Genomic DNA, 57,671 nt, shown 5'->3' with positions numbered 1-57,671 from the left:
GTCACGTCGAACAGCCGGGTGAGGGTCGCCGCTGTCCGGCGCAGCACGTCCTCGGCCTTGATCTGCACCGGAGTCGACTCGGGCGGCAGCTGCTCGCCCTCCTCGTCCTTCGGCTGGTACGTCCGGGAGATCCCGGCCAGCAGACCGGCCTTCTGGAGGCCGTGATGCGCCGCCGTCAGGTCCTGGTGAGCCTTGGACTTGACGCCCTTCTCCACTGCGATGATCTGATTGAGTTTCGCCACACCCAGGAAGCTAGCAACATCAACACCCGCCGCACCAGGGCTTTTTGGGCAGGGCACCGGATACCGATCAGCAGGGAGCAGGCCGCATGGGCGCCGCGATACGTCATTTCACCGCCACGACCGGGCAGGGGCAGGTCTTCACGGTCAACATCGAGCGGGACTTCCGGTACGACCCGTACCGCGACTTCCTGGTGTGCGCACACTGCGACTGGCGTCCGTCGCTCCTGACCACGGAGCGGATCATCGACATGGCCGGGGAGCACCTGGCCGGCGCGCACGGGGCCGACCGAGGACTGGCGCAGCAGGAGGACGATTCGTTCCGCAAGGCGCGGCTGGTCGTGCTGCCCGTCGTCGCCCTGGTGCTGATCGGCCTGCTGTTCCTGCTGAAGGGCTGATGCCCCCTTGGAGGGCTGCTGTTCCTCCTGGATGGGCTGCTTGTTCCTCCTGAAGGACCGATGTTCCGCCTGAAGGGCTGCTGTTCCGGCTGAAGGGGCTGCGCGGTCAGCCGCCGCTGAGCTCCAGGAGCGCGCCCACCGGGTCGGTGTCCGGGGCGGCGCGCGGCCACCACTCGTCCTGGCCGGGGTCGGACTCGTAGCCGTACCAGCGGCCGTCGTGGCCGAAGCGGAGCTGGAGCGTGCCGCCGGGGTGGGTGAGGTGGTTGCGCCAGGGCTGGAAGCGGGGAAAGCCGGCGGCGGCGAGAGCCGGGCGGGCCCGGTCGAACGGGCCCGCCGGAGGGTCCCACTGCGATTCCAGGACGTCCAGCCCCTCGGCCCCGCCCTGGCGCCAGGCGGCGACGGCGCGGGCCAGATCGGTGATGTTGCGGCCGGTCGCGGAGGCCAGCTCGCGGTAGAGGGCACGGGTGGTGGCGGTCAGCCCCGCGGTGGGACGGGCGGCGGCCAGCCGGACGGCGTCCTGCCAGGGGGTGAGCCCGGCGAGCGGGTCGCGGCCGGTGATGAGCAGGGCGTGGGCGCGGGCGGCCGCGTCCGTGGCGAGCTGATCGAGGGCGAGCGGGTCGCGGCTGCCGGGCAGGCTCGGGTAGGAGGGCGGCTGACCGGGGTGCGGCGCCACCGGGAACGGGGCGGGCAGCGGCGGCAGGAAGCGGTCCGCCAGCGCGTCCTTCGCCGGTACCGAGGGGGTGGCGGGGGCCTCGGGCCGCTCCCGTGCGGAGTGCGCGGCGTTGCGGTGGCCCAGGTCCTCCAGGAGTTCGCGCTCGCCCCGGCCGCGCAGCAGCAGCAGGACGAACGGGTCGGCGTCCAGGAGCCGGGCCATCTGGTAGCAGAGCGCGGAGACGTGTTTGCAGGGCCAGCCGCGGTCGGGGCAGGAGCAGCTGGGGTCCAGGTCGTTCGACGCGGGGAGCAGCGCGACCCCGGAGGCGGCCGCCGTGTCCACCAGGGAGTGCGGCATCTCCTTGCCGAGGAGCGCGGCCAGGTGGTCCGGGCGGGCGGCGACCGCGGCGAGGAAGGTGTCCCAGTCGGCGTCGGTGAAGGTGCGCAGCCGCAGTTCGGCACGGTAGGGCCGGGGCCGGCTGCCGTGCACGTAGGCGACGACGCGGCCGGGGGTGACGGTGACCGCGGCGACATGCCCGCCGTCCGCGTACGCGCGGCCCCTGGCGAGCCTCGCCGCGTCCATCGACAGGGCTTCGAGCGCCGCCACCCAGGCCCGGCCCCACCAGCTGTCCGCGAACGGCTCATCGTCCCCGGACGTCCGCGCGGGTACCGCCTCGAAGGTCCGCCGCAGGTCGTCGGGGCCGGGCCGGGACCGGGCGACGGGCCTCGCCCCGCGGGCCGGCGGGAGGGAGTCGGGGCGGGGGCTCATGACGGCCTCCGGAGGGAGACGAGGTCGGCCAGATCGCGGTCGCTGAGCTCGGTCAGCGCGGTCTCCCCGGTGCCGAGCACGGCATCGGCCAGGGCCCGCTTGGCCAGCAGCATCTCGCCGATCCGGTCCTCGACCGTGCCCTCCGCGATCAGCCGGTGCACCTGGACCGGCTGGGTCTGCCCGATGCGGTAGGCGCGGTCCGTGGCCTGCTCCTCGACGGCCGGGTTCCACCAGCGGTCGTAGTGGATGACGTGGGCCGCCCTGGTGAGGTTCAGCCCGGTGCCGGCCGCCTTCAGCGAGAGCAGGAACACCGGCACCTCGCCGGACTGGAAGCGGTCCACCATCCGTTCCCGCTCGGCCACCGGCGTACCGCCGTGCAGGAGTTGGGAGGGGATCGCCCGCGAGGTGAGGTGTGCGGAGAGCAGCCGGGCCATCGTCACGTACTGGGTGAAGACGAGGACGGAGCCGTCCTCCGCGAGGATCGTGTCGAGCAGCTCGTCGAGCAGGGCGAGCTTTCCGGAGCGGCCGGTGAGCCGGGTCGGCTCCTCCTTCAGATACTGCGCGGGGTGGTTGCAGATCTGCTTGAGCGAGGCCAGCAGCTTCATGATGAGGCCGCGCCGGGCGATGCCCTCCGACGCCTCGATGTACGCCATGGTCTCGCGCACCGTGGCCTCGTAGAGCGTGGCCTGTTCGCGGGTGAGGAAGACCGGGTGGTCGGTCTCCGTCTTGGGCGGCAGCTCGGGTGCGATGCCCGGGTCGGACTTCTTGCGGCGCAGCAGGAACGGGCGGACCAGCCGGGAGAGCCGTTCGACCGCCTCGTCGTTGCCGATCCCGGCGGCCGTGCCGGTGTTCTCCACGATCCGGGCGTGCCGGGCCCGGAACGCCTTGAGGGGGCCGAGCAGTCCGGGGGTCGTCCAGTCGAGCAGCGCCCACAGCTCGGAGAGGTTGTTCTCGACGGGGGTGCCGGTCAGGGCGACCCTGGCCGGGGACGGGATGGTGCGCAGTGCCTTCGCCGTCGAGGAGTGCGGGTTCTTCACGTGCTGCGCCTCGTCGGCCACGACAAGTCCCCAGCTGTGCGCGGCCAGTTCGGCGGCGCTGGAGCGCATCGTGCCGTACGTGGTGAGGACGAAGCCGCCGTCGGGCTCGGCGAGGCTGCGGTCTGTGCCGTGGAACCGGCGCACGGGCACGCCGGGCGCGAAGCGGTTGATCTCCCGGTGCCAGTTGCCCAGCAGCGAGGCGGGGCAGATCACCAGGGTGGGCGCGGGGTGGGCGCGGTGCAGGTGGAGGGCGATGAGGGTGATCGTCTTGCCGAGGCCCATGTCGTCGGCCAGGCAGCCGCCGAGGCCCAGCGCGGTCATCCGGTCCAGCCAGGCGAGACCGCGCAGCTGGTAGTCGCGGAGCGTCGCGTCGAGGCCGGGCGGCGGTGCGATCGTGGTGTCCTCGTCGACGATGCGGCTGCGGAGCGCGGCGAGCGCGCCGACCGGCACGGCGTCGACCTGTTCGCCGTCCACCTCTGCGCTGCCGGTCAGGGCGACGGCGAGGGCGTCCACCGGATCGAGCAGGCCGAGCTCCCGCTTGCGCGCCTTGCGTACGAGCGCGGGGTCGACGACGACCCACTGGTCACGCAGCCGCACGACGGGCCGGTGGGCCTCTGCCAGCACGTCCATCTCGGCCTCGGTGAGCTGCTGGTCGCCCAGCGAGAGCTGCCAGTTGAAGGCGAAGAGCTGTTCGGCGTCGAAGAACGCCGTGCCGTCGGTGGCGGTGCCCGGCGCGGGCCGCACCACGGCGGCCGCGGTGAGCGAGCGGGCCAGCTCCCGGGGCCAGTGCACGCTCACCCCGGCGGCCGAGAGCCGGGCTCCGGCGTCGCTGAGCAGCTCGTACAACTCGTCCTCTGTGAGGGCCAGTACATCGGGGACGGGCTGGTCGAGGAGCCGTTCCAGCGGGGCCCAGACGCGGGCGGCGCGGCGCAGCGCGAGCACCGCGTCGATCCGGGCGCGTGGGCCGAAGGGTTCGCCCGCCCCGCCGTTCCACAGGGCGGCGGCGTCGACGACGTAGGTCGGGTCCGCGAGGCTGTGCACCTGGGTGACGGCCGCGGCGGCGTGCCGTGAGGCGGCGTCCGGGCGGCCGGGACCGGCCGCGCCGTCGTCCGCGTCCGGCGGTCCGTCGGACTCCGCCGCCTCTTCGGTGTCCGCGCCGTCGCCGGAGTCCGTCGTGTCGAAGAGCTCGTACGCGGAGAGGTCAAGACGCAGCGACACCCTTACGCCCGCGTCGAGCCCGGCCGCGACCGCCACCGCCCACTCCCGGGCGCCGGGCAGGTGCTGGGCCTCCGTGGCGGCGAAGGGCGCCCCCATGGCGAACGCCGCCGCGGGGGTACGGGGCAGGGTGTCGGCCACCGCGTCGAGGAAGGAGGCGATGAGCGGCTCGGGCTCGGGGACCTGGAGGGGCGTGCGGTCGGGGAGCGGCACCGCGTACCCCTCGGGCGGCATGGCCGCGGCGACCGCGCGCAGGTGTGCGACGTCCTCCGCGGCGCGCGGCCCGGCCCGCCAGGCGTCGTGGTCGTCGGGCGTCAGCCCGGGGAGCATCCGGCCGCCGGCCACCAGATGGAGCGCGTGCAGCGCGGCGGCGCCCCAGCACCGGGTGGCGGGATGGGCGGACTGCTGGTGCCGGGCGCGGGCCAGCAGGGGTACGGCGTCGGCCAGGGGAAGCACGAGGGCCGGCACGGTCTCCCGGCGGACGTCACCCTGATCGCCGTGCCGTCGCACGACGGTGATCTCGGAGACCCGGTCGTCGAAGCCGGAGGCGTGGCGCGCACCGGAGGCGTGGCCCGCACCGGGACCGCCGCCGGTCGTATCACCGGGGGCGGTCGTCGTGGCGGGGCCGGTCGCAGCGGTAAGGCCGGTCGTCGTGGCGGGGCCGGTCGCAGCGGTAAGGCCGGTCGTCGTGGCGGGGCCGGTCGCAGCGGTAAGGCCGGTCGTCGTGGCGGGGCCGGGGAGCGGGCCCCCCTCCGGGTCCCAGAACGCGACGCGTCCGTCCCTCGGCAGCGGTGCGGGAAGGAAGACGGCCGCACAGCGCAGCAGACGGCCGACAGCCGCGTCCCGCGGCGGTGATGCGATGGCCACCGGCCCCTCCCCTCACGTCCAAGGCCCTGGTCAGGGCTTCGTGCCCCGGTCCCCGACCGGGACCGGAACCCTCTGACTCGCGAGTCTAGGCGGGCGCTCTGACAACGCCCCACGGGCCCGCCGCCGCCCCCTCTGTCCGGACGGGGTACGGGGGCTGGCCCGTGGGCGGTGCCGTCAGTGCCTGGCGAGCGGCTTCGAGCCGGTGGATGCGGGACGGAGCCGGGGGCTCGCGGCGGCCGGGGCCCGCTTCGGCGCGGGGGCCGTCCGCGCCGGGCCGGGCGCCGGAGACGGAGGCGAGGGCGAGGGCGAGGCCGGAGCCTCGGACGAAGGCACGGGTTCCGTCGGCTCCGTCGGTTCCGCGGTCTCCGCCGACTCCACCGGGTCCGCCGGCTCCACCGGCGGTGCCGTGCCGGCCGGGGCCTTCGGCACCTGCGGCGGGGACTCCACGGCCTCCGGCGCTGTCGGCTGCTGGGCCCGTTCCAGGAAGCGGAGCAGCTCCACCGGGAACGGCAGTACCAGGGTGGAGTTCTTCTCCGCGGCCACCGCCACCACGGTCTGGAGCAGCCTCAGCTGCAGCGCCGCGGGCTCGGAGGACATCTCGGCCGCCGCCTGGGACAGCTTCTTCGACGCCTGGAGCTCCGCGTCGGCGTTGATGACCCGGGCGCGCCTCTCACGGTCCGCCTCCGCCTGACGTGCCATGGAGCGTTTCATCGTCTCCGGCAGCGAGACGTCCTTGATCTCCACCCGGTCGATCTGTACGCCCCAGCCGACCGCGGGGCTGTCGATCATCAGCTCCAGGCCCTGGTTCAGCTTCTCCCGGTTGGACAGCAGATCGTCCAGATCGCTCTTGCCGATGATCGACCGCAGGGACGTCTGCGCCATCTGCGAGACGGCGAACCGGTAGTCCTCCACCTCGACGACCGCGCTCGACGCGTCGACGACCTTGAAGTAGATGACCGCGTCCACCCGCACGGTGACGTTGTCCCGGGTGATCCCGTCCTGGGCCGGCACCGGCATCGTCACGATCTGCATGTTGACCTTGCGCAGCCGGTCCACGCCCGGGAGCACCATGGTGAATCCGGGGCCCCGTACGTCGTTGCGGAGCCGGCCGAATCTGAGCACCACACCCCGCTCGTACTGCTTGACGACCCGGGCGGCGGCCACCGTGTAGGCGACACCCGCCAGGACCACCACAACCAAAGCGGTCAAGAGCACCTGGACCATGACGGCCCCCTGCCAGCCGGAAACACCGAACACTCACTCCGCGCCGATTAAGACGCTAATACCACGGTATGCCCTGATTCGACAGCAGGCGAACCTCCGCCCGCCGTTCGCATACGGCGCGTTCCGCGCGCACGTAGCCCGCCCGGCGGTCTCCCGGATGCCGGGCGGGCGGTGAGCGGGCAAGGTGACCAGCGTCAGCACGTACCCCCGTGGCGTACGGGGCCGTGTGACGGAGCGCGTACGGATGAGCCGGACGAGACAGACGAGGACCTGCCATGCCCGTGATCGACAACCGACGACGGCGCCTCGGCGCCGCAGCCGGGACCGCCCTCCTGACCCTCACCGTCGCGGGCTGTTCGGGCCTCGGCCGGACCGCGGTCGGTCCGGTCACCTACACGACCGAGCGGGAGGCGGTGATCCAGGTGAACAGCCCCTCGGTACGGGGCTGCCACCTGCTGGCCCCCGCGGGCGCCAAGGAAGTGGAGAACGGCACCCTGATCGACATCATCCTGTACCGCACCCGGGACTGCACCGGGCCCGGTACGACCTATCTGGCCACCACGTTCACCGACCAGAAGGCTCCGGACTCGCTGCCCTGGCGCAGCTTCAGCACAGTGCACTGACCCGGTTCCCGCGCGGGCCCCGCATCCGGTGCGGGGCCCGCGCTCCCGGCTACTCGGGCAGGGCCCGCACCCATATCCCGTCGTCGGTGAGGTAGCGGTCCACGCGCAGCCCGGCCGCCCCGAGATGGCCCTCGAACTCCTCCTTCGACAACGGCCGGGACAGGAACGTCTGCGTCCACCGCCCGTCGTCGAACTCGTACTCGGCGCGCACCGAACGCACCCCGTCGCCGACCGGCTCGGAGTGGACGAGCCGGACCGTGTACCCGGCCGGGTCGACGCGCTCGCGCGGCAGACCGCGGTGGTAGTCCTCGCCCTCGCGCTGGATGAGCACCACGCCGCCGTCGCGCACATATCTCCGGCAGGTCCGCAGCAGCCCGTCCCGCACCCGGGGGTCGCCCGCGTGCACCAGGAAGGACGCCAGCATCACCACGTCGAACGTCTCCTCACCGAGGTCGAGGGACTCGATGGGACTGCGCACCTTCCGCACACCGCGCACCTGGGCCAGCATCTCGGCCGACTCGTCCACGGCGGTGACGTCGAAGCCGCGCCGGACCAGCGGGTGCGTCACCCGGCCCGCCCCGCAGCCCAGCTCCAGGATGCTCGACCCGGCGGGGACCGCCCCGGCGATCACGTCCGGTTCGTTACCGACGGGCAGCCGGGTGTACACCTCCACCGCGCAGCCGTCCGGGGTGATCCCGCCGGGGCCCGTCCCCGAATAACCCTCACGTACCAGTGGCTCACTCATACGTGACCGAACGAACCGTCCGCCGCCGCCGTTCCCCCTCCCGTCCTCACCGGTCCCGCCCCTCACACCGACCGGCGCGCGACCAGCGCGGCGCTGAGGTACTGGAGATCGGCGGGGCGGGCCGGGGAGAGGCCGGTCAGCCGGTCGATGCGGCGGATGCGGTAGTCGACGGTGTTGGGGTGGACGTGCAGCGCGGCCGCGGCGGCCCGGCGGTCCAGACCGTGCCCGAGGTAGGTCTCCAGCGTGCGCAGCAGCTCCGGCTTGGCCTCCAGCGGGTGCAGCAGCCGGGCGAGTCCGTGCAGCGCCTCGCTCGGCCTGCTCAGCTGGTACTCCAGCAGCACGTCGGCCAGCCGGTACAGCCCGGCGGGCCGGCCGGTGCGGGCGACCAGGCCGACGATCTCGGCGTTACGGGCCACGGCGGCCGGGACCGCCGCCGGTTCCGCGGTCTCGGCGGCCGCCGTGACGGGCACCCCGGCCGCCGTGGTCGCCTCGGCGATCAGCTCGCGCAGGCCGCCGGGCCCGTCCCACGGCGGCGGCTCCGCGACCGGCAGCAGAACGGTGCCGCCGGAGGAGTCGAGCGCGGTCAGCGCGGGCGTGCCGGCGAACCGGTCCAGGGCCGTGCGGATGCGGCGGATCTTGCGGCGGGCGGCCACCCCGGTGCCGGGGCCGGGCGCCTGGCCCATCTCATCGGGGTGCGGGGCGAGCGCGAGGGTCATCGTCAGATAGCCGGCCGCCGGACGCAGCCCGGTGCGCTGGGTGAGGAGCTCCAGGGACTCACCGGTCAGCAGGGCGGCCATCAGGGCGTGCCGGCCGCCGTGTTCCTGGCTGTCCAGGATCTGCCGGGCCTCCAGATAGGCACCGCTGACCGCTGAGGTCAGCTGCTGCTGGAGGACCATGATGCGGTCCATGATCTCCAGGACGGCCGGCAGGTCGGCGGGGCCCGCGTCCTGAGCGGTCTCCTGCCAGCACATCGCGATGCCGACCTGGTACGCGGTGAGGATGGCGTCCAGCGGCACGCCCTCCTCCGCGCGCTGGGCCGCCGAGTCGCGCTGCTGGGCGAGTTCGGCGTCGGTGGCGGGGCGGCGGTGCTCGACGACATCGGCGAAGAGCCGCAGATTGTGCTGGACGATGTCCGCGATGTCGCCCGCGATCTCCTCGTGGGGCAGTTCCGCGTAGACCGGCAGATCACTGAGCAGCCGGTCGACGACGCGGCTGGTCAGGGCGGGTGCGCGGGCGCGCAGCTGGGCGGCGACCGGCCGTCCGCCGATGCACAGCGGCGGCGGCCCGCAGGTCCCGGGACCCGCGCCCGCGCCCCTCACGACGGTCCGCTCTTTGTCACGCGTCACAAAAGCCCCCGCGGAAGTCTGCGTTACCCACCAGTTAAACGACGGCGTCCGAGTCTGCATGATGACCGGCGACACCCGCCATGCCCCGCCTCTCCCCCACCACCGGAGGTCGCCGTGAACTCGTCCCGGAACAAGGCATTCTGCCGGACCGTCAGAACAGCGGTCAGCGCGCTCGCGCTGACCGGACTGGCCGTCGGCACCGGCGCGTCCGGCGCCTGGGCGGCCGCCGACGACACCACCTCGTACGTCGCGCTCGGGGACTCGATGGCCTCCGGGCCGCTCATCCCGGACATCACCGGCCCGCTGGCCTGCGGACGCTCCACGCACAACTACCCGCACGAGCTGGCGGCGAGCCTGGGCGCCGCACTGACCGACGTCACGTGCAGCGGCGCCGCGTCCAAGCACATGACGGAGAAGCAGTCCCTCTCCCTGCTCGACGTCCCCATGGGCTCGGCGCCGCCCCAGTTCGACGCGCTGCGCGCGGACACCGATCTGGTGACCCTGACCATCGGCGGCAACGACACCGGCCTGGTCGGCATCGCGCAGGACTGCACCAACCTGGACCCGTCCGCCACCCCCTGCAAGGACAAGTACAACGAGGGCGGGGTGGACCAGGTGGGGCAGCGGATCGCGGAGTTCGTCCCCCGGATGGCCGCCGTACTGGACGGAATCCACCAGCGTTCGCCGCGGGCCAGGGTGATCGTCACCGGCTACGGGCTGTACATCAAGCCCGGCGGCTGCTGGCCGCTCCAGCCGGTGCTGCCGGTGGACGCCGACTTCCTCCAGGGCAGCGTCGACCGGATGAACACGGTGATCGCCGAGCAGAGCGCCGCGCACGGCGCCGAGTACATCGACCTCGCCACGCCCAGCAAGGGCCACGACTCCTGCCAGGCCCCCTCGGACAAGTGGGTCGAGGGGTACGTGCCGACGGCCGCCGCCGCGCCCCTGCACCCGAACCGGCAGGGCGAGTCGAACTACGCCCGCATCATCGGCGCCCACCTCCAGGGGAGCTGACGCGTGCGGCAGCGGCTGCTCAACGGCCTGCTCGCGGCGGCGCTCGGCGCCGCCGCGCTCCTCGCCCCGCCGGCCCAGGCGGCCCCGGCGGGCCACCCGACGGCACCGGGCTGCGACCCGCTGGCACCCGCCGAGTGCCTGCTGCCGTTCCCCGACGACTGGTACACCAGGCCGGACCCGGGCAGCGGCACGGGCCGCCGGGTGGCCTTCGACACCGCGATGCTCCCCCGCCCCGCGACCGGCCTCCCGGTCGACCCGGCCGCCTGGAACCGGTCCGACGGCTTCTCCCCCGGCTCCGTCCTGATCGCCCAGGTACCGGGGCTGGACCTGGCCGCGACCGGCGCGGCCCCGCTCACCGACATCGGCCGCTCCCTCGACCGGGACGCCCCCGTAGTCCTCCTGGACACCACGACGGGTGAGCGGTGGCCGTACTGGGCAGAGCTCGACGCCAACGCCACAGAGCCCGGCCGGCAGGCCCTGCTGATCCACCCCGCCCGCAACCTCCACGACGGCCACCACTACGCCGTGGCCCTGCGCCGCCTCAAGGACGCCGGAGGCCGTACGATCCCGGCGGCCGCCCCGTTCGCCGCCGTCGCCGGGCGCCGGCTTCCCGCCCACGACCCGCTGCGCGCCCGCCAGGACCGGCTCCGCCCTTCGCTCACGGCGCTGCGCAGGGCCGGCGTCACGGCCGAAGGGCTCAATCTGGCCTGGGACTTCACCGTCGCGTCCACCCGCGGTCTCAGCGGCGACCTCTTCAGCATCCGCGACGACGCCTTCCGGCGGCTCGGTGACCGCTCGCCCGGCTTCGCCGTCACCGGAGTCACCGACCTCACCCCCGCCCAGGACGCCCGGATCGCCCGCGAGGTCACCGGGCGGGTCACCGTACCCAGCTATCTCGACCTGCCGGGCGGCCCGCCCGGCTCCGTACTGAACCGGGGCCGGGACGGCACCCCGCGCGCCCTGCCCGGCAACACGCAGACCGCGGAGTTCCGCTGCGAGATCCCCCGCGCCGCCTTCCGCACCCCGTCCCGGCCGTCCCTCTACGGGCACGGGCTGCTGGGCCGCCGCTCCGAGGTGGGCGCGGGCAACGTCAAGGACATGGCCGCCGAGCACGACTTCACGTTCTGCGCGACGGACTGGATCGGGATGGCGCAGGAGGACATCCCCGTCGTACTGGGCGGACTCGCGGACCCGAGCCTCTTCCCGGCCGTCCCCGAACGCAGCGAACAGGGCATGCTGAACGCCCTGTTCCTCGGCCGCGCCCTGATCCACGCCAAGGGGCTGGGCGCCGACGCCGCCTTCCGTACCGACGACGGCCGCCCGCTGCTCGACACCCGGCACGGCCTCGCGTACGACGGGAACAGCCAGGGCGGAATCCTCGGCGGCGCACTCGTCGCCGCCTCGCCCGACATCCGGCGCGGAGTACTGGGCGTCACCGCCATGAACTACGGGCTGCTCCTCAACCGGAGCGCCGACTTCGCGCCGTTCCAGCAGGTACTGGACGGGTCCTACCCGGACAAGCTGCACCAGCAGCTCGTCCTCCAGCTGTTCCAGATGGTCTGGGACCGAGGCGAGACGAACGCGTACGCGAACCACCTCACCGACCACCACGAGGTACTGCTGCACATCGCCTACGGCGACCACCAGGTCGCGAACGCGGCGGCCGAGGTGGAGGCGCGCACGATCGGCGCCCGCCTCCTGTCACCCGCTCTCGCCGCCGGACGGAGCCCGGACACCGTCCCGTACTGGGGCATCCGCCGGATCGGACCGGGCCAACTGCCCTACCGGGGCTCGGCCATGACCGTCTGGGACAGCGGCACACCGACGCCCCCGCTCACCAACACCCCGCCCGCCGGGCCCCATTACGGCCACGACCCGCACGAGGATCCCCGCAACTCGCCCGCCGCACGTCAGCAGAAGGCCACCTTCCTGACAACCGGCCGTGTCATCAATGTCTGCGGCACCACTCCGTGCACCGCCACCCCCACCTCCTGACACCTCCACTGCCCCGCCGGGCCAGGACGCCCGCCGGGCACAGACAAGGAGCACCCATGCGTACGCACCGCATAGCCGGAGCCGCCGTCGCGGCCGCCCTCCTCGCCGGTACGGCACTGGCCCCGTCCGCGCTCGCGGCCCCGCCCGCCGCGACGGCCACGGCCACGGCGCGCTCCGCCGTACCGTTCACCTCCGCCACGGCCGCACGCACGGCCGACGGCGGCCACACCCTCTCCTGGGCCTCCCCCGCCGCGTCGGTGACCGTCACCGCCGTCACCTCCCCCGACGCCACCACCGGCGTCCCCGTCGGGACGGCTCCGGGCACCGGCTCGCTGACCGTGCCCGCCGGGACGCTCCCGGAGTCCGGGCGCTGGTACTTCCGGCTGGTCCCGGACGGCGGAAGCCCGCTGGTCGTCGCGGACCGCTCGCTCGGCCTGGAGTCCGCCCGCAACTTCCGGGACATCGGCGGCTACCGCACCACCGACGGGCGCTGGGTCCGGTCCGGCCTGGTCTACCGCTCCGGCAAGCTGAACAGCCTCACCGACGCCGAGCAGCAGCGGCTGGTCTCCCAGCACCTCACGCTCGATGTGGACCTGCGCAACGCCATGGAGCGCCACGACGACCCGGACCGGCTGCCGGCCGGTGTCGCCTACCAGGTCGCGGACGTCGTCTCGCTCAGCCACGGCGTCCGCTTCCACGACTCGGCCCTGATGACGCTGGCCCAGGCCGTCGCCGCCGGGCTCTTCTCCGGCTCGTCCGACCTGGGCCAGTCCATCGGCTACCCGTTCATGGTCAACTTCGTGGGCGGCGACTACGCGTTCCACGACCTGGTCACGGCCGTCGCCACGAACACCTCGGGCGCCACGGTGTTCCACTGCAGCGCCGGCAAGGACCGGACCGGCTGGGGCACCGCCGTCCTGCTCACCCTGCTGGGCGTCCCGCGCGCCACGGTCGAGGCGGACTTCCTCGCCAGCAACCAGTACACCGGCAACCCGGAGGCCGTCGAACTGAGCTGGCTGCGCGCCGCGTTCGACGAGGCGGACCACCTGTACGGCGATTTCGACACCTACGTACGCGAGGGGCTGAAGCTCGACGCGGCGACCGTGGAGGCCCTGCGCGCCAAGCTCCTCACCGACTGACCGACTGACCGGCAGCTCGGTTCACGTCAGCACCCGGGGTAGCGGCCGGACGGCCACTCCACCGGGTGCTCGAACTCCAGGGACAGGTCGTCGGCCACCTCGGCGATCACCGCCCGCCCCTCGGTGCGCACCAGCCAGGACGGCGGAAGGTGTACGTCGCCGTGGTGGGCGCCGAGCAGATTGCCGCAGACCGCGCCGGTGGAGTCGCTGTCGCCCGAGTGGTTGACCGAGAGCAGCAGGGCCTCGCCCACCTGGTCCGCGCCCGGCAGGACGAGCGCGCAGTACACGGCGATGGCGAGCGCCTCCTCGGCCACCCAGCCCGCGCCGAGCGACTCCACCTTCTCCGCGCTCGGTGCGCCCCGGCCGGCGAGTTCGAAGGCCGCCCGGAGCGCGGCGGACGTCTCCTGGTGGCCGGGGTGGCGGGCCAGCAGCTCCATGGCCCGCAGCACGGCGCCGGGCAGCGAGTCGCCCTCCATGAGGTGGGCGACGACCGCCGCGAGCGCACCGGCCGCGTAGGCGCCGGTGAGGTGGCCGTGGGTGATCCGCGCACACCGGGCGGCCAGCCCGAAGCCTTCCTCCACGGGCCCGCCGGTCAGCCCGAAGGGGGCGGAGCGCATCACCGTGCCGCAGCCCTTGGAGTCCGTGTTGACCGGGCCGGGCCTGCCGAGCGGGGCCCTCGGGTCAGGGATGTGGCCGGCCGTGAGCCCGGTCAGGCAGGCGTTGCCGGGGGCCCGCCGCGCGTACAGCCAGGGCTGCTCCCTGAGCCAGCCGGTGCGGACCAGGTCGTCGTCCCCGCCGCGGGCGGGGGGTGCGGGGTGGTTCTGGGTGTCGAGCCAGCGCAGGTAGGCGTGCCTGACGACCGCGGTCTCGGCGCCGCCGATGCCCTTGGCCATGGCCCGGGAGTGGGCCCTGATCAGGCCCTCCGCGGTGAAGAGCGTCATCTGGGTGTCGTCCGTGACGCGCCCGGTGACCCCGTCCTCGTCGGCCGTCAGACCGCGTACGCCCTGCTCGCCGTGGGCCCGCCGGATACCCGCGAGCGACAGGAACTCCACCGGATTGCCCAGCGCGTCCCCTATCGCCCCGCCCAGCAGGCACCCCCGGACCCGGGCCCTTCGGACGGAACCGTTCCCCCATGCCGCACCGCTCATCGCCGGCACCCCACACTCTCTCGTCGGTTCGCCGCGTTCCGCCGCCGCGGGCCCATGCCGGCAGGAGAGGCGATGCCGTGCGTACCGGTGGTGAACCGACGACTGCGCGCAGTTCGCTGCGACTGCGGCTCGGGCTGAGTCTATGGGGCCTGGCCTGGGCCGTCTTCGGCCTGACGGCATCCACGCTGACCGGCCGCCCGTAGTGGGCGCCGCCTGCGGTGTGCTGCTCGTCGTGGTCCGTCCGTCGTGGTCCGTCCTGGTGGATCTGCTGGTGATCGTCCGCCGCGTCAGCCGTCGAAGCGAGCGGCCCTCAGGTACTCCGGGTTGGGGTCGAGAGCCGCCGCGAGCCGGAAGTGGCGGGTGGCCCGCTCCGGATGGCCGGCCCGCTCGAAGGTGCGGGCCAGCGCGAAGTGCGCGAAGGCGTTGTCCGGCTCGCGTTCCAGGACGAGTTCGAATTCGAGCTCGGCGGGGCGCAGTTGGGCGGCCGCGAAGAAGGCACGGGCGCGCAGCAGCCGGGCCGCGGTGTTCTCCGGATGGGAGGCGATCACCGAGTCGAGCAGCTTCACGGCACCCCGGGGATCGCGCGCCGCGAGCAGCTGCTCGGCCGCGCGGAAGTCTATGACGTCGGTTTCCGGGTTCCTCTCGGGCACAGCGCATCCTTCCCTCGGCCACCTCGGTGCCAACGTCGCGCCGGGGCCCGGTATTCCGGTCCGGGTCAGCCCGCCGCGGCCCGTCGCTCCAGCTCCGCCCAGACCTCGCGGACCTGCGGGGCGAGGGCCTCGACCGGTCCGTCGTTGTCGATGACCAGGTCCGCGATGGCGAGCCGCTCCTCGCGGGTGGCCTGCGCCGCCATCCGGGCCCGCGCGTCCGCCTCCGTCATCCCGCGCAGCCGCACGAGCCGGTCGAGCTGGGTCGCGGGAGCGGCGTCGACGACGACGACCAGGTCGTACAGGGGGGCGAGGCCGTTCTCCGTGAGGAGGGGGACGTCGTGGACGACGACGGAGCCGGTGCCCGCGGCCCGCTCCAGCTCGGCGGAGCGGGCGCCGACCAGCGGGTGGACGATCGCGTTGAGGGCGGCCAGCCGGTCGGGCTCGGAGAAGACGATCGAGCCGAGCTTCGGCCGGTCCAGGGTCCCGTCGGGGGCGAGGATCCCGGTGCCGAACTCCTCGACGAGAGCGGCGAGCCCGGGGGTGCCGGGCTCGACGACCTCGCGGGCGATCCGGTCGGCGTCGACGAGGACGGCTCCATGGCCGACGAGCAACGAGGACACTTCGCTCTTGCCGGCGCCGATTCCACCGGTCAGGCCCACTTTCAGCATGGGCGGCAGCCTAGTGCCCGTCCCCGCTCGGCCGGGAGCCCGCCCCGCGTCGCCGTGGCGGGGAGGCCGGACGGGCGCGGGGCCGCGGGGCGGGTGGTCAGCTGTCGCCTTCCCGCTCGGCCAGGAAGCGCTCGAATTCGAGGCCGATCTCGTCGGCGGACGGCAGGTCCACCGGCTCCGCGACCAGATTGCCCCGGGTCTCGGCACCCGCCACCGCGTCGTACTGGTGCTCAAGGCCCTCGACCAGCGAGACGAGCTCCTCGTCGCCCTGCCCGATCTGGCGGTCGATCTCCGTCTGGGTGCGGTGCGCCTCTGTGCGCAGTGCGTGGGCGATGGTGGGCAGGACCAGTCCGGTCGCGGCCGTGATCGACTCCAGCGCGGTGAGCGCGGCGTCGGGGTAGGCGGAGCGGGCGACGTAGTGCGGCACATGGGTGGCGACACCCAGCACGTCGTGTCCGGCCTCCATCAGCCGGTACTCGACGAGGGCCTCCGCGGAACCGGGCACCTGTGCCTCGTCGAACGGGCTGCGGTGGCCGGGCATGAGGTCGGTGCGGTTGCCGTGCGGGGTGATGCCGACGGGGCGGGTGTGCGGGACGCCCATCGGGATGCCGTGGAAGTTGACCGCGAGGCGGACACCGAGCCGTTCGACGATCTGCTCGACGGCGGCGGCGAACTTCTCCCACTCCACGTCGGGCTCCGGTCCGGACAGCAGCAGGAACGGCGCCCCGGTGGTGTCCTGGACCACCCGCACGTCCAGCGTCGGGGTCTCGTACGACGTCCAGCGGTCGCGCCGGAAGGTCAGCAGGGGACGCCGTGCGCGGTAGTCGACGAGGCGGTCGTGGTCGAAGCGGGCCACCACCTGGTGCGGCAGCGATTCGAGCAGACCGTCGACGATCTGCTCACCGGTCTCACCCGCGTCGATGTACCCCTCCAGGTGGTAGAGCATGACCAGGCCGGCCGACTCCTGGGCCAGTGCCATGTCGACGACGGCCAGGCCCTTCGGGTCCCATTCGTACAAACTCTGCGGATCAGCCACGGTTACCGCTCCTCCTTGTGTTCCTGAAGAAGAACGCCCCGAGGGGCACGGGCATTCCCTCCCGTGCCCCTTCACATGGTGTTTACCCAAGTACCCGCGCGTGCAGTGCGGTGACCGCCTTCCGTGCCGAGGTGAACGCGCCGTGCTGCCAGGCGTCCGCGTAGCTCAGGTAGTCGCCGGCGAAGTAGACCCGCCCGGCTGCCCGGTTGAGCGGTGCGAAGACGGGGGCGTCGGGGCCGCCCGCCAGTGAGTGCCAGGACGCCTCCAGGTGCGGGGTCTGCCGCCAGTGGTGGGAGAACGACGTGGCGAGTTCGGTGCGGTACTTGTCGCCGTGGATCTTCACGCCCTGGGCCACGGCCCGCGCCTCCCGCTGCGCGGGGGTGAGGGCGGCGTACGCGTCGGCGTCGGCGCCGGTGTTGTAGTACCCGATGATCGTGCCGCGCCTGCCCTGGTGGCCGTAGGACGGGTACCAGATGTGGGCGAGGTCCATGTCCGTCTCGGTGATGCCGCCGTAGATCCGGTGGTCGTTCTCCCACCAGCGGCTGCGGTACTCAAGACCGATCTTCCCGGCCGAGGAGGGCTTGCAGGCCTCCAGCGCGCGCTGGACGGCCGGGCCCAGGTTGTGAGCGGTCCCGGCCAGGATGTTGGGCGGCAGCGCGGCGACGCAGTAGTCCGCCTCGATGGTGCGGGTGCGCCCCGCCCGGGTGTAGGTGACGGTGACGCCGTGCGGGGTGTCGGTGATCCTCGTGACGGCCGCGCCGGTGAGGATTCTTCGCTCCCCTATCGCCCGGGTGAGCGCGGCGGGTATCCGGTCCATGCCGCCGACCGGCTGGAACATCAGCATCGCCTGGTCGTACTCGAACTCGAAGGCGAAGTAGCGCCCGACGCCGCTGGCGAAGACCTCGGAGGCGGAGGGCACGGAGCCCAGCTCCTCGCCGGGCGTCCCGGCGGCCGCGGGGTCGACGCGGTAGCCGCGCCGGGGGCTCCCGGTGTAGTCGAGCGTGTCCCCGATGTCGCCGAAGTCCTTCAGGAACTCCATGAGCCGTTCCTGGTCGTCGGCGGTGATCTGCCGGTCGAGCGCCCCCTTGTCGGTGGCCTTGGAGAGGAGTTCGGCGACATAGCCGTACACGTCGGCCTTGGCGGTGCGGTAGCGCACCGGGGCCTTCATGCCTGCCTTCTCGTTGTAGATATAGGCATTGGCGTTCACGTTGGTGAACATCTCGATGGGTACGCCGAGTTCGCGACAGTAGTCGAGGGTGACCATCCACTGCGGGATCCGGCCGGGCCCGCAGTTCATGTACTGGCCGTCGCTGAACCGGGCCGTCTGCCGGACACCGTGGATGTCGGTGGTGGAATCGCCGCCGCGCACGGTGAAGTTGCGGCCGCCCGTGCGGGCGCGGGCCTCCAGGACCGTCACGTCGTAGCCCGCCTTGCCCAGCTCGTAGGCGGTGGCGAGACCGGCGATACCGCCGCCCACGACGACCACCTTGGCCGCGGCCCTGCCGGTCAGCGAGAAGTCCCCCTCACTGGGGGCCCGGAAGGCGGGTTCGCGGCCTGCGGCCTCGGCGGTCGGGGCGAGGCCGAGGGCGCCCATGGTGGCGAACATGGCGCCCGCCCCGCCGGTGATGCCGACGTTGCGCAGAAAGGCGCGGCGGCTGTCGCCGGGCGTCACCGGGGAGTGGTGCGAAGTCTGGGTCATGGAGCGGCTCCTGTCCGGATCCTGGGGTTGCCGGGATCCTGGCAAGGGCGTGTTACGTGCCGTCAGTTACTCGTGTATCCCGCACGTTTCTCTCTGTTCACCCCGCTCGCGCCCCACAGTGCTCACGGCCCCCACAGCCCCTCGCCGCAATGGTCCAGACCTTGACACGGCATCACCCCGTCCCTACCGTCACTGGGCAGCACGTTCAGAAACTCGCCCCACATTCACGTACGAGAACCCTGAACCTCCGACGGGAAGGCACCCCCATGCGCACCCGCACACTGCTCCCCGCCCTGCTCTCCACCGTCCTCGCCACCGGCGGCCTGGTCCTCGCCTCGGCCGCCACCGCCGGAGCGGCGACGGTCATCCAGGTGAGCACCGCGGCCCAGCTCAAGTCGGCCCTCACAGCGGCCCGCCCCGGCGACACGATCCAGCTCGCGAACGGCACGTACACCGGCAACTTCAAGGCGACCGCCCCCGGCACCGCCGCCGCGCGGATCACCCTGACCGGCTCGGCCGGGGCGGTCCTCACGGCCGGCGGCGGCTACGGGCTGCACCTCAACGGCGCCTCGTACTGGACCGTGAAGGGCATCACCGTCTCCGGCGGCCAGAAGGGCATCATGGCCGACAGCGCCGACGGCGTCGTCATCGACTCGGTCACCGTGCACGACCTCGACATGGAGGGCGTCCACTTCCGCAAGTCCAGCAGCGACGGCGTCATCAAGAACTCGCGGATCTACGACACCGGGCACGACGGCCGCGGCATGGGCGAAGGCGTCTACGTGGGCACGGCGGGCGACCTCTCCGACAACAGCGACCGGGTCCAGATCCTCGACAACACGATCGGCCCGGACGTCGGCGGCGAGAACATCGACATCAAGGAGGGCACCACGGGCGCCCGGATCACCGGCAACACCTTCGACGGAAGCGGGCTGACCGGCGCCAACTACGACGACTCCTGGGTCGACGTGAAGGGCAACGGCGTACTGGTCCAGGGCAACCGGGGCTCCCGTACGACCAACAACGGCTACGAGACGCACACCCAGCAGAGCGGCTGGGGCTGCGGGACCGTCTTCCGGGACAACACCTCGAACCTGTCCGGTTCGACGGGCGACAAGCGGATCGCGTTCAACGTCACCAACTACAGCGCGAGTTGCCCGACGAAGGTCTACGCGAGCAACACCGTGACGGGCGGCAACGGCCTGACCAACATCGCCGTCACCCCGTAGAGACCCGTAAGAACCCGCAGGAACGACGGTGAGGCCCGCCCCCCGAAGGGGACGGGCCTCACCGTCATCTACTGCGACCGATGACCGGCCGGAGGGTCAGAGCGTCAGCTCTGGCCGCCCGCCAGCTTCTCGCGCAGGGCAGCCAGGGCCTCGTCCGACGCCAGGGCGCCGGAGTTGTCCGCGGACTCCGAGGAGTACGAACCGCCACCGCCGCCACCGCTGCCGCCGGAGGCAGCCGGAGCCGCGCCGGCCGGGGCGGCAGCGCCCTCGGCAGCAGCGGCCTCGTCGGCCTCGCGGGACTTGATGACCTGGGCCTGGTGCTGCTCGAAGCGCGTCTGCGCCTCGGCGTACTGGGTCTCCCAGACCTCGCGCTGAGCCTCGAAGCCCTCGAGCCAGTCGTTGGTCTCGGGGTCGAAGCCCTCGGGGTAGATGTAGTTGCCCTGGTCGTCGTACGACGCGGCCATGCCGTACAGCGTCGGGTCGAACTCGACCGAGGCCGGGTCGCCGCCGAAGGACTCGTTGGCCTGCTTCAGCGAGAGGCTGATCCGACGACGCTCAAGGTCGATGTCGATGACCTTGACGAAGATCTCGTCGTTGACCTGGACGACCTGCTCCGGGATCTCCACGTGGCGCTCGGCCAGCTCGGAGATGTGGACCAGGCCCTCGATGCCCTCGTCGACGCGCACGAACGCACCGAACGGAACGAGCTTGGTGACCTTACCGGGAACAACCTGCCCGATCTGGTGCGTCCGGGCGAACTGCTGCCACGGGTCTTCCTGCGTCGCCTTGAGCGACAGGGAGACACGCTCGCGGTCCATGTCCACGTCGAGAACCTCGACGGTGACCTCCTGGCCGACCTCGACAACCTCGGAGGGGTGGTCGATGTGCTTCCAGGACAGCTCGGAGACGTGCACGAGACCGTCGACGCCACCGAGGTCCACGAAGGCACCGAAGTTGACGATCGAGGAGACGACGCCGGAGCGGACCTGACCCTTCTGCAGGGTCGTGAGGAACGTCTGGCGAACCTCGGACTGGGTCTGCTCAAGCCAGGCACGGCGGGACAGGACCACGTTGTTGCGGTTCTTGTCCAGCTCGATGATCTTGGCTTCGAGCTCCTTGCCCACGTACGGCTGGAGGTCGCGGACGCGGCGCATCTCGACCAGCGACGCCGGCAGGAAGCCCCGGAGGCCGATGTCGAGGATGAGACCACCCTTGACGACCTCGATGACGGTACCGGTGACGATGCCGTCTTCTTCCTTGATCTTCTCGATGGTGCCCCAGGCACGCTCGTACTGAGCGCGCTTCTTCGAGAGGATCAGGCGGCCTTCCTTGTCCTCCTTCTGGAGAACCAGGGCCTCGATCTCGTCGCCGACCTTGACGACCTCGTTGGGGTCGACGTCGTGCTTGATCGAGAGCTCGCGGCTCGGGATGACACCTTCGGTCTTGTAACCGATGTCGAGGAGAACCTCGTCGCGGTCAACCTTGACGATGACACCATCAACGATGTCGCCGTCGTTGAAGTACTTGATCGTCTCGTCGATGGCCGCGAGGAACGCGTCCGCGTCGCCGATGTCGTTGACCGCAACCTGCGGAGTGGTGGCGGTGGTCTCGGTGCTGCTCGTCATGTGGGAAAGGGCTCCGGTACGGACAGTGAGTCGAAGTTACTGCTACGCCGTGAGCCCGTATCGCCTCTGCAGAAGCCGGACAGCCTGGGAGGCGCCGAATCCCGCGAGCGGGGAGGCGCCTCGTGAACCGAGGGGACATACAACAGATGCGAGCGCGGCCTGCTAGGTCTGAGGCGCGCAGGCTCGCAGCGCAACTTGTAGCATACGGGGGCAGCAGGGCAGGGTCAATGCGCGAAGGCGCACACCAGGGGCGCAACGCCCCATACCCGGCACAACTCGTGTTCGCCGAGGCCGCATCGGCCCCGATGACGTCCCGGACACACGGGTTGCCCACCCACGAATCCCCCCTGGTACGCACCGCGTACGACGGGGTGAAGGCAAACTACAGCGACGGGCACGATGAGCCAAGAGATCCACCCTGCCGAACCCTCCGAGCCCTCCCGGCCCCCGGAGCCCCCCGAGCCCTCCGAGCCGGAGGTGACACGCCGCAGCGCCGACGTGGCAGAGAGCAGCCGGGCCAGCCGCGGCTGGTGGGACCGCAACGCCGACGAGTACCAGAACGAGCACGGGACCTTCCTCGGCGACGACAGATTCGTCTGGGGCCCGGAGGGCCTCGACGAGACGGAGGCCGGGCTGCTGGGTCCCCTGGACGACCTGGCGGGCCTGGACATCCTGGAGATCGGGGCGGGCGCGGCACAGTGCTCCCGCTGGCTGGCCGCCCAGGGTGCCCGCCCGGTCGCGCTCGACCTCTCGCACCGCCAGCTCCAGCACGGGCTGCGGATCGGCGGCGTCCCGCTGGTCCAGGCCGACGCCGGGGTACTGCCCTTCCGCGACGGCAGCTTCGACCTGGCCTGCTCCGCCTACGGCGCGGTGCCGTTCGTCGCCGACCCGGTCCAGGTGTTCCGCGAGGTGCACCGGGTGCTGCGCCCCGGCGGCCGCTGGGTCTTCTCCGTCACGCACCCGGTCCGCTGGGCCTTCCCGGACGAGCCGGGGCCGGAGGGGCTGTCCGTCGCCGCCTCGTACTTCGACCGCACCCCCTACGTCGAGCAGGACGAGAACGGCGACGCGGTGTACGTGGAGCACCACCGCACGCTCGGCGACCGGGTGCGGGACGTGGTCGCGGGCGGATTCCGCCTGGTCGACCTGGTGGAACCGGAGTGGCCGGAGTGGAACAGCCAGGAGTGGGGCGGCTGGTCACCGCTGCGCGGCAGCCTGATCCCCGGGACCGCCATCTTCGTCTGCGAGCGCGACTGAGACACCGGCCGGTGCGGGGCACGGCGGCCGACCGTACGAGACTGGGGCCGTGATCCGCACCGACGCCCTGGACCAGCTGCCCGTCCGCACCGCCGTGCCCGCGCTGCGGCAGGCCCTCGACGAGCGGGGTGCCGCCGTGCTGTGCGCACCCCCGGGCACCGGCAAGACCACCCTCGTCCCGCTGGTCCTGGCCGGGCTGACCGGCGACGGGCCACCGCGCCGGGTCGTGGTCGCCGAGCCCCGGCGGATCGCGGCCCGCGCGGCGGCCCGGCGGATGGCCTGGCTGCTCGGTGAGCGGGCCGGCGAACGGGTCGGCTTCACCGTGCGCGGGGAGCGGGTGGTGGGTCCCGGGACCGTGGTGGAGGTGGTCACCACCGGGGTGCTGCTCCAGCGGCTCCAGCGCGACCAGGAGCTCGCCGGGATCGATGTGGTGATCATCGACGAGTGCCATGAACGCCATCTGGACGCGGACACGGTGGCCGCCTTCCTCCTCGACGTACGGGCGGCGATCCGGCCCGATCTGCGCCTGGTCGCCGCGTCCGCGACGACCGACGCGCAGGGCTGGGCCCGGCTGCTCGGGGATGCCCCGGTGGTCGAGGCACAGGGCGTCTCGTACCCGGTGGAGGTGGTGTGGGCGCCGCCGGTCAGGCCGGTGCGGCCGCCGCACGAGATGCGGGTCGATCCCGCGCTGCTGACCCATGTCGCCGCCGTGGTGCGGCGGGCGCTGGCCGAGCGGGACGGCGACGTGCTGTGCTTCCTGCCCGGGGTCGGCGAGATCGGCCGGGTGGCGGGACAGCTGTCCGGGCTCGCGGCGGAGGTGCTCCAGGTGCACGGACGGGCCCCGGCGGCGGTGCAGGACGCGGTGCTGGCCGGTTCGTCCGAGGGCCGCCGGGTGGTGCTGGCGACCTCGGTGGCGGAGTCCTCGCTGACCGTGCCGGGGGTGCGGACCGTCGTCGACTCGGGGCTGGCCAGGGAACCGCGCACCGATCACGCCCGGGGCCTGAGCGCGCTGACGACGGTACGCGCCTCGCAGGCGGCGGGCCGTCAGCGGGCGGGCCGGGCCGGCCGCGAGGCGCCCGGGACGGTCTACCGCTGCTGGGAGCAGGCGGAGGACGGGCGGCTCGCCCGGTTCCCCTCCCCCGAGATCAAGGTGGCCGACCTCGCGGCGTTCGCGCTCCAGGCGGCCTGCTGGGGCGATCCGGAGGCGACCGGGCTCGCGCTGCTCGACGCGCCCCCGGCCGGTGCGATGGGCGCGGCCCACGAGGTGCTGACGGCGGTCGGCGCGATCGGCCCGGACGGGCGGGTGACCGAACGCGGCGTACAGATGTCCCGGCTGGGGCTTCACCCGCGGCTGGCCAGGGCGCTGCTGGACGGGGCGGCCTCGGTCGGCGGACGCCGGGCCGCGGAGGTGGTGGCACTGCTGAGCGAGGAACCGCCGAGAGAGTACGGGGACGACCTGGCGGCCGCGCTGCGCACCGCGCGCCAGGGCAAGGACGGCTATGCGGCCCGCTGGCGCCAGGAGGTGCGGCGGCTGTCCTCGCCGTCCAAGGGCTCCGGCGGCGGTTCCGGTCCGGACGACGCGGCGGTGGGCCTGGTGGCGGCCCTGGCCTTCCCGGAGCGGGTGGCGCGGGCCCGGGGCGAGGGGGCTTTCCTGATGGCGTCCGGCACCGGCGCGGAGCTGCGGGACGGTTCACGGCTGCGCAGTGCGGGGTGGCTGGCGGTCGCGGTCGCGGACCGTCCGGCGCACGCCGCGTCCGCCCGGGTCCGGCTCGCCGCCGTCATCGACGAGGACACGGCACGCCTGGCGGCCGGACACCTGCGGTTCGCGGGCGAGGAGGTCCGCTGGGACGGCCACGACGTGGTGGCCCGCCGGGTGGAGCGCCTCGGCGCCGTCGAACTCTCCGCGCGCCCCCTGAAGCAGCCCGACCCCGCCCTCGTCCGCGCGGCCCTCGTGGAGGGGCTGCGGCGGGAGGGGCTCGGCCTGCTGCGCTGGACCCGGGACGCCGGACAGCTCCGGGAGCGGCTGGCCTTCCTCCACCGGGAGCTGGGCGAGCCCTGGCCGGACGTGTCGGACGAGGCGCTGCTGAGCCGTACCGGGGAGTGGCTGGAGCCCGAGCTGTCGCGGGCCCGGCGCCGCTCGGCGCTGGCCGGGATCGACGCCGGACAGGCGCTGCGCCGGCTCCTGCCGTGGGCGACCGGTGAGGGGGCCCGGCTGGACGAGCTGGCCCCGGAGCGGATCGAGGTGCCGAGCGGTTCGCGGATCAGGGTGGAGTACGGCGGGGCGCAGCCGGTGCTCGCGGTGAAGGTCCAGGAGCTGTTCGGGCTCCAGGAGACCCCGAGGGTGGCCGGGGTGCCGGTGCTGGTGCACCTGCTCTCCCCGGCCGGCCGGCCCGCCGCGGTGACGGCGGACCTGGCGTCGTTCTGGCGGGAGGGCTACCAGGCGGTGCGCGCGGAGCTGCGTGGCCGCTATCCGAAACACCCGTGGCCAGAGGACCCGGCGACGATGGAGGCGACCCGGTTCACGAAGGCCCGGCTCAAGCGGGAGTAGGTTCCGGGTCCGGGACGGGTTCGGGCGCGGTGTGCGGTCTCGGTGTGCCGGGCCGCCGCGAGCGGGCCTCCAGCCAGAGCGACAGGGCCAGGAGCGCGGCGCCGAGGAAGAGGAAGCCCCAGGGCAGGTACGAGGTCAGCAGCAGGACCAGCACCCGCTGGGACTTGACCTGGTCGACGATCGAGGCGATGTAGTCCTCGCGCATCTTCACGTCCCCGGCGAACACGGTGACGGTGTCCTCGGGCATGCCCATCGCCTTCGCGTTCCGCATCTCCTCCTTGTGGACCTCCTCGCCGTTGACCGGGGCTCCGGTGACGGGATCGACCCAGAACATCCGCTTGGTGGTGTACCAGCGGGTCATCCCGGTCTTGGCGATCTGCGCCGGGGTGATCCCCTTGATGGGCATGGTCTTCGGCATCGGGACCTTGGTCCACGGGATGGTCTGCTCGAAGTAGTAGACCTTCAGACCCCGGAAGGTCTGGGTGCCCTTGTAGTGGATGGGCGAGCTGGTGCGGGTCTGGGCGTCGAAGTACTCGTAGTCCCGCTTCTCGGTGAGGAAGGGCCACTTGTACTCGATGCCCTCGCGGCTGACCCGGTCGCCGTCGACCATCTCGCCGGTGGCGTGGACCGGGGCCTGGCTGTGCGCGTCGAAGATGTAGCGCTCGGGGATCTTGGAGACCATCTTGCCGTCGGGGCCCTGGATGTAGGAGAGCGCGTTCCAGACGACGACGTCGCGGCCGGCGCTGCGCTCGATCTTCTCCGACGCCTCCACATCGCCCTTGAGGGTCTGCACGATGGTGACCTTGTCGACCTTCTTGGCCGTGAGGGTGCTGTAGTCGAGCAGGGTCGCGGGCTTCGCCTCCAGCACCGTCTCCTGGTACTGGTTCGGCGGGATCTTCGCCAGCCGGGGGAAGGCGTACCAGCGCAGCAGCGGCGACATGGCTGCGAAGAAGACGGCGAAGGCCAGGAGTACGAGGCTGGCTCGGCGGCGCATGGGGTGTCCTCCCTCTGCATTCCGTGGTGCGTTCCGTGGTGCGGACGGGCTCTGCGCGGTGCGGGCGGCTAGTTCTTGGGGCCCGGGACGGTGGTCAGCAGGGGTTTGGGCGAGGTCTCGCCGGGCGGTGCGCCCACCGCGCTGATGGTGAGCACGAGAGCGAGGGCGGCGGCCAGTCCGATGGCGGCGGCGACTAGGGCACGCATGCTCGGCCTCCCGGGGCGCGGAACTGATGGGGCGTCAGGGCTGGGGCACCGTAGCAACCGGGGCGCGAGATGAGAACACCTGGTGTGCTCCGCGCCCCTGTCCGCCGTCGCGGCGCCCGCCGCCGGGCGGTCCCGGCCGGGGCCGCACAGCGGACAGCCCCTCCGCCGGATTCCGGCGGAGGGGCTGTCGTGGTCGTGGAACGTCCGGGTCAGGCGCCCGCTTCGGTACCGGCTTCGGTTCCGGTCTCCGTCCCGGCTTCTGTCGCCGCTTCGACCGTCAGCTCGATGTCGACGGTGGCGCCGCCCTCGGTGGTGAGGCGCAGCTTGTACGTGCCCGCGGTGTCACCGGCGTGGATCTTCGAGAGGACGAGCTTCCCGTCGGCGTCGGTGCTCAGGCCCGTCAGGGTGCGGACCTGCTTGCCGCCCTTCTCCTCGAAGTACGGGCCCTTGTCGTTCTCGACGGGCTTCTCGTCGTCGGTGATCATGGTGGCGGTGACGGCGACGCCGTGGGCGGCCGCCTTCTTGTACATCGCCTTGAACGCGATGTCGTCGAAGGTGGCGCCGGCCTCTGCGGTCAGCTTCTCGGTGCCGGTCCTGGCGATCGTGTCGGCCTGCCGGGCGGTGACCTTCGCGGAGTAGCTCACGGCGGGCAGCGAGGTGCCGGTGGCCGTCGCGCGCACGGCGAACTCGCCCGTCTTCTGGCCCGCCTTCAGCACCGGCGCGGTGACCGTGCCGTCGGCGCCGGTGGTGAGGATGACGGTGCGCTTCCCGCCGGTGAACGCGGCGTCCGTGTCACCGGTGACGGCGAAGGTCACGGACACCTTGGCGAGCGGGCCGCCGAGGCCGTTGCGCGCCCGCACCTTGATCCGCTCGGTGAAGGCGTCGCCCGCCATGGCGGTCAGCGGGCCGGTCCCCGCGTTCTTCACCCCGGCGAGGGTCTGGGCCGGGGTGGGGTCCGGCGTCGGCGGCGGGGACGACGGCTTGCCGGGCGGATCGGACGGGGTGGGGCCCGGCTTCGAAGGAGGCTTCGGGGTCGCCGAGCCGTGCGGCGAGGGCGACGGCGTGGGTGACGGCGTGGTGCCGGGGCCCGAGGACGGGCTCCGGTCCCGGCCGCTGCCGAGGCCGGGGGGCAGCACACCGCTGCCGTCGGGTACCTCGTGGGTGCCGCGCTTGTAGTACTCGAACCAGGAGCGGACGGTGCGCAGGTACTCGTCCGAGTGGTTGTAACTCAGGACCGCCTGGTCCAGGTTGGTCGCGAGCGACAGGTCGCGGGAGCCGGCGCAGAGGTAGCGTCCGGCGGCCAGGGCCGCGTCGTAGATGTTGTTGGGGTCCTTGCGGCCGTCGCCGTTGCCGTCCTGGCCCCAGGTCTCCCAGGTGGACGGGATGAACTGCATCGGGCCGACCGCGCGGTCGTGCGTCGAGTCCCCGTCGTAGGCGCCGTTGTCGGTGTCCTTGATCAGGGCGAAGCCCTGACCGTTGAGGGCCGGGCCGAGGATCGGGGAGAGCGTGGTGCCCTGCGCGTCGACCCGGCCGCCGCGGGCCTGGCCCGACTCGACCTTGCCGATCGCGGCGAGGAGCTGCCACGGCAGCCGGCAGGCGGCGTCCGTGCCCGCGACGGTCTGCTGGGTCTTCTTGTACGCCGCCAGGATCGACGCCGGTATGCCGGACTCCGCACTGCCCGTCACCGGCAGATCGACGGAAGTGCCGGGCTTGTCCGGCGTGTTCAGCGGCGGCAGGTCCGTGAAGTAGGGCGAGTTGCCGGAGGCCGCGCTGTCGTCGGACGGCGTCGCGCCGGCGGCAGGCTGGTCGTCCTCGGACGCGACCAGGGGCGAACCGGGGCCCTGCGAGGCGGAAAGCGCGGCGACGGCGGCGGCGGCCACAGCAGTGGTGGTCGCCCCTCTGCGCAGTCGGCGACCGAATTGCACTGCCATAACGTGTGGGCCCTCCCCGTCGTCGGCGTCCGCGCTCCCCTGCGCCTGGACTCAGGCGACCCTACGGCAACTTGTGCCGTCCGAACACAGCGGCCTTACCGCTTCTCACCGGTTTCTCACGTTCCGGATCACCAGGTGTACAGGGGGCGGCGCCCCGGTGACGGCGGGCCGCCCATACTTCCACCATGCCGTTCACCCTCAGCCATGCCGCCGCCGTCCTGCCGGGACTCCGCCGCGACGGAACGGGGCGCGGGCCACTCGTCGCCTCCGCCCTCGTCGCCGGCTCGTTCGCCCCCGACATCACGTACTACGCGGACACCGCCGTTCCCGGCGCCATGGAGTTCGGACAGGTCACCCACGCGGTGTGGGGGGTGTTCACGGTGGATGTCCTGATCACCGCGGCGACCGTCGCACTGTGGCTGCTGCTGCGCGAACCGCTGGTGGCGCTGGCGCCGAGGAGGCGTCAGAGGCGGGTGTACGCACTGGTACGGGGAGCCCGGCGGGGCCCCGGCCAGGGGCCGTGGGGGGTCCGGGACGGTGCGTGGTTCGTGGTCTCGGCGGTCATCGGCGCCGGTACGCATGTGGTCTGGGACGCGTTCACCCACCACGACCGGTGGGGGGTGCGGCTGGTGCCGGTGCTCGGCCGGGACGCGGGCGGACACCCGGTGTTCCAACTGGTGCAGTACGGCACTTCGGCGGTGGCGCTGACCGTGCTCACCTGGTTCACGGTCACCGCGCTGCGGCTGGGCGGCGGACAGTCCGCCCCCGTGTCCGTACCGGTGCTGGGCCGGCGGGCGCGGTGGTGCGCGGCCGGCTTCATCGGCCTGTGCGTGGTGCTGGGCACCGTTCACCGGTGCGCGCGCTGGTACGCGTACTTCGGGCACATCGACACCCCGCTCGACATCATCCCGACCGCGTGCTTCGGCGCCGGCGCCGGGCTCGCGGTGGGGCTGGTGCTCTACGGGGTGTGGATGCGGCTCCCGGGGCGCGGCGGCCCCGGCGCCCCGACGCTGCCCAGCACCGGGCGGGCCCGCAGAACGAGCCCGCCCGACAGCTGAGGGCGTTGCCCGCCTGGCTCCCGGAACCTCCTGGGACCGCCCGGAGCCCCCGAGCGCAGGGCCTCCGCGGCCCGGGAGCGTCCGCGGCCCGGGGCCCTCGCCACCCGGGAACCGCTCGCCACCACGGAACCCCTCGCCGCCCCTGAGCTCCTCGCGGCCCCTGAGCTCCTCGCGGCCCCGGCTGTCAGTGCGCCGCGGACTCCCAGTCCGAGCCGACACCCACCGACACGTCGAGCGGCGCCCGCAGCCGCACCGCGGTCGACATCTCGTGGCGCAGGATGCCCTCCACCTGTTCCCGCTCACCCGCGGCGATCTCCAGCACGATTTCGTCATGCACCTGGAGGAGCATCCGGGAGGTCAGCTCCGCCTCGGTGAGCGCCCGGTCGACCTGGAGCATCGCGACCTTGACGATGTCCGCCGCCGTGCCCTGGATCGGCGCGTTGAGCGCCATCCGCTCGGCCGTCTCCCTGCGCTGGCGGTTGTCGCTGTTCAGGTCCGGCAGGTAGCGGCGGCGGCCGAAGACCGTCTCCGTGTAACCGGTGGCGCGGGCCTCCTCCACCACCCGGCGCAGATAGTCGCGGACCCCGCCGAACCGCTCGAAGTAGGTGTCCATCAGGCCCCGGGCCTCGCCCGCCTCGATGTTCAGCTGCTGGGAGAGGCCGAACGCGGACAGACCATAGGCCAGCCCGTAGCTCATGGCCTTGATCTTGCGCCGCATCTCCGGGTCGACCGCGCTCTTCTCGACGCCGAAGACCTGCGAGGCGACCGTGGTGTGCAGGTCCTCACCAGAGGTGAACGCCTCGATCAGGCCCGCGTCCTCGGAGAGGTGCGCCATCACCCGCAGTTCGATCTGGCTGTAGTCCGCCGTCATCAGCGTCTCGAAGCCCTCGCCGACGACGAAACCGCGGCGGATCGCCCGGCCCTCGTCCGTACGGACGGGGATGTTCTGCAGATTCGGGTCGGTCGAGGACAGCCGGCCGGTCGCCGCCACCGTCTGGTTGAACGTGGTGTGGATCCGGCCGTCCGCCCCGATCGCCTTGACCAGGCCCTCGACCGTCACCCGGAGCTTCGCCTGCTCGCGGTGGCGCAGCATGATGACAGGCAGCTCGTGCTCCGTCTGCGCCGCCAGCCACGCCAGCGCGTCGGCATCCGTGGTGAAACCGGTCTTCGTCTTCTTCGTCTTCGGCAGGCCCAGCTCACCGAACAGCACTTCCTGGAGCTGCTTGGGCGAACCGAGGTTGAACTCCCGGCCCACCGCCGCGTGCGCCTCCTTCACCGCCTGCTGCACGGCGCCCGCGAACTGCTGCTCCATGCCCTCCAGATGGGTCCGGTCGGCCGCGATGCCGTGCCGTTCGAGCCGGGCCAGCAGGATGGACGTCGGCAGCTCCATGTCGTGGAGCAGCTCGGCGGCGCCCACCTCCTGGAGCCGGGTGGTGAACGCGTCCCCGAGATCCAGCACCGCACGGGCCTGCGCCATCAGCGCGTCGGCCTCCGCCCGGTCGTCCGCGCCGAAGGCCAGCTGACCGTCGGAGGCGGCCGCCGGGGCCAGCTCGCGCCCCAGGTACTCCACCGCGAGGGCGTCCAGCGCGAAGGAGCGCCGGCCGGGCTTGACCAGGTAGGCGGCGAGCGCGGTGTCCATCGAGACGCCCTCGATCCGCCAGCCGTGCTCCGGGAAGACCCGCATGGCGCTCTTCGCGTTGTGCATGACCTTGGGCCGGCCCGCGTCCGCGATCCAGGCCGCGAACGCCTGCTCGTCGGCCTCGTCCAGCTGCGTGGGGTCGAACCAGGCCGCTGCCCCGCCCGCCGCGGCGAGCGCGATCTCGGTGACCGTGCCGCTGCCGAGCGCCCAGGTGTCGACCGTCGCGACGCCGAGCGGCTGCCCGCCGTGCTCGGCCAGCCACGGGGCGACCTCGCCCGCACCCAGCACCGCGCCGTCCAGCTCGATGCCCGCGGCGGGCGCCGGCGCCTCGTCCTCCGTCTTGCCCGGGTCCACCGCGAGCAGCCGCTCGCGCAGGCTCGGGTTGCGGATCTCCAGCACGTCGAGCACCCCGGTGACGGCGGTGCGGTCATAAGGGGCGCGCTCCAGGTCGCCGGGGGTCTTCGGCAGCGCGACGTCCCGGACCATCTCGGTCAGCCGCCGGTTCAGCCGCACCGCGTCCAGATGGTCGCGGAAATTCTGCCCGGCCTTGCCCTTGACCTCCTCGGCCCGCTCCACCAGCTCGTCGAACGAACCGAACTGGTTGATCCACTTCGCCGCCGTCTTCTCACCGACCCCGGGGATGCCCGGAAGGTTGTCCGACGGGTCACCGCGCAGCGCCGCGAAATCCGGGTACTGCCGCGGAGTGAGCCCGTACTTCTCCTCGACCTTCGCCGGGGTGAAGCGGGTCAGCTCAGAGACGCCCTTCGTCGGATAGAGCACCGTGACGTTGTCCGTGATCAGCTGGAACGAATCCCGGTCACCGGTGACGATCAGCACTTCGAAACCGGCCGCCTCCGCCTGGGTGGCCAGCGTGGCGATCACATCGTCCGCCTCGAAGCCGTCGACCGCGAAACGGTCGGCGTGCATCGCGTCGAGCAGCTCCCCGATCAGCTCGACCTGCCCCTTGAACTCGTCCGGCGTCTTCGACCGGTTCGCCTTGTACTCGGGGAACTCCTGCGCACGCCACGTCTTGCGGGACACGTCGAACGCCACCGCGAAATGCGTCGGCGCCTCGTCACGCAGCGTGTTCGCCAGCATCGACGCGAAGCCGTACACCGCGTTCGTCGGCTGCCCCGCCCCCGTCGTGAAATTCTCCGCAGGCAGCGCAAAGAACGCCCGGTACGCCAGGGAGTGCCCGTCCATCAGGAGCAGGCGCGGTCGGTTGTCTGCCGTCTTCTTCGATGCCGTCTCAGCCACACCCCGATCCTGCCACGTACCACTGACAATCCGGACCGGCGACCGCCCCGGGCCGCCGGAGGGCCGCTCGCCGGGCCGCCGCACCGCGCCGCGTGCCAGGATCGGTGGAGAAGGAAACACGCACAGCGGACCCCACCCGGTCCGCAGCCGGCTCAAAGGGGAAAGACGATGGCCACCAAGCCGCCCGCAGGTGATCCCGTCCAGGACGCGCCGCAGGTCGAACCGGCCAAACACGCCGCCGCCGGGCTGCCCGCCGTCGCCCACAGCCTGCGCATCGCCCAGCAGCAGATGGGGGCCCGCCGCACCGCGCAGACCCTCCTCAAGGTCAACCAGAAGGACGGCTTCGACTGCCCCGGCTGCGCCTGGCCGGAGGGCGACAAACGGCACACCGCCGAATTCTGCGAGAACGGCGCCAAGGCCGTCGCCGAGGAGGCCACACTGCGCCGCGTCACCCCGGACTTCTTCGCCGCCCACCCCGTCTCCGAGCTCGCCACCCGCAGCGGCTACTGGCTCGGCCAGCAGGGACGCATCACCCAGCCCGTCTACCTGCCCGAAGGGGCCGACCACTACCAGGCCGTGACCTGGGAGCGCGCCTTCGCCATCATCGCCGAGGAACTCACCGCCCTCGACTCCCCCGACGAGGCCCTCTTCTACACCTCCGGACGCACCAGCAACGAGGCCGCGTTCCTGCTCCAGCTGTTCGCCCGCGAATTCGGCACCAACAACCTGCCCGACTGCTCCAACATGTGCCACGAGTCGTCCGGCTCCGCGCTCACGGAGACCATCGGCGTCGGCAAGGGCTCCGTCTCCCTGGAGGACCTGCACCACGCCGACCTGATCATCGTCGCCGGACAGAACCCCGGCACCAACCACCCCCGGATGCTCTCCGCCCTGGAGAAGGCCAAATCCGCCGGCGCGAAGATCATCTCGGTGAACCCGCTGCCCGAAGCCGGCCTCGAACGGTTCAAGAACCCCCAGACCCCCCTCGGCATGGTCAGGGGCGCCGCCCTCAACGACCTCTTCCTCCAGATCCGCATCGGCGGCGACCAGGCCCTCTTCCGGCTGCTCAACAAACTGATCCTGCGGACGGAGGGCGCCGTCGACGAGACCTTCGTCGCGGAACACACCCACGGCTACGAGGCGTTCGCCGAAGCCGCCGCCGAAGCCGACTGGGACGAGACCCTCGCCGCCACCGGCCTCGACCGCGCCGCCATCGAAGAGGCCCTCGCGATGGTCCTCGCCTCCAAACGCACCATCGTGTGCTGGGCCATGGGCCTCACCCAGCACAAACACTCCGTGCCGACCATCCGCGAAGTCGTCAACTTCCTTCTCCTGCGCGGCAACATCGGCCGCACCGGCGCCGGCGTCTGCCCCGTGCGCGGCCACTCCAACGTCCAGGGCGACCGCACCATGGGCATCTTCGAACGCCCCGCCCCCGCCTTCCTCGACGCCCTCGACAAGGAATTCGGCATCACCTCACCCCGCCACCACGGCTACGACGTGGTCCGCTCCATCCAGGCCCTGCGCGACGGCAGGGCCAAGGTCTTCTTCGCCATGGGCGGCAACTTCGTCGCCGCCACCCCCGACACCGACGTCACCGAAGCCGCCATGCGCACCGCCCGCCTCACCGTGCACGTCTCCACCAAGGTCAACCGCTCCCACGCCGTCACCGGCACCCGCGCCCTGATCCTGCCCACCCTGGGCCGCACCGACAAGGACGTCCAGGCCGGCGGCAAGCAGTTCGTCACCGTCGAGGACTCCATGAGCATGGTGCACGCCTCCCGCGGCAACCTCACCCCCGCAAGCCCCCACCTGCTCTCCGAACCCGCCATCGTCGCCCGCCTCGCCCGCGCCGTCCTGGGACCCGCCTCCACCACCCCCTGGGAGGAGTTCGAGAAGGACTACGCCACGATCCGCGACCGCATCTCCCGCGTCGTCCCCGGCTTCGAGAACTTCAACGCACGCGTCGCCCACCCCGGCGGATTCACCCTCCCGCACGGCCCCCGCGACTCCCGCCGCTTCCCCACCGCCACCGGCAGGGCCAACTTCACCGCCGCCCCCGTCGAGTTCCCCGAACTCCCCGATGGACGGCTGCTGTTGCAGACCCTGCGCTCCCACGACCAGTACAACACCACCATCTACGGCCTCGACGACCGCTACCGGGGCATCAAGTGCGGCCGACGCGTCGTCCTCGTGAACCCCGACGACGCCGACTCCCTCGGCCTCACCGACGGCGCCTACGCCGACCTCGTCAGCGAGTGGAAGGACGGAACCGAACGGCGCGCCCCCGGCTTCCGCGTCGTCCACTACCCCACCGCCCGGGGCTGCGCCGCCGCCTACTACCCCGAGACCAACGTCCTGGTCCCCCTCGGCTCCACCGCCGACACCAGCAACACCCCCGCCAGCAAATCCGTCGTGATCCGCTTCGAGAACGTCAGCCTGCACCCCGCGACCGGCCGCACCGCACAGGCGCACTAAGCGTCCGCTCAGCCGTCTGATAAGAACAACGGACACCACACGCAGCAGCGCACCACCGCAGAGAGACGGAGCCGGACCCATGGGCGAGCACACCGCACCCAAGTTCCCCCAGGAGATCATCGACGAGTACGCCGCCCTCGGCGTCGACCTCCCCGCCCTGTTCTCCGCCGGACACCTCGGCGAACGCATGGGCGTCCGGATCATCGAGGCCGCCGCGGACCGCGTCGTCGGCACCATGCCCGTCGAGGGCAACACCCAGCCCTACGGACTCCTGCACGGCGGCGCCTCCGCCGTCCTCGCCGAGACCCTCGGCTCCGTCGGCGCCATGCTCCACGGCGGCGCCACCAAGCTCGCCGTCGGCGTCGACCTGAACTGCACCCACCACCGAGGGGCACGCAGCGGCCTCGTCACCGGCGTCGCCACCCCCGTACACCGCGGCCGCACCACCGCCACGTACGAGATCGTCATCACCGACGAGCACGACAAGCGCGTCTGCACCGCCCGCCTCACCTGCCTCCTGCGCGACGTACCGAAGGACGCACCCACGGGCGAAACCGCCTGACCGCCCCACACCCCGCACCCCACTGCCCGGCCGGTTCGCAAACCGGCCGGGCATCTGCATATCCACCCACAACCACCGTCCCGCGCAACGGAATTGACCGCGCCGGCCCACCAACACCCTTGACCGCACACCCTGTTCTGTGGCCCACTCAGCAGCCACGCCCGCCCGCGCCCCGCCACCCCGCGTCGACCACACCACCCCCCGACGTAACACTGCGTAACATCCGCGCAATGTTCACCCGCCCCCGACGCAACCCGAAGAACCCGGCCCCACAGGCACCGGGCACTTTCGCGCGCACCGACGCGCCCTCCCGCACCCCCACCACGCGACAGCAGCAAGATCGGTTCAAGCCCCTTAGCAGAGCTGCGCGTTCTCAGAATGCGGTCACTTCACGGTCCGGTAAAAAGCCGTACATGTCAGCACAGCCACCTCAAGCCTTCCTCAAAGGCATAACAAGACAGTCACATCATTCGGCTGACCCATCCCCGACCCCCGCCCCTGCCCTTAGAGTCACCGCCAGTCACCGCGCCGCCGGGCGCGACTACGGCACGGCCCTGTACCAACCAGTACGGCCCGGCGAACGACACGGCACCTCAAGCAGAGGAGGCCGCGCCAGGGAAAGGACTTTTCGTGCGACACCGTTCTTTGCTCATCCTCACCACAGTGCTCACCACAGGAGCACTGACACTCACCGCCTGCGGGTCGCGCGACGACGACAAGAAGAGCAGCGACAGCGGCGGCACCCAGACCGTCGTCATCGGCGTCGACGCACCCATCACCGGTGACCTCTCCGCGCTCGGCCTCGGCATCAAGAACTCCGCCGACCTCGCCGCCAAAACGGCGAACAAGGCCAAGACCGTCCCCGGCATCAACTTCGTCGTCAAGCCCCTCGACGACCAGGCCCAGCCCTCCGTCGGCCAGCAGAACGCCCAGAAGTTCATCGACGACGACACCGTCCTCGGCGTCGTCGGCCCCCTGAACTCCGGCGTCTCCCAGTCGATGCAGAAGCCGCTCAACGACGCCAGCCTCACCCAGGTCTCCCCCGCCAACACGGGCACCGAACTGACCCAGGGCGAGAACTGGAAGACCGGCGACAAGAAGCGCCCCTTCAAGACCTTCTTCCGCACCGCCACCACGGACCAGATCCAGGGCGCCTTCGCGGCGAAGTACCTCTACAACAACGCGAAGATCAAGCAGGTCTACCTCATCGACGACCAGAAGCCCTACGGCGCCGGTCTCGCAGCCTCCTTCAAGGCGACCTTCACCAAGCTCGGCGGCAAGATCGCCGGCGCGGACCACGTCAACCCCGACGACCGCGACTTCAACGCCGTCGTCACCAAGGTCAAGAAGTCCGGCGCCAAGGCCGTCTACTACGGCGGCGAATACCCCGCCGGCGCACCCCTGAGCCAGCAGCTCAAGGACAGCGTCAAGATCCCCCTCATGGGCGGCGACGGCATGTACAGCGCCGACTTCATCAAGCTCAACAAGAAGGCCCAGGGCGACATCGCCACCTCCGTCGGCAAGCCCGTCGAGGAGCTCGACTCCGCCAAGGACTTCATCGCGAACTACAAGACCGCCGGATACAAGGACGCCTACGAGGCCTACGGCGGCGGCACCTACGACGCCACCTGGTCCATCATCGAGGCCGTCAAGATCGCCGTCGCCGACAACGACGGCAAGCTCCCCGACGACGCCCGCGAAAAGGTCCTCGCCGCCATGAGCAAGGTCAAGTTCGACGGCGTCACCGGCCCCGTCTCGTTCGACGAGTTCGGCGACACCACCAACACCATGATGACCGCCTACCAGGTCGACGGCGGGAAGTGGGTCTCCAAGCTCAGCGAGGTCTACAAGCCGTAACCAGCTCCCCGGTCACCACTGACTGACACCAGACCGCGCGGGAGCGCCAAGAGCGCTCCCGCGCGGTGCCATATCCGAACCACTCCACGGAGGCCCTGCGGTGCACGAACTGCCGCAACAGCTGGCCAATGGACTCATCCTCGGCGCGATGTACGGTCTCATCGCGATCGGATACACGATGGTCTACGGAATCATCCAGCTCATCAACTTCGCCCACGGCGAGATCTTCATGATCGGAGGCTTCGGAGCCCTCACCGTCTACCTCTGGATGCCGGCCGGCGCCAACCTCCTCGCAATCATCCCCCTCATGATCATCGGCGGCGTCATCTGCTCCGTCGCCATCAGCGCAGCCGCCGAACGCTTCGCCTACCGGCCCCTGCGCAACGCACCACGACTGGCCCCCCTCATCACGGCCATCGGCCTCTCCCTCGCCCTCCAGCAAGCCATCTGGAAGTGGTACCCGGACGCCAAGAAGGACCGCTCCTTCCCCCAGTTCAAGGGCGACGCCCTCGACATCTTCGGCGCCCACATCCAGCGCGGCGACCTCTTCGTCCTCATCAGCGCACCCGTCTGCATGATCGCCCTCGGCCTCTTCGTCTCCAAGACCCGCTCCGGCCGCGGCATGCAGGCCACCAGCCAGGACCCCGACACCGCCAAACTCATGGGCATCAACACCGACCGCATCATCGTCATGGCCTTCGCCATCGGTGCCGCGTTCGCAGCCGTCGCCGCCGTCGCCTACGGGCTCAAAAACGGCCAGATCGGCTTCAAAATGGGCTTCATCATGGGCCTCAAAGCCTTCACCGCAGCCGTACTCGGCGGAATCGGCAACATCTACGGCGCCATGCTCGGCGGCGTCGTACTCGGCATCGCCGAATCACTCGCCACCGGCTACATGAGCGACGTTCCCGGCATGGAACTCTTCGGCGGCGGCGCCTGGAAGGACGTATGGGCCTTCGTCCTCCTCATCATCGTCCTGCTGCTCCGCCCCCAGGGCCTGCTCGGCGAACGCGTCGCGGATCGGGCGTGATACGGATGACCACCCACACCACCACGCCCCCCGCCTCCGCCCTGATCCCGATGCCCGCCTCCGCGGCCCGCATCGCCACCACGGCAGGCGCCGCCGTCACCCTCGCAGGCACCTTCCTCGCCTGGACCTGGACCGACCAGTTCCCCGGCGACCTCACCGTCACCGGCTACCCCGGCGGCCTCCAGGTCCTCACCCTCATCGGCGCCGCACTCACCCTGCTCCTCACCCTCTCCGGGTACGGCATCCGCGGCCTCGACTGGCTCACCCCCGGCGGCACCAACAGCCCCGTACGCCTCCTGGCACTCGGGACCTTCGGCACCACCGCCTACACCATCGGCGCCATCACCTACGACCTCGGCGGGGTCGTCAACCTCGAACCCGGCGCCTGGGTCAGCGGCATCGGCTCACTCATCGCCGTCATCGCCGCCCACGGACTCCCCGCCGACCAGCCGCTCCCCGACACCGGAAACCCGGACTCGGCGTGGCAGCGCTTCCGCAACGGCCTCGCCGCACCGTCCGCCCGCCGCGCCAAACCCCTGCCCGCCTGGGCCGAAATCCTCATCATCGCCATCACCTTCGGCATCGGCCTCTACGTCTTCGCCTACGGCGTCGACACCGACTACACCGAACTCTTCATCGGCTTCCTCATCACCGCCGCCTTCGCCTTCACCGCACTGAACCGCGCCGGACTCATCTCCCGCATCACCGCGCTGACCTCGAAGCACCGCAACATCACCCTCACCGCCGCCCTCGTCGCGGCCGTCTGCTTCCCCTTCACGCAGCAGAAAGAGGAATACGCGCTCATCGGCGCCAACATCCTCATCTTCGCGACCGTGGCACTCGGCCTGAACGTCGTCGTCGGCCTCGCCGGCCTCCTCGACCTCGGCTACGTCGCCTTCCTCGGCGTCGGCGCCTACGCCGCCGCCCTGGTCTCCGGCTCCACCATGTCGGCCATCGGCGTCGAATTCCCCTTCTGGGCCGCCGTCCTCACCGGCGCGGGAGCCTCACTGATCTTCGGCGTCCTCATCGGCGCCCCCACCCTGCGACTACGCGGCGACTACCTCGCCATCGTCACGCTCGGCTTCGGTGAGATCTTCCGCCTCACCGTGAACAACCTCAACGGCAACAGCGGCCCCGACCTCACCAACGGCTCCCAGGGCATCCCGAGCATCCCCGACCTCAACCTCTTCGGGATCGACTTCGGACTCAAGCACGACATCGGCGGCTTCACCCTCGGCAGGTCCGCCAACTACTACCTGCTCATGCTCGTCTTCACCGCCGTCGTCGTCCTCGTCTTCCGCCGCTCCGGAGAATCCCGCATCGGCCGCGCCTGGGTCGCCATCCGCGAGGACGAGACCGCCGCCACCGCCATGGGCATCAACGCCTTCCGGCTCAAGCTGCTCGCCTTCGCCCTCGGCGCCACCCTCGCCGGACTCGCCGGAACCGTGCAGTCGCACGTCAACTACACGGTGACACCCGAGCAGTACCAGTTCGCCGGCTCCGTACCCCCGAACTCCGCGTTCCTCCTCGCCGCCGTCATCCTCGGCGGCATGGGAACCCTCAGCGGACCCCTCGTCGGCGCCGCACTGCTCTACCTCATCCCGGCCAAGCTCCAGTTCATGCAGGACTACCAGCTCTTCCTCTTCGGCATCGCACTCATCCTCCTGATGCGCCTGCGCCCCGAAGGACTGGTCGCCGACCGCAGGAAGCAGCTCGAATTCCACGAGACCGACCAGCTCGACGTACCGGAACCGCGGAAGTCCGACGACGTCGACGCCGGCATCGCCAAGGCGGGGGCGTGACCACCATGACCACCACCACGAAAACCGGCACCCCCGTGCTCGACGCCAGCGGCGTCACCATGCGGTTCGGCGGCCTCACCGCCGTCCACAACGTCGACCTCACCGTCAACGCGGGCGAGATCGTCGGCCTCATCGGCCCCAACGGCGCCGGAAAAACCACCTTCTTCAACTGCCTCACCGGCCTCTACGTCCCCACCGAGGGCAAGGTCCGCTACCAGGGCACCGTCCTGCCGCCCAAGCCCCACCTCGTCACCCAGGCAGGCATCGCCCGCACCTTCCAGAACATCCGGCTCTTCGCCAACATGACCGTCCTGGAGAACGTCCTCGTCGGACGCCACACCAGGACCAAGGAAGGCCTCTGGTCCGCCCTCCTGCGCCTCCCCGGCTTCACCAAGGCCGAGAACGCCAGCCGGGAACGGGCAATGGAGCTGCTGGAGTTCATCGGCCTCCAGGAGAAAGCCGACCACCTCGCGCGCAACCTCCCCTACGGAGACCAGCGCAAGCTGGAGATCGCCCGCGCGCTCGCCAGCGACCCCGGTCTCCTCCTCCTGGACGAGCCCACCGCCGGCATGAACCCGCAGGAGACCCGGGTCACGGAAGAGCTCATCTTCGCCATCCGCGACCAGGGCATCGCCGTACTCGTCATCGAGCACGACATGCGCTTCATCTTCAACCTCTGCGACCGCGTCACCGTGCTCGTCCAGGGCGAGAAGCTCGTCGAAGGCACCTCCGACGTCGTCCAGAGCGACGAACGCGTCGTCGCCGCCTACCTCGGCACCCCCTTCGAAGGCGCCCCCGGCGCCGAGGAGATCGCCGAGGTCGAAGCCGCCGAGGCCACCAAAACAACGGTGACCACCACCGAGAACACCACCAGCACCGAGGAGGAGGACACCCGATGACCGCACTGCTAGAGGTCGAGGACCTCCGCGTCGCCTACGGCAAGATCGAAGCCGTCAAGGGCATCTCCTTCAGCGTCGAGGCCGGCCAGGTCGTCACCCTGATCGGCACCAACGGTGCGGGCAAGACCACCACCCTGCGCACCCTCTCCGGACTGCTCAAGCCGCTCGACGGCCGCGTACTGTTCGAGGGCAGGCCGCTGACCGGCATCCCCGCCCACAAGATCGTCGCCCTGGGCCTCGCCCACTCCCCCGAGGGCCGCCACATCTTCCCCCGGCTGACGATCACCGAGAACCTCCAGCTCGGCGCCTACCTCCGCAACGACAAGGCAGGCATCGAGAAGGACATCCAGCGCGCCTACGACCTCTTCCCCATCCTCGGGGAACGCCGAAAGCAGGCCGCCGGCACCCTCTCGGGCGGCGAACAGCAGATGCTCGCCATGGGCAGGGCCCTCATGTGCCAGCCCAAACTCCTGATGCTCGACGAACCCTCCATGGGCCTCTCCCCGATCATGATGCAGAAGATCATGGAGACCATCGTCGAACTCAAGTCCCAGGGCACCACGATCCTGCTCGTCGAGCAGAACGCCCAGGCCGCGCTCTCCCTGGCCGACCAGGGCCACGTCATGGAGGTCGGCAAGATCGTCCTCTCCGGCACCGGCTCCGACCTCCTCCACGACGAGTCGGTCCGCAAGGCCTACCTCGGCGAGGACTGAGCCCGTCCGCGCATGGAGAAGGCCCGCGCCCCGGATGCAGTCCGGGGCGCGGGCCTTCTCCATTGTCCTGGTCCTACGGGACTACTCCGCGGCCTTCTTCTTCTCCTCGGCGTCCTCGATCAACGCCTCGGCCAGCTGCTGCATCGACAGCCGCCGGTCCATCGACGTCTTCTGGATCCAGCGGAACGCGGCGGGCTCGGACAGCCCGTAGTCCGTCTGCAGGATGCTCTTCGCCCGGTCCACCAGCTTCCGGGTCTCCAGCCGCTGCGACAGGTCCGCGACCTCGCCCTCCAGTGCCTTCAGCTCCGCGAACCGCGACACCGCCATCTCGATGGCCGGCACCACGTCGCTCTTGCTGAACGGCTTCACCAGGTACGCCATCGCCCCGGCGTCCCGGGCCCGCTCCACGAGGTCGCGCTGCGAGAACGCGGTGAGCATCAGGACCGGCGCGATGGACTCCTCGGCGATCTTCTCGGCGGCGGAGATCCCGTCGAGGACCGGCATCTTCACATCGAGGATGACCAGGTCCGGCTTGTGCTCCCGGGCCAGCTCGACAGCCTGCTGCCCGTCCCCGGCCTCACCGACGACGGAGTACCCCTCTTCCTCCAGCATCTCTTTCAGGTCGAGGCGGATGAGAGCCTCGTCCTCAGCGATGACGACGCGGGTCGTCAGCGGCGGGACGTGCGACTTGTCGTCGTCGGACGCGTCTACGGGCTGGGGCGACTCGGGGGTGGTCACGGGGCTCCTTGGCTCAGGGCAGGTACTGCTGCGAAGCAGCCTACCTACCTGCTGTGCGCTTCTGATACCAGGTACACTTCTGACCGGTTACCAAGCCGGGTTGGCGCAACTGGTGGACGCGGAGGTCTCAAACACCTCTGTCCGAAAGGACATGTGGGTTCGAATCCCATACCCGGCACCATTCCAAAAGCGGATGTTCACGTTCTCGTGAATATCCGCTTTTTGCTACTTGCAGGCACGCACAGTCACCCAGGGTGGTGATGTGATCTTCCACAGCGCAGAAGTACGCCAAAAGGCGCTCGCTCTCCTCAGGTCCGGCACCACGGGTGCTGACGTCGCCCGTCAGCTGAAGGTGCCTCGCGGCACGGTCTCGTACTGGCTCCACATGGACCGCTCCAAGCGGGGCGAGTGTCCGGGCCCGCACACCCCGACATGCCATCGTTGCGATGGCACCGATCTCGACGAGTCCGCCTACGCCTATCTTCTGGGCCTTTACTTGGGCGACGGCCATGTAAGCCAGCACTCGCAGCACCGAGTGCCCAACCTCATGATCACGCTCGACGACTCCTGGCCCGGCATTCAGAATGAGGCCGAGGCGGCATTGCGCCAAGTATTTCCGGACAATGCCACGTGTCGAGTCCGCAAGATCGGCTGCCACAACATCAAGGTCTACTCGAAGCACCTTCTCTGCTTGTGCCCGCAGCACGGACCCGGCAGAAAGCACGAACGCCCGATCATCCTCGAACCCTGGCAGCAGGCGATCGTCGACGCGCACCCCTGGGACTTCATCCGGGGGCTCATCCACTCCGACGGGTGCCGGAACATGAACTGGACGACCAGGATGGTCGGCGGCGTGCGAAAGCGGTACGAGTACCCCCGGTACTGGTTCACCAACGTCTCGGACGACATCCGCCGCCTCTACACCGACACCCTCGACAAGCTCGGCATCGAGTGGACGCACTGCACCCGCGCGGGCAAGGAGTACAACATCTCCGTCGCCCGACGGGCATCCGTGGCGCTCATGGATGCACACGTCGGGCCGAAATACTGAGCTGCCCTACTTCGGGCTGTCGTCCTCGCCGATGTGGTGCACGCGCACCAGGTTCGTCGAGCCCGCGACTCCGGGCGGGGAGCCGGCCGTGATGACGACGACGTCGCCCTTCCGGCAGCGGCCGATCTTCAGCAGTTCCTCGTCGACCTGGGCGACCATCGCGTCCGTCGAGTCCACATGCGGGCCCAGGAACGTCTCCACGCCCCAGGTGAGGTTCAGCTGGGAGCGGGTGGCCGGGTCCGGGGTGAAGGCCAGGAGCGGGATGGGCGAGCGGTAGCGGGAGAGGCGCTTGACCGTGTCGCCGCTCTGGGTGAAGGCGACCAGGAACTTCGCCCCGAGGAAGTCGCCCATCTCCGCCGCCGCGCGGGCGACCGCGCCGCCCTGGGTGCGGGGCTTGTTGCGGTCGGTGAGCGGCGGGAGGCCCTTGGCGAGGATGTCCTCCTCTGCGGCTTCGACGATGCGGGACATCGTGCGGACCGTCTCGATGGGGTATTTGCCGACGCTGGTCTCGCCGGAGAGCATGACCGCGTCCGTGCCGTCGATGACGGCGTTGGCGACGTCGGAGGCCTCGGCGCGGGTGGGGCGGGAGTTGTCGATCATCGAGTCGAGCATCTGGGTGGCGACGATGACCGGTTTGGCGTTGCGCTTGGCGAGCTTGATGGCGCGCTTCTGGACGATCGGCACCTGCTCCAGGGGCATTTCGACGCCGAGGTCGCCGCGGGCGACCATGATGCCGTCGAAGGCGGCGACGATGTCGTCGATGTTCTCGACGGCCTGGGGCTTTTCGACCTTGGCGATGACGGGGAGGCGGCGGCCTTCCTCGTCCATGACGCGGTGGACGGGTTCGATGTCGCGTCCGCTGCGTACGAAGGAGAGGGCGATGATGTCCGCGCCGGTGCGCAGGGCCCAGCGGAGGTCGTCGATGTCCTTCTCGGAGAGGGCGGGGACGGAGACCGCGACGCCGGGGAGGTTGAGTCCCTTGTGGTCGGAGACCATGCCGCCCTCGATGACGGTGGTGTGGACGCGGGGTCCGTCGACTTCGGTGACTTCGAGGGTGACGCGTCCGTCGTCGATGAGGATGCGTTCGCCGGGGGTGACGTCGGCGTTGAGGCCTTCGTAGGTGGTGCCGCAGGTGTGGCGGTCGCCCTCCATGGGTTCGACGGTGATGGTGAAGTCGTCGCCGCGTTCAAGGAGTACGGGTCCTTCGCGGAAGCGTCCGAGGCGGATCTTCGGGCCTTGAAGGTCTGCGAGGATTCCGACGCTGCGTCCGGCTTCGTCGGACGCTTTGCGTACTCGGTGGTAGCGCTCTTCGTGTTCGGCGTAGGTGCCGTGGCTGAGGTTGAGGCGGGCGATGTCCATACCCGCCTCGACCAGGGCCTTGATCTGGTCATATGTGTCGGTGGCGGGTCCTAGGGTGCAAACGATTTTTGCTCGGCGCATGGTTTGAGCCTAAACCTTACCTACGGGTAGTGAATTGGCTCCGGATGACTCCTCAACATCCTTTGGGTGAAGGCTTTTTGACAAGTGTTGAATTGTGCGGCGGGGTGCTCGGATGAGCATTCTGCTCATAGATTCGGTGGGGTCATGATGAAGCGGGCGTTCACCTGGGCGCTGACTGTCTGGCGTTGTGGTTCGAGGTCGAGTGCGGGGGCGGGTTCGGTCGACGCGCCGGCGAATCCGCGGGGGGCGCCGTAGCCGCCGGGGGCCGGGGGCATGGCGGGGGCGGCGTTCTCGGCGCCGAGGTCGGCGAGTTCGACGAGGGCGGCGAGCTGGGCGCCGACGGCGTCGGCGTATTCGCGGGCGCGCTGGACGGCTTCGCGTACGGCTTGGCGGCGGGCTTCGCCGTGGGCGGGCGAGTTGGGGCGCAGGGCCCACCAGGGGCCGTCGATGCGGGTCATGTCGAGGTCCGCGACGCGGGTGGTGAATTCACCGAGTGCGGTGAAGTCGCCGAGTACGGCGGTGATGTGGACGCGTCCGTGGTAGGCGCGGATCTTCTCGTCGCGGCCGCGTTGGGTGAGTTCGGGGGTGATGGAGAAGGCGCCGGTTTCGAGTTTCTCGACGGCTTCTCCGTAGGTGCGGGCGAGTTCGAGGACGGTGGTGTTGCGTCGGGTGAGGTCTTCGAGGGCGGTGCGGCGGTCTCTGCCCCGGACGCTGACGGTGATGCCGACGCGGGCGATCTCGGGGTCGGTCTCCAGTCGGGCTTCGCCTCGGACGGCGAGGCGGGGGTGGTCGGGGGTGCCGTAGGGGTACGGGGTGTCGGTCATGGGTCCACTGTCGCACTCGGGTACGACAGCTGGTGGTCATCGAAACGAAACCTGTGGGGGGTGTTGCCGGGTGTGGTGCGTGGGTGATTATCTACGCGCGTTGTGCACGCGGGTGCGAGGTCTACGCGCGTTGTGCGGCGAGAGCACTGGGTACGGACGAGAACTGAGATGTGGGAGACGAGATGCCGCTGAACCGAAGGACGTTCCTGGGCACATCGGCCGCGGCGGGTGCCGGTGTCGCGATCGTGGGCGGTGGAGCGGTTCCCGCCGAGGCCCACGGTCACGGGCATGGGCACGGACCCGGTCATGGGCGTCCGCAGAAGCGGTACTCGTTCACCGTGATGGGTACGACGGATCTGCACGGGAACGTCTTCAACTGGGACTACTTCACGGACCAGGAGTTCGACGACAAGGATCACAACGACGTCGGCCTGGCGAAGATCTCGACGCTGGTGGAGCAGGTGCGGCGGGAGAAGGGCCGGCACAACACCCTGATGATCGATGCGGGTGACACGATCCAGGGCACGCAGTTGTCGTACTACTACGCGAAGATCGATCCGATCACCGCGAAGCGTGGTCCGGTGCATCCGATGGCGCAGGCGATGAACGTGATCGGCTATGACGCGGCGGCGCTGGGCAACCACGAGTTCAACTACGGCATTCCGGTGCTGCGCAAGTTCGAGGAGCAGTGTGACTTCCCGCTGCTGGGTGCGAACGCGCTGGACGCGAAGACGCTGAAGCCGGCGTTCGCCCCGTATGTGATCAAGAAGTTGCGTACGCCGCACGGCCGGGATGTGAAGGTGGCGATCCTGGGGCTGACGAATCCGGGTATCGCCATCTGGGACAAGGTGAACGTCGGCGGCAAGATGGTGTTCCCGGGCCTTGAGGAGCAGGCGGCGAAGTTCGTGCCCCGGCTGCGGTCCATGGGTGCGGATGTGGTGATCGTGTCGGCGCATTCGGGGAACAGCGGGACGTCTTCGTACGGGGATCAGATCCCGTACGTGGAGAATGCCGCGGGTCTGGTGGCGGAGCAGGTGCCGGGGATCGACGCGATTCTGGTGGGTCATGCGCATCTGGAGATCCCCGAGTACTTCGTGGAGAACAAGGAGACCGGTAAGAAGGTCGTGCTCTCGGAGCCGTTGAAGTGGGGGCAGCGGCTGACGCTGTTCGACTTCGATCTGGTGTGGGAGAAGGGCCGCTGGGTGGTCGAGAAGGCCGGTTCGCAGGTGCTGAACTCCAACACGGTGGCGGAGGACCGGCGGATCACGAGGCTGCTGGCGGACGAGCACAAGAAGGTCGTGGCGTACGTCAACCAGGTGATCGGTACGTCGACGGCGGCGATGACGACGGCGGAGGCGGCGTGGAAGGACGAGCCGATCATCGACCTGATCAACGTGGTTCAGGCGGAGACGGTGAAGAAGGCGCTGGCGGGTGGCGAGTACGCGTCGCTTCCGGTGCTGTCGCAGGCGTCCTGCTTCTCGCGTACGGCGCGGATTCCGGCCGGCGATGTGACGATCAAGGATGCGGCGGGTCTGTATCCGTTCGAGAACACCCTTGAGGCCCGGTTGGTGACGGGGGCGCAGATCAAGGATTATCTGGAGTTCTCGGCGCGGTATTACGTGCAGACGGCGGCCGGTGCTCCGGTGGATACGGCGAAGCTGACGAACGCGGACAACACGCCGGATTACAACTATGACGCGGTGTCGGGTCTGACGTATGAGATCGACATCGCGAAGCCGAACGGTTCGCGGATTGTCGGTCTTTCGTTCGAGGGCAAGGCGATTGATCCGGCGGCGCAGTTCGTGCTGGCGGTGAACAACTACCGGGCGAGTGGCGGGGGCAACTTCCCGCATGTGCCGGGTGCGAAGCAGCTGTGGGCGAATTCGGAGGAGATCCGGAACACCATTATCGCGTGGGTGCAGGCGAAGGGTTCGGTGGACGGTGCGCAGTTCGCTTCGGTGGACTGGTGGCTGACGCGGGACGGTACGCCGGTGTTCTAGGCTGCGGATTCTTGCGGGCCTGAGGTGCTCTGGGCCTGCGGTTCTTCTGGTTCCGCGGTGGGGCGGCCGTCTCCTTTCCTTGTGGGGGGAGCGGCCGCTCTTCTGTGTGCCGGGGTGGGGCGGGGTGTCAGTTGCTCTGGACGAGGGGGGTGAGGGTGGGGGCTTGGGCGGGGATGTTCGGGGTGCGGGGGGTGAGGCCGAAGGTGGTGAAGGCGGTGCGTTGCGGCAGGTGGTAGGCGGTGGTGCCGGTGAGGCTGTTGAGGATGGTGGCGCTGCGCCAGGCGGCGAGGCCGAGGTCGGGGGCTCCGACGCCGTGGGTGTGGCGTTCGGCGTTCTGTACGTAGATGTTGCCGGTGATGGCGGGGTCGAGGTCGAGGCGGAACTGCTCGTCGATGCGGGGGCGGCCGGAGCTGTCGCGGCGCAGGCGGGTGCGGAGGCCGTCGAGCATCTGGTCGAGGGGGCGTTCGCGGTAGCCGGTGGCGAGGACGACGGCGTCGGTGGTGAGGCGGGAGCGGGTGCCTTGCTGGATGTGTTCGAGGTGGAGTTCGACGCGGGTGGTGGCGACGCGGCCTGCGGTGCGTACGCAGACGCCGGGGGTGAGGGTGGCGTCGGGCCAGCCGCCGTGGAGGGTGCGGCGGTAGAGCTCTTCGTGGATGGCGGTGATGGTGTCGTGGTCGATGCCCTTGTGGAGTTGCCATTGGTGGGGGACGAGTTCGTCGCGTACGGGTTCGGGGAGGGCGTGGAAGTAGCGGGTGTAGTCGGGGGTGAAGTGTTCGAGGCCGAGCTTGGAGTACTCCATGGGTGCGAAGGCGGGGGTGCGGGCGAGCCAGTGGAGTTTTTCGTGTCCGGCGGGGCGGGCGCGCAGCAGGTCGAGGAAGATCTCGGCGCCGGACTGGCCGGAGCCGATGACGGTGATGTGTTCGGCGTCGAGGAGTTGTTCGCGGTGGTGGAGGTAGTCGGCGGAGTGGATGACGGGGACTGATCCGGCTTCGGCGAGGGGTTTGAGGGGTTCGGGGATGTGGGGTTCGGTGCCGACGCCGAGGGCGATGTGTCGGGTGTGGGCGCGGCCGAGGGCTTCGGCTTCGCCGTGGGCGTCGAGTTGGGTGAAGTCGACCTCGAAGAGGGCGCGTTCGGTGTTCCAGCGGATGGCGTCGACTTGGTGGCCGAAGTGGAGGCCGGGGAGTTGTTCGGTGACCCAGCGGCAGTAGGCGTCGTATTCGGCGCGTTGGATGTGGAAGCGCTCGGCGAAGTAGAAGGGGAAGAGCCGGTCGCGGGTGCGTAGGTAGTTGAGGAAGGTCCAGGGGCTGGTGGGGTCCGCGAGGGTGACGAGGTCTGCGAGGAAGGGGACTTGGAGGCTGGCGCCGTCGATGAGGAGGCCGGGGTGCCAGTGGAAGGCGGGGCGTTGTTCGTAGAAGGCGGCGGCGAGGGGTTGGGGGGTGCCGGGGATGCCGTGGGCGAGGGCGGCGAGGGAGAGGTTGAAGGGGCCGATGCCGATGCCGACGAGGTCGTGGGGCTGGTCGGTCTCGGGCGCGGGCCGGTCGGGCCTGGGTGGCCGGGCTGTCATCGGGGTGTGCTGCCTTCCGTGGTCTCTGCGGTCTCTGAGATCTCTGCGGTTCCTGCGGTTCCTGCGGTCTCTGCGGGTCCTGCGGTTGCTGCGGTTCCCGCGGTCTCTCCGGTTTCTGCGGTCTCGGAGATCTCTGTGGCGAGGTGGGTGACGAGGTCGAGCAGTTCGCGGAGGTCGTGGGGGGTGGTGTGGGGGTTGAGGAGGGTGGCTTTGAGCCAGAGGCGGCCGTGGGCGTGGGTGCGGCCGAGTACGGCGTGGCCGCGGGTGAGGAGGGTGCGGCGGATGGCGGCGACGGTGTGGTCGGTGGCGTCGGTGGGGCGGAAGAGGACGGTGGAGATGGTGGGGTGGTCGTAGAGGTCGAGGGCGGGGGTCTTGGTGATGAGGTCGGCGAGGCGGTGGGCGGCGGCGCAGGTGCGGTCGATGAGGTCGGCCAGTCCGGTGCGGCCGAGCGCCTGGAGGGTGACGGCGATCTTGAGTGCGTCGGGGCGGCGGGTGGTGCGCAGGGAGCGGCCGAGGAGGTCGGGGAGGCCGGCTTCGGTGTCGTCGCCGGCGTTGAGGTAGGGGGCGTGGTGGTGGAGGGCGTCGAGGTGGTGTCGGTCCGGGACGGCGAGGATGCCTGCGGAGGCGGGTTGCCAGCCGAGTTTGTGCAGGTCGAGGGTGACGCTGTGGGCGCGGTCGAGGCCGTGGACCTTGTTGCGGTGGGTGGGGCTGAAGAGGAGGGGGCCGCCGTAGGCGGCGTCGATGTGGAGTTCGGCGCCGTGGGTGGTGCAGAGGGCCGCGATTTCGGCGAGGGGGTCGATCTGGCCGGTGTCGGTGGTGCCTGCGGTGGCGGTGACCAGGACGGGGGTGCCGGGTCGTCTGTGGAGGCGGGTGAGGGTGTCGTCGAGGGCGGTGAGGTCCATGACGCCGGTGGGGGCGGGGATGGTGAGGGGTGCGGGGAGGCCGAGGAGCCAGGCGGCGCGGGTGATGCTGTGGTGGGCGTTGGCGCCGCTGATGGTCTGGATGTGGCCGTGGCGTTCGCGGGCGAGGAGCAGTGCGAGTTGGTTGGCTTCGGTGCCGCCGGTGGTGACGAGGGCGTCGGGTGCGGTGCGGTGGGGGTAGATCTCGGCGGCGAGTGCGGTGGTGAGGTCGGCTTCGAGGGCGGAGGCGGCGGGGGCCTGGTCCCAGGAGTCCATGGAGGGGTTGAGGGCCGAGGCGGCGAGGTCGGCTGCTGCGGCGAGGGCGAGGGGCGGGGTGTGGAGGTGTGCCGCGCAGAGGGGGTCGGCGGGGTCCGCCGCGCCTTCGGTGAGGGCGGTGATGAGGGTGGCGAGTGCGTGGTGGGCGCCGGTGCCCTGGTCGGGGATGACGGGGCGCAGGGCGGTGCGCAGGTGGGGGGTCACGGTGTCGGGGCCGCCTGCGGGGAGGGGGCCGTCGCGTCGGCGGGCGCCGTCGTGGAGTGCGGTGAGCACGGTGTCGATGAGGGGGCGCAGGGCGGCGGGGCCGGTGGTGCCTCCGGCGAGGGGCGGGGTGGGCATGGAGGTGGTGGCCCTTCGGAGCGCATGGGTGGACATCCCAGCTTGTCCGGGTTTTGGGTGGCGCGGCCGGTGAGCGCGGTGATCTGAACTCGAAAGGGGGATGGGTGTGCGAGGTGGCCGGGGTGGTGGCGGTTGGGGTGGTATGGGTGCGTGCTGTTGTGGGTCCGGCTGTTCGCGGGGTGGTGGCGGTCGGGGTGCGTGCGGACTGCGGGTCCGGCTGTTCGCGGGGTGGTGGTGCCGGTCCGGTGAAGGCGCTCCAAAGTCGGTGGCCGCGGTGGGGTGTGGGCGGGAACGGCGACGATCGGGCGTCCGGTGGTGTTCGCCGGGGCCCGATCGTGGCTGCGGGGCGGGTGTGTTCCGCCGGTCGGGTCAGCCGTACATCGCCAGGCGGCAGAAGGCCGCGAGTGCGGCGTCGATGGGGTGGGGCTGTGGCTTGCCGGAGGGGTCGAGGGTGTTCCATCGCTGGAGGTTGACCGCGACGGACAGTTGCCGGTTGCCGTCGGCACGGGTCATGGTCAGGGCTCCGGCGCCCCAGGCCGAGCCGCCGTGGCCCCAGAAGGTGGGCTGGTCCGGGGCTTCCGTCGGATACAGGCCGAGGCCGTACGCGATGGTCTTTCCGTCCTGGGAGATGACCGGGACGGTGCGTCGCATCTGGGCCAGCGACGCGGGGCTGACGATCTGGCCGGCCAGGAGCAGGCCGTAGAAGCGGTTGAGGTCGGTGACGGTCGATATCAGTCCGGCCGCCGGTCCCACCCATGACATGTCGAAGACGCTGTAGTCGCGCGGCGGGTCGATCATGCCGAACCACGCCTCGTAGAGCTGTGGGTGCGGTCCCTCGATGTGCGGTCCGGTGGGGAGTTCGGTGTTCCGGAGTCCGGCGTGTTCGATGACGTTCCGGGTGATGCACTGCTGGGCCGTGGTGCCGGTGACGTGTTCCAGGAGTTCGCCGAGAAGCAGGTAGTTGGTGTTGGAGTAGGTGCCCGGTGTGCTGCCCGGGGCGCCGGTGGCGGGTGCGCCGACGCCCATCGCGATGAGTTCGGTGGCGTGGAACCGGGTGAACCGGTTGTCGTCCAGGCTTTCCGGCCGGGTGTCCGCGGGGTCGGGGAAGCCCTTGAGGGAGGGGTAGGCGTAGGGGAGGTATTCGGCGAGGCCGCTGGTGTGGTTGATCAGCATCCGGACGGTGATCGTCTCGCCGCGTTCGCCGGGGACCAGGGCGGGGAGGTACTGGCCGATCGGTGTGTCGAGGCCGATCCGGCCGTTGTCGACCTGTTGCAGCACGGCGGCGGCGGTGAAGGTCTTGGTGATGCTGCCGACGCGGTGGCGCATGCCGGCGGTGACGGGGCGTCCGGTGGTGGTGTCGGCGGCCCCGGCGGCGCCGCGCCAGATCTGGCCGCCGTCGCGTACTTCGGCGAACAGGCCCGGGATTCCGGCGCGGTGGACGTCTCCGATGGCGGTTTCCAGCTGTGCGGGATCCAGTGCGTTCCTCACGGCTTGCGTCCTTTCGTAGTCCCGGGGGTGACCGTCCGCATCGGTCGTCCGCCCCGGGTAACGGGGCACGGGGGCAGGCCACCGGTCCGCTTGCCGACGGCCCGGCACACCCATGCACCCATTATGCACGCGGTGCGTGCAACACCAAGCGCGTACGTTAGGCTGGGGGCCGACGAGAGGAACGGGATGGCAGGCAGAAGGCGCTGGTCGACCGAGGAGATCCTGGACGCGGCGGCGGAGCTGCTGCGCACGGGCGATGCCGAGTCGTTCAGCGTGCGCAAGCTGGCCGCGGTCCTCGGGACCGATTCCTCCAGCCTCTACCGGCACTTCCGCAGCAAGACCGAACTGCTGCGCGCGGTCGCCGACCGGATCCTGCTGGCCGCCATGGACGGCTACCGCCCAGAGGGTGACTGGAAGCAGCGCATCACCGCCCTGGGCCTGCGGCTGCGGGAGGCCTTCGGCCGGCAGCCGCAGCTCGCCGCGGTCTGGGGGCGCTACGCGTCGAGCGGCGCCGGTTCCCGGCTGGTGATGGAAGCGGTGCTGCAGGACCTGCGGGCCTCTGGCCTGCCCGACGAGGAGATCCCGGCGCACTATCACCGGATCGCGGTCCTCATCTCCGCGCTGGTCGCCTCGGAGGCCGGGGTCAGCACGATCACCCCCCAGGAGTACGACCAGGGCATGGAGCTGTTCCGTGTCGCGGTGCTCGGCGCGGACCCCGAGCGCTTCCCCGCCCTGTCGCACTTCGCCCGTGACGTCCGCCCCCTCGGGGTGGACCGCCGCGAAGCGTTCGTGGAGCTGCTGGCCGCCCAGCTCGCCCAGGTGGAGGCCTCGGCGGCCCGTACCCGCTGAAGGGCCGCCCCGTAGGCCCCGCAGGGCGTACGGGGCGGCCGTGACCGGGCTGTGCGGCCTCAGTCCAGGTAGGCGTCGTACTGCTCGACGTCACCGGGTTCGAGCCGCATCTCCGGGTCGGCCTTGATGCTGGAGAGCTCCGTGCCCAGGACGCGCCCGGTGTGCTCGTCGAGGATGACCGTCCAGCGCACCGTCCCCTTGAGGTCCGCGGCGTACGCCTGGCCCTGGCGCCCGGCACGGTCCCTGACCGGGCCGATGGCACGCAGGCCGGGCTGCTCGGCGAGCAGTCCGTCGATCGCGGCCGTCTGGGCGGGGCCCGGCGTCCACTCGCGCAGCAGCGCCTCCAGGGCGTCCACCGTCCAGTACGCGCTGCCCCGGGTGTCGGGGTTCTCCTTCGCCAGGTAGTCGGCGAGGCCGCCGACGGTGGTCGGGGGGGTGTTCACGTAGGAGGCGGACTTCTGCCACGAGCCTGCGGGCAGGTGCGTGCGGTGGACGACCCGGCCGTCCTCGATGTCCTGGGCCTCCCCGCTGCCGTCGGCGTTGTAGCGGTCGCGGGATTCGGTCACCGGTACCTGCTCCGGCTCGTGCTTCCCGTCGTCCCACAGCCCCATGGCCCACTCCCGGCGGTGGGTCCCCCGGCGGGCGGCGCCATCGGAGCCGGCGAGGGCGGCGGCCCGCTTCGCGACGGTGGCGAGGGGAACGGTGGCCCGGGAGCTCTCCACCTTGAGCGGGGCGGGCGCGGCGACGGCCGTCTGGCCGCTGCTGCCGGTGACGGCGAACCCCGCCACGGTCGCCGCGACGACGGCGGCCGCCACCCCGAGGGACATCGACCGGCGAGGTGTCAGCCGACCGAAGCCCGACGGGCGGCCAGTGGCGGGGCGGGGCTTGAAGGGCTTCACGGTGTCGGACGCGACGGCCGTCTCGTTGACCTCGTTCATCAGCTGCGCTTCGAGCTCCGCGTGCCGGGTGGGCGAGAGCCGGGGGGCGCAGGGCCGCGGGACCATCTCACGCAGTGCGGCGAGCTCGGTGCGGTCTTCGGCCGCCGGACGGGAGGACGGGGCGGCGGCGCCGGAACGGTGCCGGAACAGGGCGTTCATGCGGGGTTCTCCTGGGTGGTTCGGGCCAGAATGCTGTCTACGTGCTGTACTTGTCCGCCGCCTCCGGGGAGTTCCCGGCTTTCGGGGTGTTCCCGGCCGGGTGCGCTCCGGGTGGTGTCGCGCCGGGTTGCCGGGTGCCCGACGGAGTCGCGCAGCTTGGCGCGGGCGCGGGACAGCCGGGAACGCACGGTGCCGATGGGTATCCCCAGGGCCTCGGCGGCGGACGCGTAGTCCAGTCCGCCCCAGACGCACAGGGTGAACACCTCGCGCTCGGTGCGCCGCAGTCCCTCCAGCGCCGCCTTGGCCGCCGCCAGCTGTTCGGCGTCGGCCAGTCGCCCGGTCACCTCCTCCGCGAAGTCCGGGACGGTGTCGGAGCGCTCCATGCGGGCCAGGGCTCTGCGGTGCCGCCGGGCCGAACGGGCCGTGTTGCGCAGGACGTTGGTGGCGATGCCCAGCAGCCACGGGCGCAGGCTGTCGTTCTCCTCGGGGCGCAGCCGCTCGCGTGAGCGCCACGCCTCCAGGTAGGTGAGGGAGACGACGTCCTCGGCCGTGGCCCAGTTGCCGGTGGACCACAGGGCATGGCGGTATACGGCGTCGGCGTGCTCCCGGAACGCCTCGGCGAGCGCGGCCGGGTCACCTTCGCGGAGACGGGCGGGGGTTGAGTGAGTCACGTGGATTAATGTCCGGACGGTCCGGCGGGTTCCTGTGACGTGTGTCACCGGATGTTGTTGCGCGGACCCGGCCCGGCAGCTTGCCCGACGCACCACGGGCGGTGCCCGGCCCGCCCTTGTCGAGGGCGGGCCGGGCACGGGTGGTGGGGGTTCGCCGGTCCGGTCAGTGGGCGTCGCGGACGGCGAGGGCGCGGCGCAGGTCGTCGATCTGGTCGGCGAGCTTGCGGCGCAGTGCGGGGATCAGGGCCTGGTCGTCGAGTGCTTGTTCGCCGAGGTGGAGGCTGTGGGCGTCGATGGCGTACGCGGGGAAGGCGTAGCGTCCGGCGGCCTCCGCGATGGCGGGTCCGCGGCGGACGGCGAGCTGGGTCGCCTCGGGGTAGTAGCGGGGTACGTACGCGCTGACGAGGTCGGCCTGTTCGGGCTGCCAGAAGCCCTGGGCGACGGCGGTGAAGAGGTAGTTGGAGAGGCTGTCGTCGGTGAACATGGCCTGCCAGGCGGCCTCCTTGGCCTCGGCGGTGGGCAGGGCGGCGCGGCAGCGGGCGGCGCCTTCCTGGCCGGTGGCGCTGGGGTCCTGGTCGAGTTCGGCGGCGATGGCGGTCTCGTCGACGGCGCCGAGGACGGCGAGGCGGGTGAGGGCGCGCCAGCGCAGTTCGGCGTCGAGTTCGGGTCCGCCGGGGACGGTGCCTTCGGTGAGCCAGCCCTGGATGGCGTCGGGCTGGGTGGCGGCGTCGATGAGGTGGCGTACGGCGATGAGGCGGAGGCCGGGGTTGCTGCCGTCCTCGGTGCGGCGGATGAGGTCGCGGCACAGGGCGGTGAGGGTGGTGAGGGCGGCGGGGCGGTCTTCGGGGCTGAGGTAGCGTCCGGCGATCTGGGTGGTGGCGAAGGTGAGGACGCCCTGGTGGAGTGCGAGGTCGGTTTCGTGCGGGAGGTGGGTGCGGGCGGCCTCGATGTAGGTGGTGGGGGCGAGTTCCCCGTCGCGGACCATGTCGCGGGCGGTGTTCCAGATGACGGCCCGGGTGAGGGCGTCGGGGATGCCGGAGAGGCAGCGCAGGGCGGTGTTCCAGGAGTCCGGGTCGAGGCGGACCTTGGCGTAGGTGAGGTCGCCGTCGTTGAGGACGACGAGGGCGGGGCGGCGGCCGGGCCGGGTGGTGGGGGCGTCGTGCTGCGGGATGCCGATGTCGAAGCGGTCGCGCGGGACGAGCCGGTCGGGGCCGGACTGGGTGTCGATGGCGTGGTCGTAGGTGCCGACGGTGATGCGGTGGGGGCGGGAGCCCTGGTGGTCGACGGTGAGGGACCAGGTGGTGTCGGCTTCGGTGATGTGCGGGGTGAGGGTGTCGACCCCGGTGGTGCGCAGCCACTGGTCGGCCCAGGCGTGGACGTCGCGGTCGGTGGCGGATGCCAGGTTGTCGATGAAGTCGGCCAGTGTGGCGTTGCCGAACTTGTGGCGGGCGAAGTGGGTGTTGATGCCGGCCAGGAAGTCCTTCTCGCCGAGCCAGGCGACGAGCTGGCGCAGGGCGGACGCGCCCTTGGCGTAGGAGATGCCGTCGAAGTTGAGCATCGCGGAGGCGGTGTCGGGGACGGCGGCGGGGTCGGGGGCGACGGGGTGGGTGGAGGGGCGCTGGTCGGCGTCGTAGCCCCAGCCCTTGCGGGCGACGCCGAAGTCGACCCAGGTGTCGGTGTAGGCGGTGGCTTCGGCGAGGGTCTGGTAGCCCATGTACTCGGCGAAGGACTCGTTGAGCCAGATGTCGTCCCACCAGGCGAGGGTGACGAGGTCTCCGAACCACATGTGGGCCATTTCGTGGGCGATGACCATGCCGCGGGTCTGGCGCTCGGTGTCGGTGACGGCGGAGCGGTAGACGAACTCGTCGCGGAAGGTGACGAGGCCGGGGTTCTCCATGGCGCCCGCGTTGAACTCGGGGACGAAGGCCTGGTCGTAGGAGTCGAACGGGTAGGGCTCGTCGAACTTCTCCTGGAACCGGTCGAAGCAGGCCCGGGTGATGCCGAGGATCTCGTCGGCGTCGGCGTCGAGGTGGGGGGCGAGGGAGGCGCGGCAGTGGATGCCGAAGGGCAGTCCGGCGTGTTCGGTGGTCACGGAGTGCCAGGGGCCCGCGGCGACGGCGACGAGGTAGGTGGAGATCGGCGGTGTGGGGGCGAGGGTCCAGTGGCCGTCGCCGGAGTGCTGGGCGGTGCTGTTGCCGAGGACGGTCCAGCCTTCGGGGGCGGTGACGGTGAGTGCGAAGACGGATTTGAGGTCGGGCTGGTCGAACGCGGCGAAGACGCGCTGGACGTCCTCCATGAAGAGCTGGGTGTAGACGTAGGTCTCGTTGTCGGTGGGGTCGGTGAAGCGGTGCATGCCTTCGCCGGTCCGGGAGTAGCGCATGGCGGCGTCGACGCGGAGTTCGTGTTCGCCGCTGGTCAGGGCGGTGAGCGGGAAGCGGTTGCCGTCGAGGTCCGCGGGGTCGAGGGGCTGCCCGTCGAGGCTGATGGAGCGCAGGGTGGCGGGCTTGATCTCGACGAAGGTGTCGCCGTCCGTGCGGGCGGTGAACCGGATGAGGGTACGGGAGTCGAAGGTCTCCTCCCCCGCGGTCAGATCGAGGTCGACCGTGTACCGCTGTACGTCGAGGAACTGGGCTCGGGTCTGCGCTTCGTCGCGCATCAGTACGGACATGGCCCCATGCTGCCGTATGCGGTGTGCGGGGTGCAGGCGGGTTCGCGGCGGGCTGAGCGGGTGCGGGGCGGGATGCCGGGGCGACGGGCCCCGGCGACGTGCTCAGGTACCGGTGTGCGCGCCGTGTCCCGATTCCTCCGCGATGCGTTCGTGGTGGCGGATGACCTCGGCCACGATGAAGTTCAGCAGCTTCTCGGCGAACGCCGGATCCAGGTGCGCGCT

General features: G+C 71.1%; 46 protein-coding genes and 1 tRNA gene (2 of these 47 only partly in view). 21 read left to right on the top strand and 26 right to left on the bottom strand.

The window, feature by feature from the left end; translation table 11 throughout:
- Window positions 1-242, bottom strand: partial view of a hypothetical protein gene (locus ACIP89_RS05730; RefSeq protein WP_401923162.1) — the start only. The gene continues 490 nt to the left of window position 1, outside the view; only the first 242 of its 732 coding nucleotides appear in the window; its start codon is at window positions 240-242; its stop codon lies beyond the left edge, outside the window.
- A gap of 86 nt (window positions 243-328) precedes the next feature.
- On the opposite strand from ACIP89_RS05730, the gene ACIP89_RS05725 reads away from it, so the two are divergent.
- Complete coding sequence (locus ACIP89_RS05725; RefSeq protein WP_402113191.1) at window positions 329-637, top strand: hypothetical protein; 309 nt, start codon at window positions 329-331, stop codon at window positions 635-637.
- A 106-nt stretch (window positions 638-743) separates the two neighbouring features.
- Here ACIP89_RS05725 and ACIP89_RS05720 read toward each other — a convergent pair whose 3' ends face one another.
- From ACIP89_RS05720 to ACIP89_RS05710, 3 genes are all read right to left on the bottom strand, one after another.
- Window positions 744-2,057 carry an SWIM zinc finger family protein gene (locus ACIP89_RS05720; RefSeq protein ID WP_402113188.1) on the bottom strand — a complete coding sequence of 438 codons (1,314 nt, stop codon included), beginning with the start codon at window positions 2,055-2,057 and terminating at the stop codon, window positions 744-746.
- Window positions 2,054-5,176 (bottom strand): DEAD/DEAH box helicase, encoded by a 3,123-nt coding sequence (locus ACIP89_RS05715; RefSeq protein ID WP_402113185.1) that lies wholly within the window; start codon window positions 5,174-5,176, stop codon window positions 2,054-2,056. The genes ACIP89_RS05720 and ACIP89_RS05715 overlap by 4 nt, the downstream gene beginning before the upstream one ends.
- A 174-nt stretch (window positions 5,177-5,350) precedes the next feature.
- Window positions 5,351-6,400: a slipin family protein gene (locus tag ACIP89_RS05710; protein ID WP_402113182.1), complete on the bottom strand. Its 1,050-nt coding sequence runs from the start codon at window positions 6,398-6,400 to the stop codon at window positions 5,351-5,353.
- Between the two features lie 275 nt (window positions 6,401-6,675).
- Here ACIP89_RS05710 and ACIP89_RS05705 point away from each other — a divergent pair, with 275 nt between their 5' ends.
- Window positions 6,676-7,023, top strand: a complete 348-nt coding sequence (locus tag ACIP89_RS05705; protein ID WP_401923150.1) for a hypothetical protein — start codon at window positions 6,676-6,678, stop codon at window positions 7,021-7,023.
- Between the two features lie 49 nt (window positions 7,024-7,072).
- Here ACIP89_RS05705 and ACIP89_RS05700 read toward each other — a convergent pair whose 3' ends face one another.
- The gene (locus tag ACIP89_RS05700) at window positions 7,073-7,768 is read right to left on the bottom strand and encodes a class I SAM-dependent methyltransferase (RefSeq protein ID WP_401923148.1); all 696 of its coding nucleotides are present in this window, start codon (window positions 7,766-7,768) and stop codon (window positions 7,073-7,075) included.
- 62 nt (window positions 7,769-7,830) lie between these two features.
- Complete coding sequence (locus ACIP89_RS05695) at window positions 7,831-9,042, bottom strand: PucR family transcriptional regulator (RefSeq protein WP_401923728.1); 1,212 nt, start codon at window positions 9,040-9,042, stop codon at window positions 7,831-7,833.
- A gap of 186 nt (window positions 9,043-9,228) precedes the next feature.
- Between ACIP89_RS05695 and ACIP89_RS05690 the strand changes: the two genes are divergently transcribed.
- Genes ACIP89_RS05690 through ACIP89_RS05680 form a run of 3 tightly spaced genes read left to right on the top strand, consistent with a single transcriptional unit; the run spans window position 9,229 to window position 13,262 of the window.
- Window positions 9,229-10,128, top strand: coding sequence for an SGNH/GDSL hydrolase family protein (locus ACIP89_RS05690; RefSeq protein WP_402113179.1), 900 nt, complete (start codon window positions 9,229-9,231; stop codon window positions 10,126-10,128).
- A 3-nt stretch (window positions 10,129-10,131) separates the two neighbouring features.
- Entirely contained in the window at window positions 10,132-12,123 is a 1,992-nt protein-coding gene (locus tag ACIP89_RS05685) for a hypothetical protein (protein WP_402113176.1), read from the top strand.
- Window positions 12,124-12,179: 56 nt separating this feature from the next.
- Window positions 12,180-13,262 carry a tyrosine-protein phosphatase gene (locus ACIP89_RS05680; protein WP_401925608.1) on the top strand — a complete coding sequence of 361 codons (1,083 nt, stop codon included), beginning with the start codon at window positions 12,180-12,182 and terminating at the stop codon, window positions 13,260-13,262.
- 26 nt (window positions 13,263-13,288) lie between these two features.
- Here the strand turns inward: ACIP89_RS05680 and ACIP89_RS05675 are convergent, their stop codons facing one another.
- Window positions 13,289-14,410 (bottom strand): ADP-ribosylglycohydrolase family protein, encoded by a 1,122-nt coding sequence (locus ACIP89_RS05675; RefSeq protein ID WP_401923139.1) that lies wholly within the window; start codon window positions 14,408-14,410, stop codon window positions 13,289-13,291.
- Between ACIP89_RS05675 and ACIP89_RS05670 the strand changes: the two genes are divergently transcribed.
- Window positions 14,395-14,613: a DUF6343 family protein gene (locus ACIP89_RS05670; RefSeq protein ID WP_401923136.1), complete on the top strand. Its 219-nt coding sequence runs from the start codon at window positions 14,395-14,397 to the stop codon at window positions 14,611-14,613. The genes ACIP89_RS05675 and ACIP89_RS05670 overlap by 16 nt on opposite strands.
- Before the next feature lie 84 nt (window positions 14,614-14,697).
- Here the strand turns inward: ACIP89_RS05670 and ACIP89_RS05665 are convergent, their stop codons facing one another.
- From ACIP89_RS05665 to ACIP89_RS05650, 4 genes are all read right to left on the bottom strand, one after another.
- On the bottom strand, window positions 14,698-15,060 hold the full coding sequence (locus tag ACIP89_RS05665; protein ID WP_311306287.1) for a tetratricopeptide repeat protein: 363 nt from the start codon (window positions 15,058-15,060) through the stop codon (window positions 14,698-14,700).
- A 65-nt stretch (window positions 15,061-15,125) separates the two neighbouring features.
- Window positions 15,126-15,728 (bottom strand): dephospho-CoA kinase, encoded by a 603-nt coding sequence (gene coaE, locus ACIP89_RS05660; RefSeq protein WP_401923133.1) that lies wholly within the window; start codon window positions 15,726-15,728, stop codon window positions 15,126-15,128.
- 97 nt (window positions 15,729-15,825) lie between these two features.
- Complete coding sequence (locus ACIP89_RS05655) at window positions 15,826-16,764, bottom strand: PAC2 family protein (protein WP_401923131.1); 939 nt, start codon at window positions 16,762-16,764, stop codon at window positions 15,826-15,828.
- 82 nt (window positions 16,765-16,846) lie between these two features.
- A complete protein-coding gene (locus ACIP89_RS05650) occupies window positions 16,847-18,370 on the bottom strand; it encodes a flavin monoamine oxidase family protein (protein ID WP_401923725.1) in 1,524 nt (507 codons plus the stop codon).
- 359 nt (window positions 18,371-18,729) lie between these two features.
- Between ACIP89_RS05650 and ACIP89_RS05645 the strand changes: the two genes are divergently transcribed.
- A complete protein-coding gene (locus ACIP89_RS05645; RefSeq protein WP_402113173.1) occupies window positions 18,730-19,692 on the top strand; it encodes a right-handed parallel beta-helix repeat-containing protein in 963 nt (320 codons plus the stop codon).
- A 104-nt stretch (window positions 19,693-19,796) separates the two neighbouring features.
- Here ACIP89_RS05645 and rpsA read toward each other — a convergent pair whose 3' ends face one another.
- A complete protein-coding gene (gene rpsA / locus ACIP89_RS05640; RefSeq protein WP_024493912.1) occupies window positions 19,797-21,317 on the bottom strand; it encodes a 30S ribosomal protein S1 in 1,521 nt (506 codons plus the stop codon).
- A 399-nt stretch (window positions 21,318-21,716) separates the two neighbouring features.
- Here rpsA and ACIP89_RS05635 point away from each other — a divergent pair, with 399 nt between their 5' ends.
- Window positions 21,717-22,571 carry a class I SAM-dependent methyltransferase gene (locus tag ACIP89_RS05635; RefSeq protein ID WP_402113170.1) on the top strand — a complete coding sequence of 285 codons (855 nt, stop codon included), beginning with the start codon at window positions 21,717-21,719 and terminating at the stop codon, window positions 22,569-22,571.
- Window positions 22,572-22,620: 49 nt separating this feature from the next.
- Window positions 22,621-25,119, top strand: a complete 2,499-nt coding sequence (gene hrpB, locus ACIP89_RS05630) for an ATP-dependent helicase HrpB (protein WP_402113168.1) — start codon at window positions 22,621-22,623, stop codon at window positions 25,117-25,119.
- On the opposite strand, the gene ACIP89_RS05625 is transcribed toward hrpB, so the two are convergent.
- The 3 genes from ACIP89_RS05625 to ACIP89_RS05615 form a co-directional block, all read right to left on the bottom strand.
- Complete coding sequence (locus tag ACIP89_RS05625; protein ID WP_401923121.1) at window positions 25,106-26,113, bottom strand: DUF3068 domain-containing protein; 1,008 nt, start codon at window positions 26,111-26,113, stop codon at window positions 25,106-25,108. The genes hrpB and ACIP89_RS05625 overlap by 14 nt on opposite strands.
- Before the next feature lie 68 nt (window positions 26,114-26,181).
- A complete protein-coding gene (locus ACIP89_RS05620; protein WP_123469382.1) occupies window positions 26,182-26,319 on the bottom strand; it encodes an SPW_0924 family protein in 138 nt (45 codons plus the stop codon).
- A 209-nt stretch (window positions 26,320-26,528) separates the two neighbouring features.
- The gene (locus tag ACIP89_RS05615; protein WP_402113166.1) at window positions 26,529-28,250 is read right to left on the bottom strand and encodes a lytic transglycosylase domain-containing protein; all 1,722 of its coding nucleotides are present in this window, start codon (window positions 28,248-28,250) and stop codon (window positions 26,529-26,531) included.
- Between the two features lie 185 nt (window positions 28,251-28,435).
- On the opposite strand from ACIP89_RS05615, the gene ACIP89_RS05610 reads away from it, so the two are divergent.
- Window positions 28,436-29,308 carry a DUF4184 family protein gene (locus tag ACIP89_RS05610; RefSeq protein ID WP_402113163.1) on the top strand — a complete coding sequence of 291 codons (873 nt, stop codon included), beginning with the start codon at window positions 28,436-28,438 and terminating at the stop codon, window positions 29,306-29,308.
- 184 nt (window positions 29,309-29,492) lie between these two features.
- On the opposite strand, the gene polA is transcribed toward ACIP89_RS05610, so the two are convergent.
- The gene (gene polA / locus ACIP89_RS05605; RefSeq protein ID WP_402113160.1) at window positions 29,493-32,204 is read right to left on the bottom strand and encodes a DNA polymerase I; all 2,712 of its coding nucleotides are present in this window, start codon (window positions 32,202-32,204) and stop codon (window positions 29,493-29,495) included.
- A 168-nt stretch (window positions 32,205-32,372) separates the two neighbouring features.
- Between polA and ACIP89_RS05600 the strand changes: the two genes are divergently transcribed.
- The 7 genes from ACIP89_RS05600 (at window position 32,373) to ACIP89_RS05570 (ending at window position 41,545) form a co-directional block, all read left to right on the top strand.
- Window positions 32,373-34,682 (top strand): FdhF/YdeP family oxidoreductase, encoded by a 2,310-nt coding sequence (locus ACIP89_RS05600; protein ID WP_402113157.1) that lies wholly within the window; start codon window positions 32,373-32,375, stop codon window positions 34,680-34,682.
- A 79-nt stretch (window positions 34,683-34,761) separates the two neighbouring features.
- A complete protein-coding gene (locus ACIP89_RS05595; RefSeq protein ID WP_402113154.1) occupies window positions 34,762-35,244 on the top strand; it encodes a PaaI family thioesterase in 483 nt (160 codons plus the stop codon).
- 645 nt (window positions 35,245-35,889) lie between these two features.
- Window positions 35,890-37,101, top strand: coding sequence for a branched-chain amino acid ABC transporter substrate-binding protein (locus ACIP89_RS05590; protein WP_311307905.1), 1,212 nt, complete (start codon window positions 35,890-35,892; stop codon window positions 37,099-37,101).
- Window positions 37,102-37,201: 100 nt separating this feature from the next.
- Window positions 37,202-38,131, top strand: coding sequence for a branched-chain amino acid ABC transporter permease (locus ACIP89_RS05585; RefSeq protein ID WP_401923103.1), 930 nt, complete (start codon window positions 37,202-37,204; stop codon window positions 38,129-38,131).
- A gap of 5 nt (window positions 38,132-38,136) precedes the next feature.
- Complete coding sequence (locus ACIP89_RS05580) at window positions 38,137-39,933, top strand: branched-chain amino acid ABC transporter permease (RefSeq protein ID WP_402113151.1); 1,797 nt, start codon at window positions 38,137-38,139, stop codon at window positions 39,931-39,933.
- A 5-nt stretch (window positions 39,934-39,938) separates the two neighbouring features.
- Window positions 39,939-40,832: an ABC transporter ATP-binding protein gene (locus tag ACIP89_RS05575; protein ID WP_402113494.1), complete on the top strand. Its 894-nt coding sequence runs from the start codon at window positions 39,939-39,941 to the stop codon at window positions 40,830-40,832.
- Complete coding sequence (locus ACIP89_RS05570) at window positions 40,829-41,545, top strand: ABC transporter ATP-binding protein (protein ID WP_402113148.1); 717 nt, start codon at window positions 40,829-40,831, stop codon at window positions 41,543-41,545. Before ACIP89_RS05575 ends, ACIP89_RS05570 begins: the two co-directional genes overlap by 4 nt.
- An 81-nt stretch (window positions 41,546-41,626) precedes the next feature.
- Here ACIP89_RS05570 and ACIP89_RS05565 read toward each other — a convergent pair whose 3' ends face one another.
- Window positions 41,627-42,283: an ANTAR domain-containing response regulator gene (locus ACIP89_RS05565; RefSeq protein ID WP_024492786.1), complete on the bottom strand. Its 657-nt coding sequence runs from the start codon at window positions 42,281-42,283 to the stop codon at window positions 41,627-41,629.
- Window positions 42,284-42,377: 94 nt separating this feature from the next.
- Between ACIP89_RS05565 and ACIP89_RS05560 the strand changes: the two genes are divergently transcribed.
- Window positions 42,378-42,464, top strand: a tRNA-Leu gene (locus ACIP89_RS05560).
- A gap of 81 nt (window positions 42,465-42,545) precedes the next feature.
- A complete protein-coding gene (locus ACIP89_RS05555; RefSeq protein ID WP_402113146.1) occupies window positions 42,546-43,334 on the top strand; it encodes a helix-turn-helix domain-containing protein in 789 nt (262 codons plus the stop codon).
- 6 nt (window positions 43,335-43,340) lie between these two features.
- Here ACIP89_RS05555 and pyk read toward each other — a convergent pair whose 3' ends face one another.
- Both pyk and ACIP89_RS05545 read right to left on the bottom strand, forming a co-directional pair.
- Window positions 43,341-44,774: a pyruvate kinase gene (pyk, locus tag ACIP89_RS05550; protein WP_401509630.1), complete on the bottom strand. Its 1,434-nt coding sequence runs from the start codon at window positions 44,772-44,774 to the stop codon at window positions 43,341-43,343.
- Window positions 44,775-44,899: 125 nt separating this feature from the next.
- Entirely contained in the window at window positions 44,900-45,598 is a 699-nt protein-coding gene (locus ACIP89_RS05545) for an SIMPL domain-containing protein (RefSeq protein ID WP_401923089.1), read from the bottom strand.
- Window positions 45,599-45,780: 182 nt separating this feature from the next.
- Between ACIP89_RS05545 and ACIP89_RS05540 the strand changes: the two genes are divergently transcribed.
- Entirely contained in the window at window positions 45,781-47,598 is a 1,818-nt protein-coding gene (locus tag ACIP89_RS05540; protein ID WP_402113142.1) for a bifunctional metallophosphatase/5'-nucleotidase, read from the top strand.
- A 127-nt stretch (window positions 47,599-47,725) separates the two neighbouring features.
- Here the strand turns inward: ACIP89_RS05540 and ACIP89_RS05535 are convergent, their stop codons facing one another.
- The 3 genes from ACIP89_RS05535 to ACIP89_RS05525 form a co-directional block, all read right to left on the bottom strand.
- A complete protein-coding gene (locus ACIP89_RS05535) occupies window positions 47,726-49,162 on the bottom strand; it encodes a lysine N(6)-hydroxylase/L-ornithine N(5)-oxygenase family protein (protein WP_401923087.1) in 1,437 nt (478 codons plus the stop codon).
- A complete protein-coding gene (locus tag ACIP89_RS05530; RefSeq protein WP_402113139.1) occupies window positions 49,159-50,676 on the bottom strand; it encodes a pyridoxal phosphate-dependent decarboxylase family protein in 1,518 nt (505 codons plus the stop codon). Before ACIP89_RS05530 ends, ACIP89_RS05535 begins: the two co-directional genes overlap by 4 nt.
- A 369-nt stretch (window positions 50,677-51,045) precedes the next feature.
- The gene (locus tag ACIP89_RS05525) at window positions 51,046-52,164 is read right to left on the bottom strand and encodes a serine hydrolase domain-containing protein (protein ID WP_402113136.1); all 1,119 of its coding nucleotides are present in this window, start codon (window positions 52,162-52,164) and stop codon (window positions 51,046-51,048) included.
- Between the two features lie 186 nt (window positions 52,165-52,350).
- Here ACIP89_RS05525 and ACIP89_RS05520 point away from each other — a divergent pair, with 186 nt between their 5' ends.
- The gene (locus ACIP89_RS05520) at window positions 52,351-53,013 is read left to right on the top strand and encodes a TetR/AcrR family transcriptional regulator (RefSeq protein WP_371773784.1); all 663 of its coding nucleotides are present in this window, start codon (window positions 52,351-52,353) and stop codon (window positions 53,011-53,013) included.
- 59 nt (window positions 53,014-53,072) lie between these two features.
- On the opposite strand, the gene ACIP89_RS05515 is transcribed toward ACIP89_RS05520, so the two are convergent.
- From ACIP89_RS05515 to ACIP89_RS05500, 4 genes are all read right to left on the bottom strand, one after another.
- Window positions 53,073-54,110, bottom strand: a complete 1,038-nt coding sequence (locus ACIP89_RS05515; RefSeq protein WP_402113134.1) for a CU044_5270 family protein — start codon at window positions 54,108-54,110, stop codon at window positions 53,073-53,075.
- Window positions 54,107-54,781 carry an RNA polymerase sigma factor gene (locus tag ACIP89_RS05510; RefSeq protein WP_401925563.1) on the bottom strand — a complete coding sequence of 225 codons (675 nt, stop codon included), beginning with the start codon at window positions 54,779-54,781 and terminating at the stop codon, window positions 54,107-54,109. The genes ACIP89_RS05515 and ACIP89_RS05510 overlap by 4 nt, the downstream gene beginning before the upstream one ends.
- Before the next feature lie 163 nt (window positions 54,782-54,944).
- Window positions 54,945-57,449 carry an aminopeptidase N gene (gene pepN, locus ACIP89_RS05505; RefSeq protein ID WP_402113131.1) on the bottom strand — a complete coding sequence of 835 codons (2,505 nt, stop codon included), beginning with the start codon at window positions 57,447-57,449 and terminating at the stop codon, window positions 54,945-54,947.
- Window positions 57,450-57,551: 102 nt separating this feature from the next.
- Window positions 57,552-57,671 carry the 3' portion of a chorismate mutase gene (locus ACIP89_RS05500; RefSeq protein WP_401923071.1) on the bottom strand. Its footprint extends 213 nt past the window's final position, so only the last 120 of its 333 coding nucleotides appear in the window; its start codon lies beyond the right edge, outside the window; its stop codon occupies window positions 57,552-57,554.

The organism is Streptomyces sp. NPDC088730 (genome assembly GCF_044751215.1).
Lineage (GTDB): Bacteria > Actinomycetota > Actinomycetes > Streptomycetales > Streptomycetaceae > Streptomyces.
The sequence above is the reverse complement of the archived record's forward strand: the minus strand, read 5'-3'. Positions and strand labels throughout refer to the sequence as shown.

Bases quoted from the DNA above. Each gene is read 5' to 3' on its own strand.
- ACIP89_RS05725 (WP_402113191.1), top strand. From the start codon at position 329: ATGGGCGCCGCGATACGTCATTTCACCGCCACGACCGGGCAGGGGCAG.
- ACIP89_RS05720 (WP_402113188.1), bottom strand. From the start codon at position 2,057: ATGAGCCCCCGCCCCGACTCCCTCCCGCCGGCCCGCGGGGCGAGGCCC.
- ACIP89_RS05710 (WP_402113182.1), bottom strand. From the start codon at position 6,400: ATGGTCCAGGTGCTCTTGACCGCTTTGGTTGTGGTGGTCCTGGCGGGT.
- ACIP89_RS05705 (WP_401923150.1), top strand. From the start codon at position 6,676: ATGCCCGTGATCGACAACCGACGACGGCGCCTCGGCGCCGCAGCCGGG.
- ACIP89_RS05700 (WP_401923148.1), bottom strand. From the start codon at position 7,768: ATGAGTGAGCCACTGGTACGTGAGGGTTATTCGGGGACGGGCCCCGGC.
- ACIP89_RS05680 (WP_401925608.1), top strand. From the start codon at position 12,180: ATGCGTACGCACCGCATAGCCGGAGCCGCCGTCGCGGCCGCCCTCCTC.
- ACIP89_RS05670 (WP_401923136.1), top strand. From the start codon at position 14,395: ATGCCGCACCGCTCATCGCCGGCACCCCACACTCTCTCGTCGGTTCGC.
- ACIP89_RS05675 (WP_401923139.1), bottom strand. From the start codon at position 14,410: ATGAGCGGTGCGGCATGGGGGAACGGTTCCGTCCGAAGGGCCCGGGTC.
- coaE (WP_401923133.1), bottom strand. From the start codon at position 15,728: ATGCTGAAAGTGGGCCTGACCGGTGGAATCGGCGCCGGCAAGAGCGAA.
- ACIP89_RS05650 (WP_401923725.1), bottom strand. From the start codon at position 18,370: ATGTTCGCCACCATGGGCGCCCTCGGCCTCGCCCCGACCGCCGAGGCC.
- ACIP89_RS05645 (WP_402113173.1), top strand. From the start codon at position 18,730: ATGCGCACCCGCACACTGCTCCCCGCCCTGCTCTCCACCGTCCTCGCC.
- rpsA (WP_024493912.1), bottom strand. From the start codon at position 21,317: ATGACGAGCAGCACCGAGACCACCGCCACCACTCCGCAGGTTGCGGTC.
- ACIP89_RS05635 (WP_402113170.1), top strand. From the start codon at position 21,717: ATGAGCCAAGAGATCCACCCTGCCGAACCCTCCGAGCCCTCCCGGCCC.
- ACIP89_RS05625 (WP_401923121.1), bottom strand. From the start codon at position 26,113: ATGCGCCGCCGAGCCAGCCTCGTACTCCTGGCCTTCGCCGTCTTCTTC.
- ACIP89_RS05620 (WP_123469382.1), bottom strand. From the start codon at position 26,319: ATGCGTGCCCTAGTCGCCGCCGCCATCGGACTGGCCGCCGCCCTCGCT.
- ACIP89_RS05615 (WP_402113166.1), bottom strand. From the start codon at position 28,250: ATGGCAGTGCAATTCGGTCGCCGACTGCGCAGAGGGGCGACCACCACT.
- ACIP89_RS05610 (WP_402113163.1), top strand. From the start codon at position 28,436: ATGCCGTTCACCCTCAGCCATGCCGCCGCCGTCCTGCCGGGACTCCGC.
- ACIP89_RS05600 (WP_402113157.1), top strand. From the start codon at position 32,373: ATGGCCACCAAGCCGCCCGCAGGTGATCCCGTCCAGGACGCGCCGCAG.
- ACIP89_RS05595 (WP_402113154.1), top strand. From the start codon at position 34,762: ATGGGCGAGCACACCGCACCCAAGTTCCCCCAGGAGATCATCGACGAG.
- ACIP89_RS05580 (WP_402113151.1), top strand. From the start codon at position 38,137: ATGACCACCCACACCACCACGCCCCCCGCCTCCGCCCTGATCCCGATG.
- ACIP89_RS05575 (WP_402113494.1), top strand. From the start codon at position 39,939: ATGACCACCACCACGAAAACCGGCACCCCCGTGCTCGACGCCAGCGGC.
- ACIP89_RS05570 (WP_402113148.1), top strand. From the start codon at position 40,829: ATGACCGCACTGCTAGAGGTCGAGGACCTCCGCGTCGCCTACGGCAAG.
- pyk (WP_401509630.1), bottom strand. From the start codon at position 44,774: ATGCGCCGAGCAAAAATCGTTTGCACCCTAGGACCCGCCACCGACACA.
- ACIP89_RS05545 (WP_401923089.1), bottom strand. From the start codon at position 45,598: ATGACCGACACCCCGTACCCCTACGGCACCCCCGACCACCCCCGCCTC.
- ACIP89_RS05540 (WP_402113142.1), top strand. From the start codon at position 45,781: ATGCCGCTGAACCGAAGGACGTTCCTGGGCACATCGGCCGCGGCGGGT.
- ACIP89_RS05535 (WP_401923087.1), bottom strand. From the start codon at position 49,162: ATGACAGCCCGGCCACCCAGGCCCGACCGGCCCGCGCCCGAGACCGAC.
- ACIP89_RS05530 (WP_402113139.1), bottom strand. From the start codon at position 50,676: ATGCCCACCCCGCCCCTCGCCGGAGGCACCACCGGCCCCGCCGCCCTG.
- ACIP89_RS05520 (WP_371773784.1), top strand. From the start codon at position 52,351: ATGGCAGGCAGAAGGCGCTGGTCGACCGAGGAGATCCTGGACGCGGCG.
- ACIP89_RS05515 (WP_402113134.1), bottom strand. From the start codon at position 54,110: ATGAACGCCCTGTTCCGGCACCGTTCCGGCGCCGCCGCCCCGTCCTCC.
- pepN (WP_402113131.1), bottom strand. From the start codon at position 57,449: ATGTCCGTACTGATGCGCGACGAAGCGCAGACCCGAGCCCAGTTCCTC.